Source organism: Microbacterium sp. P5_E9, assembly GCF_054049175.1.
Map to the genome: position 1 here is coordinate 57451 of NZ_JBFUMV010000010.1, position 56949 is coordinate 114399.

52 protein-coding genes and 1 tRNA gene (2 of these 53 cut by a window edge) are annotated in these 56949 nt (G+C 66.5%); 15 read left to right on the plus strand and 38 right to left on the minus strand.

All coding sequences use genetic code 11. The features are described 5' to 3' along the window. Positions 1 to 815 carry the 5' portion of an extracellular solute-binding protein gene (locus ACXJ3V_RS13245; protein ID WP_457100781.1) on the minus strand. The gene continues 520 nt to the left of window position 1, outside the view, so only the first 815 of its 1335 coding nucleotides appear in the window; it begins with the start codon at positions 813 to 815; the stop codon falls past the left edge of the window. 169 nt (positions 816 to 984) lie between these two features. Between ACXJ3V_RS13245 and ACXJ3V_RS13250 the strand changes: the two genes are divergently transcribed. Continuing rightward, a complete protein-coding gene (locus ACXJ3V_RS13250; RefSeq protein ID WP_457100782.1) occupies positions 985 to 1692 on the plus strand; it encodes a GntR family transcriptional regulator in 708 nt (235 codons plus the stop codon). 155 nt (positions 1693 to 1847) lie between these two features. Here ACXJ3V_RS13250 and ACXJ3V_RS13255 read toward each other — a convergent pair whose 3' ends face one another. From ACXJ3V_RS13255 to ACXJ3V_RS13295, 9 genes are all read right to left on the minus strand, one after another. Beyond that, positions 1848 to 2603 (minus strand): SDR family NAD(P)-dependent oxidoreductase, encoded by a 756-nt coding sequence (locus ACXJ3V_RS13255; protein ID WP_457100783.1) that lies wholly within the window; start codon positions 2601 to 2603, stop codon positions 1848 to 1850. Positions 2604 to 2626: 23 nt separating this feature from the next. Then, entirely contained in the window at positions 2627 to 3475 is an 849-nt protein-coding gene (locus ACXJ3V_RS13260) for a fumarylacetoacetate hydrolase family protein (protein WP_457100784.1), read from the minus strand. Next, complete coding sequence (locus ACXJ3V_RS13265) at positions 3472 to 3828, minus strand: L-rhamnose mutarotase (RefSeq protein WP_457100785.1); 357 nt, start codon at positions 3826 to 3828, stop codon at positions 3472 to 3474. The genes ACXJ3V_RS13260 and ACXJ3V_RS13265 overlap by 4 nt, the downstream gene beginning before the upstream one ends. Beyond that, entirely contained in the window at positions 3825 to 4700 is an 876-nt protein-coding gene (locus ACXJ3V_RS13270) for an aldo/keto reductase (protein ID WP_457100786.1), read from the minus strand. Before ACXJ3V_RS13270 ends, ACXJ3V_RS13265 begins: the two co-directional genes overlap by 4 nt. A 135-nt stretch (positions 4701 to 4835) precedes the next feature. Continuing rightward, positions 4836 to 5642: an RraA family protein gene (locus ACXJ3V_RS13275; protein ID WP_457100787.1), complete on the minus strand. Its 807-nt coding sequence runs from the start codon at positions 5640 to 5642 to the stop codon at positions 4836 to 4838. Positions 5643 to 5743: 101 nt separating this feature from the next. Beyond that, entirely contained in the window at positions 5744 to 6820 is a 1077-nt protein-coding gene (locus ACXJ3V_RS13280; RefSeq protein WP_457100788.1) for an enolase C-terminal domain-like protein, read from the minus strand. Between the two features lie 82 nt (positions 6821 to 6902). Continuing rightward, positions 6903 to 7862 carry a carbohydrate ABC transporter permease gene (locus ACXJ3V_RS13285; RefSeq protein ID WP_457100789.1) on the minus strand — a complete coding sequence of 320 codons (960 nt, stop codon included), beginning with the start codon at positions 7860 to 7862 and terminating at the stop codon, positions 6903 to 6905. Continuing rightward, a complete protein-coding gene (locus ACXJ3V_RS13290; protein WP_457100790.1) occupies positions 7862 to 8716 on the minus strand; it encodes a carbohydrate ABC transporter permease in 855 nt (284 codons plus the stop codon). Before ACXJ3V_RS13290 ends, ACXJ3V_RS13285 begins: the two co-directional genes overlap by 1 nt. A gap of 107 nt (positions 8717 to 8823) precedes the next feature. Next, positions 8824 to 10140 (minus strand): ABC transporter substrate-binding protein, encoded by a 1317-nt coding sequence (locus ACXJ3V_RS13295; RefSeq protein WP_457100791.1) that lies wholly within the window; start codon positions 10138 to 10140, stop codon positions 8824 to 8826. Between the two features lie 189 nt (positions 10141 to 10329). Between ACXJ3V_RS13295 and ACXJ3V_RS13300 the strand changes: the two genes are divergently transcribed. Together ACXJ3V_RS13300 and ACXJ3V_RS13305 are read left to right on the plus strand one after the other, a co-directional pair. Next, a complete protein-coding gene (locus ACXJ3V_RS13300; protein WP_457100792.1) occupies positions 10330 to 11037 on the plus strand; it encodes a GntR family transcriptional regulator in 708 nt (235 codons plus the stop codon). A 95-nt stretch (positions 11038 to 11132) separates the two neighbouring features. Beyond that, positions 11133 to 12269, plus strand: a complete 1137-nt coding sequence (locus tag ACXJ3V_RS13305) for an SGNH/GDSL hydrolase family protein (RefSeq protein WP_457100793.1) — start codon at positions 11133 to 11135, stop codon at positions 12267 to 12269. Positions 12270 to 12895: 626 nt separating this feature from the next. Here ACXJ3V_RS13305 and ACXJ3V_RS13310 read toward each other — a convergent pair. From ACXJ3V_RS13310 to ACXJ3V_RS13355, 10 genes are all read right to left on the minus strand, one after another. Then, positions 12896 to 13870 (minus strand): carbohydrate kinase family protein, encoded by a 975-nt coding sequence (locus tag ACXJ3V_RS13310; RefSeq protein WP_457100794.1) that lies wholly within the window; start codon positions 13868 to 13870, stop codon positions 12896 to 12898. Between the two features lie 4 nt (positions 13871 to 13874). Then, complete coding sequence (locus ACXJ3V_RS13315) at positions 13875 to 15110, minus strand: glycoside hydrolase family 32 protein (RefSeq protein ID WP_457100795.1); 1236 nt, start codon at positions 15108 to 15110, stop codon at positions 13875 to 13877. Between the two features lie 282 nt (positions 15111 to 15392). Then, positions 15393 to 16412, minus strand: coding sequence for a LacI family DNA-binding transcriptional regulator (locus ACXJ3V_RS13320; RefSeq protein WP_457100796.1), 1020 nt, complete (start codon positions 16410 to 16412; stop codon positions 15393 to 15395). Further along, the gene (locus ACXJ3V_RS13325) at positions 16409 to 17329 is read right to left on the minus strand and encodes a carbohydrate ABC transporter permease (protein WP_457100797.1); all 921 of its coding nucleotides are present in this window, start codon (positions 17327 to 17329) and stop codon (positions 16409 to 16411) included. Before ACXJ3V_RS13325 ends, ACXJ3V_RS13320 begins: the two co-directional genes overlap by 4 nt. Then, on the minus strand, positions 17326 to 18207 hold the full coding sequence (locus tag ACXJ3V_RS13330) for a carbohydrate ABC transporter permease (protein ID WP_457100857.1): 882 nt from the start codon (positions 18205 to 18207) through the stop codon (positions 17326 to 17328). Before ACXJ3V_RS13330 ends, ACXJ3V_RS13325 begins: the two co-directional genes overlap by 4 nt. 70 nt (positions 18208 to 18277) lie before the next feature. Continuing rightward, entirely contained in the window at positions 18278 to 19615 is a 1338-nt protein-coding gene (locus ACXJ3V_RS13335) for an ABC transporter substrate-binding protein (RefSeq protein WP_457100798.1), read from the minus strand. Between the two features lie 52 nt (positions 19616 to 19667). Then, entirely contained in the window at positions 19668 to 21143 is a 1476-nt protein-coding gene (locus ACXJ3V_RS13340) for a family 43 glycosylhydrolase (protein WP_457100799.1), read from the minus strand. Positions 21144 to 21801: 658 nt separating this feature from the next. Beyond that, positions 21802 to 21892: transfer RNA gene (locus tag ACXJ3V_RS13345), tRNA-Ser, on the minus strand. A 69-nt stretch (positions 21893 to 21961) separates the two neighbouring features. Next, the gene (locus ACXJ3V_RS13350) at positions 21962 to 23650 is read right to left on the minus strand and encodes an FAD-dependent oxidoreductase (protein ID WP_457100800.1); all 1689 of its coding nucleotides are present in this window, start codon (positions 23648 to 23650) and stop codon (positions 21962 to 21964) included. 17 nt (positions 23651 to 23667) lie between these two features. Continuing rightward, positions 23668 to 24555, minus strand: a complete 888-nt coding sequence (locus tag ACXJ3V_RS13355) for an LLM class F420-dependent oxidoreductase (protein WP_457100801.1) — start codon at positions 24553 to 24555, stop codon at positions 23668 to 23670. A 157-nt stretch (positions 24556 to 24712) separates the two neighbouring features. Between ACXJ3V_RS13355 and ACXJ3V_RS13360 the strand changes: the two genes are divergently transcribed. The 4 genes from ACXJ3V_RS13360 to ACXJ3V_RS13375 all read left to right on the plus strand — a co-directional run bounded on the left by ACXJ3V_RS13360 (position 24713) and on the right by ACXJ3V_RS13375 (position 27799). Continuing rightward, positions 24713 to 25663 carry an L-lactate dehydrogenase gene (locus ACXJ3V_RS13360; protein ID WP_457100802.1) on the plus strand — a complete coding sequence of 317 codons (951 nt, stop codon included), beginning with the start codon at positions 24713 to 24715 and terminating at the stop codon, positions 25661 to 25663. Positions 25664 to 25750: 87 nt separating this feature from the next. Next, positions 25751 to 27115 (plus strand): DNA repair protein RadA, encoded by a 1365-nt coding sequence (radA, locus tag ACXJ3V_RS13365; RefSeq protein WP_457100803.1) that lies wholly within the window; start codon positions 25751 to 25753, stop codon positions 27113 to 27115. A gap of 43 nt (positions 27116 to 27158) precedes the next feature. After that, the gene (locus ACXJ3V_RS13370; RefSeq protein ID WP_457100804.1) at positions 27159 to 27413 is read left to right on the plus strand and encodes a type II toxin-antitoxin system VapB family antitoxin; all 255 of its coding nucleotides are present in this window, start codon (positions 27159 to 27161) and stop codon (positions 27411 to 27413) included. Next, positions 27410 to 27799, plus strand: a complete 390-nt coding sequence (locus ACXJ3V_RS13375; RefSeq protein ID WP_457100805.1) for a type II toxin-antitoxin system VapC family toxin — start codon at positions 27410 to 27412, stop codon at positions 27797 to 27799. The genes ACXJ3V_RS13370 and ACXJ3V_RS13375 overlap by 4 nt, the downstream gene beginning before the upstream one ends. Before the next feature lie 10 nt (positions 27800 to 27809). On the opposite strand, the gene ACXJ3V_RS13380 is transcribed toward ACXJ3V_RS13375, so the two are convergent. From ACXJ3V_RS13380 to ACXJ3V_RS13405, 6 genes are all read right to left on the minus strand, one after another. Beyond that, positions 27810 to 28226: a dehydrogenase gene (locus ACXJ3V_RS13380; RefSeq protein WP_457100806.1), complete on the minus strand. Its 417-nt coding sequence runs from the start codon at positions 28224 to 28226 to the stop codon at positions 27810 to 27812. 34 nt (positions 28227 to 28260) lie between these two features. Next, positions 28261 to 28977 (minus strand): FadR/GntR family transcriptional regulator, encoded by a 717-nt coding sequence (locus ACXJ3V_RS13385; protein ID WP_457100807.1) that lies wholly within the window; start codon positions 28975 to 28977, stop codon positions 28261 to 28263. A 114-nt stretch (positions 28978 to 29091) separates the two neighbouring features. After that, positions 29092 to 29865, minus strand: coding sequence for a 3-oxoacyl-ACP reductase (locus ACXJ3V_RS13390; protein WP_457100808.1), 774 nt, complete (start codon positions 29863 to 29865; stop codon positions 29092 to 29094). A gap of 97 nt (positions 29866 to 29962) precedes the next feature. Then, positions 29963 to 31327 (minus strand): aldehyde dehydrogenase family protein, encoded by a 1365-nt coding sequence (locus ACXJ3V_RS13395; RefSeq protein WP_457100809.1) that lies wholly within the window; start codon positions 31325 to 31327, stop codon positions 29963 to 29965. Then, positions 31324 to 32088, minus strand: coding sequence for a gamma-glutamyl-gamma-aminobutyrate hydrolase family protein (locus ACXJ3V_RS13400; RefSeq protein ID WP_457100810.1), 765 nt, complete (start codon positions 32086 to 32088; stop codon positions 31324 to 31326). Before ACXJ3V_RS13400 ends, ACXJ3V_RS13395 begins: the two co-directional genes overlap by 4 nt. Next, entirely contained in the window at positions 32069 to 33424 is a 1356-nt protein-coding gene (locus tag ACXJ3V_RS13405; RefSeq protein WP_457100811.1) for a glutamine synthetase family protein, read from the minus strand. The genes ACXJ3V_RS13400 and ACXJ3V_RS13405 overlap by 20 nt, the downstream gene beginning before the upstream one ends. A gap of 191 nt (positions 33425 to 33615) precedes the next feature. Between ACXJ3V_RS13405 and ACXJ3V_RS13410 the strand changes: the two genes are divergently transcribed. Further along, on the plus strand, positions 33616 to 35169 hold the full coding sequence (locus tag ACXJ3V_RS13410) for an amino acid permease (RefSeq protein ID WP_457100812.1): 1554 nt from the start codon (positions 33616 to 33618) through the stop codon (positions 35167 to 35169). 218 nt (positions 35170 to 35387) lie between these two features. Here ACXJ3V_RS13410 and ACXJ3V_RS13415 read toward each other — a convergent pair whose 3' ends face one another. From ACXJ3V_RS13415 to ACXJ3V_RS13435, 5 genes are all read right to left on the minus strand, one after another. Then, on the minus strand, positions 35388 to 36101 hold the full coding sequence (locus tag ACXJ3V_RS13415) for a hypothetical protein (protein WP_457100813.1): 714 nt from the start codon (positions 36099 to 36101) through the stop codon (positions 35388 to 35390). 91 nt (positions 36102 to 36192) lie between these two features. After that, positions 36193 to 36723, minus strand: coding sequence for a hypothetical protein (locus ACXJ3V_RS13420; protein ID WP_457100814.1), 531 nt, complete (start codon positions 36721 to 36723; stop codon positions 36193 to 36195). A gap of 163 nt (positions 36724 to 36886) precedes the next feature. Next, the gene (locus ACXJ3V_RS13425) at positions 36887 to 37390 is read right to left on the minus strand and encodes an amino-acid N-acetyltransferase (protein ID WP_457100815.1); all 504 of its coding nucleotides are present in this window, start codon (positions 37388 to 37390) and stop codon (positions 36887 to 36889) included. A 95-nt stretch (positions 37391 to 37485) separates the two neighbouring features. Further along, a complete protein-coding gene (locus ACXJ3V_RS13430) occupies positions 37486 to 40011 on the minus strand; it encodes an ATP-dependent Clp protease ATP-binding subunit (RefSeq protein WP_457100816.1) in 2526 nt (841 codons plus the stop codon). A 135-nt stretch (positions 40012 to 40146) separates the two neighbouring features. Continuing rightward, on the minus strand, positions 40147 to 40875 hold the full coding sequence (locus ACXJ3V_RS13435; RefSeq protein WP_457100817.1) for a hypothetical protein: 729 nt from the start codon (positions 40873 to 40875) through the stop codon (positions 40147 to 40149). A gap of 157 nt (positions 40876 to 41032) precedes the next feature. On the opposite strand from ACXJ3V_RS13435, the gene ACXJ3V_RS13440 reads away from it, so the two are divergent. After that, positions 41033 to 42160 (plus strand): glycosyltransferase family 4 protein, encoded by a 1128-nt coding sequence (locus ACXJ3V_RS13440; protein ID WP_457100818.1) that lies wholly within the window; start codon positions 41033 to 41035, stop codon positions 42158 to 42160. Positions 42161 to 42181: 21 nt separating this feature from the next. Here ACXJ3V_RS13440 and ACXJ3V_RS13445 read toward each other — a convergent pair whose 3' ends face one another. Then, positions 42182 to 42844, minus strand: a complete 663-nt coding sequence (locus ACXJ3V_RS13445) for an arsenate reductase/protein-tyrosine-phosphatase family protein (protein ID WP_457100819.1) — start codon at positions 42842 to 42844, stop codon at positions 42182 to 42184. A 198-nt stretch (positions 42845 to 43042) separates the two neighbouring features. Between ACXJ3V_RS13445 and ACXJ3V_RS13450 the strand changes: the two genes are divergently transcribed. Genes ACXJ3V_RS13450 through ACXJ3V_RS13465 form a run of 4 tightly spaced genes read left to right on the plus strand, consistent with a single transcriptional unit; the run spans position 43043 to position 48271 of the window. Then, positions 43043 to 44944 (plus strand): glycosyltransferase, encoded by a 1902-nt coding sequence (locus ACXJ3V_RS13450; protein WP_457100858.1) that lies wholly within the window; start codon positions 43043 to 43045, stop codon positions 44942 to 44944. Beyond that, positions 44944 to 46083: a glycosyltransferase family 4 protein gene (locus tag ACXJ3V_RS13455; RefSeq protein WP_457100820.1), complete on the plus strand. Its 1140-nt coding sequence runs from the start codon at positions 44944 to 44946 to the stop codon at positions 46081 to 46083. The genes ACXJ3V_RS13450 and ACXJ3V_RS13455 overlap by 1 nt, the downstream gene beginning before the upstream one ends. Continuing rightward, positions 46080 to 47135: a glycosyltransferase family 4 protein gene (locus ACXJ3V_RS13460; protein ID WP_457100821.1), complete on the plus strand. Its 1056-nt coding sequence runs from the start codon at positions 46080 to 46082 to the stop codon at positions 47133 to 47135. The genes ACXJ3V_RS13455 and ACXJ3V_RS13460 overlap by 4 nt, the downstream gene beginning before the upstream one ends. Continuing rightward, positions 47132 to 48271 (plus strand): glycosyltransferase, encoded by a 1140-nt coding sequence (locus tag ACXJ3V_RS13465; RefSeq protein WP_457100822.1) that lies wholly within the window; start codon positions 47132 to 47134, stop codon positions 48269 to 48271. Before ACXJ3V_RS13460 ends, ACXJ3V_RS13465 begins: the two co-directional genes overlap by 4 nt. On the opposite strand, the gene ACXJ3V_RS13470 is transcribed toward ACXJ3V_RS13465, so the two are convergent. Both ACXJ3V_RS13470 and ACXJ3V_RS13475 read right to left on the minus strand, forming a co-directional pair. Next, complete coding sequence (locus tag ACXJ3V_RS13470; RefSeq protein WP_457100823.1) at positions 48260 to 49285, minus strand: MauE/DoxX family redox-associated membrane protein; 1026 nt, start codon at positions 49283 to 49285, stop codon at positions 48260 to 48262. The genes ACXJ3V_RS13465 and ACXJ3V_RS13470 overlap by 12 nt on opposite strands. Positions 49286 to 49377: 92 nt before the next feature. Then, a complete protein-coding gene (locus ACXJ3V_RS13475) occupies positions 49378 to 50118 on the minus strand; it encodes a hypothetical protein (protein ID WP_457100824.1) in 741 nt (246 codons plus the stop codon). Between the two features lie 266 nt (positions 50119 to 50384). Here ACXJ3V_RS13475 and ACXJ3V_RS13480 point away from each other — a divergent pair, with 266 nt between their 5' ends. Then, on the plus strand, positions 50385 to 52196 hold the full coding sequence (locus ACXJ3V_RS13480) for an ABC transporter ATP-binding protein (RefSeq protein ID WP_457100825.1): 1812 nt from the start codon (positions 50385 to 50387) through the stop codon (positions 52194 to 52196). 5 nt (positions 52197 to 52201) lie between these two features. Here ACXJ3V_RS13480 and ACXJ3V_RS13485 read toward each other — a convergent pair whose 3' ends face one another. Together ACXJ3V_RS13485 and ACXJ3V_RS13490 are read right to left on the minus strand one after the other, a co-directional pair. After that, positions 52202 to 53041 carry an alpha-1,2-fucosyltransferase gene (locus tag ACXJ3V_RS13485; RefSeq protein ID WP_457100826.1) on the minus strand — a complete coding sequence of 280 codons (840 nt, stop codon included), beginning with the start codon at positions 53039 to 53041 and terminating at the stop codon, positions 52202 to 52204. A 36-nt stretch (positions 53042 to 53077) separates the two neighbouring features. Further along, positions 53078 to 53995: a glycosyltransferase family 2 protein gene (locus tag ACXJ3V_RS13490; RefSeq protein ID WP_457100827.1), complete on the minus strand. Its 918-nt coding sequence runs from the start codon at positions 53993 to 53995 to the stop codon at positions 53078 to 53080. 170 nt (positions 53996 to 54165) lie between these two features. On the opposite strand from ACXJ3V_RS13490, the gene ACXJ3V_RS13495 reads away from it, so the two are divergent. Then, a complete protein-coding gene (locus tag ACXJ3V_RS13495) occupies positions 54166 to 55050 on the plus strand; it encodes a glycosyltransferase family 2 protein (RefSeq protein WP_457100859.1) in 885 nt (294 codons plus the stop codon). On the opposite strand, the gene ACXJ3V_RS13500 is transcribed toward ACXJ3V_RS13495, so the two are convergent. Next, on the minus strand, positions 55051 to 55905 hold the full coding sequence (locus ACXJ3V_RS13500; RefSeq protein ID WP_457100828.1) for a hypothetical protein: 855 nt from the start codon (positions 55903 to 55905) through the stop codon (positions 55051 to 55053). It lies immediately after the preceding gene. 114 nt (positions 55906 to 56019) lie between these two features. Continuing rightward, positions 56020 to 56949: the 3' portion of a glycosyltransferase family 4 protein gene (locus ACXJ3V_RS13505; RefSeq protein WP_457100829.1), read on the minus strand. The gene runs 129 nt beyond the window's last position; only the last 930 of its 1059 coding nucleotides appear in the window; its start codon lies off the right edge, out of view; its stop codon occupies positions 56020 to 56022.

The window sequence follows — 56949 nt, forward strand, 5'->3', positions numbered from 1 at the left end:
AATGCGATGCGATTCTGCTCCCAGTCGAAGTTGCCCACGCCTGAGGGTCCGTAGTTCTTGAGCAGGTCCGCCCAGAACTGCGCGGCCTCGACCGACGCGGGCGAGTTGACGGCCAGCTCGTCGCCGTCGTAGAAGTCGCCACCGAACGCGCGGAGGAAGCCGGCCCACGGGTAGACGCTCTGGATGCCGGGGGCGCCGCGCAGAGTGATTCCCGCGACGGATCCGCCGGATCCTTCTTGGATGGTCTTGGCGTCCGCCTCGAGCTCGTCCATCGTGGCGGGCGGGCCGTCGATGCCGTACTGCTCGAACAAGTCGGTCCGGTACATCAGCCACGTGCTCTCGCCGTAGACGGGGAGCCCGAAGGTGGCGCCATCGGCTTGCATGGGGGCGAGATAGGGCTGGTAGAAGTCGTCGAATGCGACGAAGTCTGAACCGTCTGATTCGTATTTGGCGAGGTCGTCGACGTAGCCGGACTCGAAGTACCCGGTGCCGTAGGTGTTGTCGGTGAACACGACGTCGTAGTCGCTGGACTTCTGACTGAAGTTCAGCAGGATCTTGGCAGCCTGGTCGCTGTAGGGCACCGTTTCGATGTTGACCTTGATGCCGGTCTGCTTTTCAAACTCGGGCAGAAGCGTCTTCCAGTTGTTGGTGTAGGAGATGTCCTCGGCCAGGACAGTGATGGTGGCGCCGTCACCCCCCGCGGAATCCGACGAACCGGAGCAGGCGGTCATGCCGGCAGTTGCGGTTGCAAGACCGACCAGACCGACGCCGATACGGACGGCGAGCCGTGGTGCACGAGAGCGGGCTGCGCTCATGAGAAATCCTCCGTTGGAAGTGGTGCATTCGGGATGGTTACCAATTACCATAGGGTTACTAAAGCACCCTAGGGTTATTGAGAACGTACACGGTCATCAGACAGATTGCAACAAGCCGCGGCGAAGTCCGTGATACTCATGAACTTGTTCGGCGCATGGAGGAGGGCAAGTGGCTACTGCGAAGTATGAGCTGGTCTTGAAGGACCTGTCGGCTCAGATTGCTGAGATGCGCCCCGGCGATCAGCTGCCGACTGAGCAGCAGCTCGCTGCAAGGTTCAGCGTCTCGACGATGACTGTTCGTCGGGCACTGCAAGCCCTGACGAACGCCAAGCGCATCGTTGGAATCCGGGGAAAGGGCACGTTTGTCGCTGAGCCAGCACTAACCAAGCGAATGACGCTCGCGTCCTTCACCGACTCGATGAGGGTCGCCGGCCGAACTGCCCGCGCAGAGGTCCTGTCCGCTGGCATCGCGCGCGCGGGAAGCGAGGTGGCCGCCGAGCTTGGAATCGACTCGGCAGATGCGGTGTACACAGTCGAAAGACTGCGATTCGGCGACGACACCGCGCTGTGCATCGATCGATCCCGCCTGCCAGCCGACCTCTTTCCCAATCTCCTCGGAAACGATCTCTCGGGCTCCCTGTACGAAATCCTCCGCCGTCGCTACGACGTCAATCTGGCCCGGGCCTCATCTCGGGTGTCCGCGGTACGCCCCACACCGCAGGAGGCCGACCTCTTGGGCATCACCACCGATCAGCCGTGCTTGCGAGTGATAGCGCGCGGCGGCACGGCTGGTGGCCGAATCGCCGAGGTCACCCGGTCGCTATATCGTGGCGACCTCTATGAACTGCTCATAGAACCCGAAGGACCCGACGTATGACGCAAGGACGGAACCCGCGCCGTGCGGAACATCTCGCCCGGATTGACAACCACTCGGTCAAGGCCACGTTCTCCACCACCAGTGCTCGATCTCGTTCCTGTTCGATCGTCATCGATCGAACAGCGTTTGGCGATCGCGGCGCCGAGGTGACCGCCCTACGGCCGACTTGCGAGTCTTAGGTTCTCCATTCCACCGTCGACCGCGAGGCTGGCGCCGGATGTCGACCCGGAGCGCGGGCTCGCCAGGTAGGCGACGGCATCCCCGATCTCATCCGCCGATACGAGCCGACCATGTGGTTGCCGTGCCTCGAGTGCCCTGCGCTCCGCTTCGGGGTCATCCGACCTGTCCAGAAGCCGGCCGACCCATGGAGTGTCCGCGGTGCCCGGGTTGACGCAGTTGACGCGGACTCCTTCGCGCAGGTGATCGGCGGCCATCGCTCGGGTGAGGGAGAGGACAGCTCCCTTTGAGGCGCTGTACACGGCTCGCTGTGGGAGTCCCGCGGTCGCGGCGATCGAGCAGATGTTCACAATCGACGCGTGGGAGGACGCCCGCAGGTGCGGAAGAGCCGCTCGGCTGAGCCGAACGATTCCCATCACGTTGATACCGAAGACGCGCAACCACTCCTCGTCCGGGTTGTCCTCCACGGTTCCTTGTGCACCTATACCGGCGTTGTTGATCAGGATGTCGATCCCGCCGAATTCGCTTGCCACCGCGTCGACGGCTGCGCGGACGGATGAGTCGTCGCCGACATCCGCGCGAACCGCGAACGTATCCGGGTTCGCGGAGTCGATGTCGAGGTCAAACACGGCGACGCGTGCACCCCCATCGAGCAGTCGGCTGGCGATCGCCGCTCCGATGCCCGAGGCTCCCCCAGTGACGATCGCGACGAGACTGTCGAACTCCTGTGTCATTGCTCGGCTCTCTCTGGCGGCCACTATGCCTGTCCGAATTGTTGGCGCTGGCGACCCAGTCCTTCGATCTCGATCTCGACCACGTCGCCTAGTTTCAGGTAGGGGAAGCGCCCGGATAGCGCGACGCCCTCCGGAGTTCCGGTCAGGATGACGTCCCCTGGCTCCAGAGCGAGGTGCTGGCTGAGGTGCCAGATGATCTCGTCGACCGAGAAGATCATGTCCGCGGTGGTGGAGTCCTGGCGAGGCTCGCCGTTGACCCAGCTGCGCAGCCGGAGGTTGCCGACATCCACCTCGTCCGGCGTCACGAGCCACGGTCCGAGCGGGCTGAACCCAGGCGCCGACTTGCCCTTGCTCCACTGCCCTCCGGAAGTTTCGATCTGGAAGGTGCGCTCGGACAGGTCGTTTGCCGCGAGGTAGCCGGCGATGTGCGCCGCGGAATCGGCCGGCGATTCGAGGTACAGAGCACGCTTGCCGATCACGACACCGAGCTCCACCTCCCAGTCCGTCTTCACGCTGCGCCGAGGGATGTCGACCGCATCATCGGGGCCGCCGAGCGTGTTCGGAGTCTTGAGGAAGAGCACCGGGCTCGACGGCGGGTTCGCACCCGACTCGGCGGCGTGTGCGGCGTAGTTCAGGCCGATGCACAGCACCGCGCTCGGCCGTGCGATCGGTGCGGCGATGCGCAGGGCTGCTGCGTCCACGATCTCGGGTAGTGCACCGCTCGCTGCGGCGGTTCGGATCTTGTCGATCGCGCCCTCGGCGATCGAGGTCGAGTCGAGGTCAGAAATTATGCCGCTTAGGTCGTATACCGCGGTGTCCGTGATGAGCGCGGGCCGTTCCGCCCCCCGTTCGCCGAGTCTTGCCAGTTTCATGCGTCGGGTCCTTCCAAGTGTTCGCGGACGGACCCGCTGAGGTCCCACAGCAACCGGCCGAGTGGGCGCTGCGGCTCGGGTGAGGCGCCTTCGATCAGGAACGGCGCCACCTGTGCGAGCCACCACGGGCTGGTCGGGTCGACGTCCAGGATCTTCTCCATGCGTTCTCGGTTCTCGACGTGAACGCAGTGGGTGAGCACGTCGTCGCGGAGGTAGATCTGCCAGCCGGTGATGCCGGCCGCGCGCAGCGACTCGTCGACACGGCGTGGCACCGCGTGATGGAGGCGCTCATAGTCCTCCGCCGCCCCGGGTTTCAGTTTCGTGCACGACTCGTAGTAGTCGGTTGTGGTCATGAGGTCTCCCGCAGGTGTTGGAGCATGGATGCCGCCCGTTGACGACTCTGGAAGAGTTCGGCGTTGCGAGCGACCTGGTCCGCGGACTCGGCGCCGACGACCACGGACGCGACCGCCACGGGAGCGGCGGCGAATGCGAGTGCGGCCTGCGGGAGCGTCGTGTCGAACAGTCCCGCCGCGACAGCCAGCTCTCTCGCCCGGGCCAGCTGTTCATGGGGAACAGCCTGGTATTCATAGTGGCTGTCTCGTCGTGGCTCATCGGCCGCCAGAAGACCACTGTTGAACACACCCACGTTGATCACCGAAATGCCGTTCGCGTCGCAGAGCGGCAGCAGTCGCTCTGCGGCGGGGTGCTCGAGGAGCGTGTAGCGACCCGCGACCATGAGCGCATCGACGCACCCGGTCTCGGCGAACGCGACCAGGGCTTCGATGGATCCGGATCCGACGCCGATCGCACCGACCTCACCGTTGTCTCGCAGCGCCTCGAGGGCGGGGAGCGCCTCGTTCAGGGCCCAGTCGAGGTGCTCTTGCGGGTCGTGGATGAGCACAAGGTCAATGTGGGTGGTGCCCAGGCGGTACAGGCTCGTGTCAAGCGAAGCCCTGACGCCCTCTGCGCTGAAGTCCCACCGAAAGTGGGGCTCGGCTTCTCGGTCGGTGAGGATGCGGCCAACCTTGGAGCTGAGGGTGTACTCGGAGCGTGGGTATGTGCGCAGGGCGTCGCCCAGACGCCGCTCGGCGAGGCCGAACCCGTAGAGCGGAGCGGTGTCGAAGTACCGGATGCCCTCGCTCCAGGCGGTGTCGACGATGTCGACGCAGTCTTGGGCGGTCAGTGGGCGGTACAGGTCACCGAGTTGGGCGGTGCCGAGCCCCATCTCCGACACCTGCACACCCGATGCGCCAAGCCGGTTACTCTGCACGGCCGAAACTCCCGTGTCCGAGCGTCAGGCGATCGGGTCCGAATGCCGCGAGCGCGCCGTCGACGATGCCAGAGCTCGGGACGCTCACCGTCACGTTGCGGCCTGCTGCAAGCGCCACTCTTCGTACTCGACGCGGGAATTGCTGGAGAGCGGGTAGTAGTCCGAGAGCCGAGCGCCCTGGTCGAGGCGGAGCCGGCTGAACTCTTCCCAGTTCTCGTGATCCTCGGCGGACTGCACGAGTTCGAGGGCCTTGCCGGAGGGGACGATGACGGCTCCGTCGTCGTCGGCGACGACGACATCACCGGGAAGGCAGAGCACGCCGCCGGCGGCGATGGGCACGTCGTACGCCCAGGGGAACAGATCGGTCTGCGACGCGTAGTGCGGTGTGGTGCCGGTGCACCAGATGGGGACGCCGAGTTCTCGCACTCGGGCGGCGTCGCGAATGCGTCCGTCGACGACGATGCCGGCTCCGCCGCGCTTCTTGAAGTAGCGCACCAGCATGTCGCCGAAGCATCCGGTGAAGGCGCTGCCGAAGGCCTGCACGACGAGCACGTCACCGGGCTGGATGGTCTCGAGCACAGCCCAGAGGGCGGTGTTGCGCTCGACGTACTCCTGGCTGACGCCGCTCGCCACATCCTCGCGTTGCGGCATGAACTGCAGAGTCACCGCGGAGCCGACGATCTTGTGCCCGCTCTCCAGCGGGGTGGGACCGTCGACGTAGGTGCGACTGATGCCCAATCCATTGAGTTTCGCGCAGGCTGTCGCTGCGCTGACGGCGTCCATGCGACGCAGCAGGTCGGGGTCGGCGCGGTCGAACGTGCCGCCTCGAACAGGGAGGTCCCAGACACCCGTGATCAGCGGCTGCGTCGCCGACTCGGTGGCAATGGTGTGGCTCATGTGCGGTCCTGATCTCGTCGTGTGCGAATGAGGTGTGCGCGGGAGTGAAGGCCCTGCGGGTGATGTCCGTGATCGCGTCGGTATTCGCGATCGGTCGCGCCTTAAACCAGCAGGCCGGCCGGCTCGGGGACCTGTTCCCAGGCCTCCTCGAACCCGATGCCGGGGAAGGTCAGCGCGTGGACATTTCCGTACGCGTCGACCTCGTCCGGCCGCACGACGGTGCTGGAGGCGATGAGCGACTCGAAGTAAGTCGTGTTGCTGATCGCCATGCAGAGATGCTTCGCCGCCTCGCCACCACCGTGCACTTCCGCCCGCAGGAGGAACGAATCGGCGAGATGTGCGGTGCGCATGGCTCCCGTGATGCCGCCGCGCAGTCCCGAGCTCGTGCGGACCACCGAGGCGCCGCCGGCGACGATGAAGTCCGCAGTCTTCATGTGGACGCCCTCGGCGACCTCGCAGACCATCAGTGGCACATCGACGCGTTCGCTGAGTCGGCGGTAGGCGTCGACGCTGAACTCTTTCATCGGCTCCTCGTACCAGAGGTAATCCGCCTCCGAGAGGGCACGGCCGAGGTAGGTCGCATCGAGGAGGTCGAATCCGGCGGACCCGTCGTACATCAGCGGTACTCCGTCGCCGACATGCTCGCGAAGCGCGAGGCACAGCTGTGCGTCCCGTCGGGCGTCGCCCCAGGCGTGCAGCTTGATCGCGGTGTACCCAAGCTCGAGGCACTGGTCCGCGACGTCGAGGTATTCCTCGATGCTGCCGAACGTGACGGTCGACGCGTACGCAGGGATCGAAGAGCGGTACGACCCGAGGAGCTGGTGCACCGGGAGCCCGGCGGCCTTACCGGCGATGTCCCACAAGGCGACGTCGATCATCCCGTGGATGAACACGGGGAACCGCTCAATCCGGTCGAGTTCCCAGACCCGGTGCCAGAGATACTCCCGGGCGAGCGGATCCTGGCCGATGAGCTCCGCCCTGAGGCGGCGGTCGACGATGTCTTTGAGGATCAATCCTCGCGGTGCGAAGTTGAGTCCGGTGATCCCGGCATCCGTGCGAATCGCCAGCCAGGCTCCTTCGCCGGCGGGCTCCGACCCGGGAAGGCCGTCCCGCCACACGAAGGCGGGTGACGCGGCAGGAGTGAGGATCGGGATCACATCGACGGCGATGATCTTCATTGGTCCAACTTTCGATCGGCGCCGGCGAGTCGCGGCACGGACAGGGGCGTAGGAGATGGGACGAGCGGAGAGATGGTACGGCTCAGCCCTTGGATGAGCCATCGAGGATCCCTCGGACGAGGAATCGCTGGAAGAAGATGAACAGCAGCGCGATGGGGACGACGACGACCAGACCCGCCATGGCGGCTTCGGGGTAGGTGATCGGCAGGAAGTTGCCCCCCGAGCTCGGCCTCAATGCCGAGCTCCCCGAGATAAGGGTGCCCAAGCCGACCGGCAGGTTGAACATGCTCGCGTCGGTGAGCATCACATACGGCAAGAAGTAGTTGTTCCAGTTCGCGATGAAGGCGAAGAAGACGAGCATGCCGACGACCGGCTTCGCCAAGGGCAGCGCGATGCGGAAGAAGACACCGAGCTCCGAGCATCCATCGATTCGGCCGGCCTCCAGCAGCTCCGGGGGCAGCGACGTCGAGAAGTAGACGAAAGCCAGGTAGACCCCGAACGGGAAGAACGCCGCAGGCAGAATCACCGACCAGATGGTGTTCACGAGGTGAAGCGCGTTGATCTCCATGAAGAGCGGAAGCACCATCGCGGCCGCGGGGACCACCATCGCGAACAGCGTGGCCAGGAGGATCAGCTTTCGTCCGGCGAAGCGCATCGTGGCGAGGGCGTACGCCGCTGGAAGCGCAATTGCGACGGTGATGATCAAGGGCACGACTGCGTAGATGACGGAGTTGGCGATCCACAGGAAGATCGCCCCGTTGTCGTAGGCGGCGAGGTGCTGCCACGACTCGACGTACCGTGTCAGGGTTCCCCAGCCGAGCGGCGCGGCGATCAGCGCAGCATCGTCCTTGCTGGGCGCGAGGACGAGCCAGATCAGCGGGACGAGGCAGAACACCGCGAATCCCCAGAGGATGACCCATCGCAGCGCGGCACCCGGCGTGAGGCGCATTCTGCCCCGAGATCTGCCAGATACGTTTCGCGTCGGCGGTGCCGGATTGTTCGTCACGGTGGGCTGCTCCTCGGTGAGGGTGAGACGTGACATCAGGAGTCGACCTCCGTCTGGAAGAAGTTCGTGCGGAAGATGAGGATCACCGCGGCGACCATCGCGAACACGAGCAGCACGACGGAGACCGCGGCCGACATCCCGAAGTCGCCCTGCTGGAACGCGAATGCGTACCCGAGTTGGTTGAGAGACCACCAGGACGACCCGGCTTGGGTGATCGCGTAGAACAGCTGCGGTTCGACGAAGACCTGAAGTGCGGCGGCGAAGGAGAGGATCACCATGTAGGCGACGTACTTTCCGATCAGCGGCAGCTTGATCGAGATCGCTGTGCGGAAGGCCCCGGCTCCGTCGATGCGCGCGGCCTCGAGCACGTCCTGTGAGACGGATTGAAGAGCGCCGTACATGATCACGATCCATTGGCCCACGCCGGTGGCGAACGCGACGATCGCGAAGATCACCGCGAGGTTGGATGTGGTGAAAACCTGATTGTTGTGCTCGAAGCCCATGGCATGCAGGGCGGGCGCCCAGGGGCTGAGCTCGGGGCTGAGCATGAAGTACCAGAGCATGACCGCGGCCGAACCGGTCACCGCGCCAGGGAGGAAGTAGATCAGTCGCAGAGGTCCACCGGACCGGCTCACGCGATGATGCAGGAGGAGGGCGAGCATCAGTGTTCCCAGCACCATGACCGGGATCCAGATCGCCATGAAGGTGAGGACGTTGACGGCCGCCGGCAGGAAGCGGAAATCCTGGAAGACCGTGAAGTAATTGGCGAGGCTGATCTGCCCCGGGGCCATCACCGGCCGGAGCGACTGAACGAGCGCCCACACGGCCGGAACGATCCCAAAGGCCAGCAGGAAGACGACGTACGGTGCGGAGAAGGCCCAGCCCCTCACGTTGCGCCTTGTCGCGCTCGCGGTCCTTTGCATCAGCCTGGCCTTTCTGGAGTTCCCGGAGGGTGGTGGTGGGAAGGGCGCCGCAGCGCCCTCCCCACCTGGTCGAGCTACTTCGAGGAGACCGCGTAGCCCGCTGTGGCGGCAAGACTCGCGAGCTGGCTCTGCAGGGCCGGCATCGCCGAACTCATCGACTCGCCTGCGGAGACCGCTGCGGCGACGGTGTTCGTGAATGCGGCGTTGGCGTCGTAGCGAGTCACTGCGGTGGCGGGATTGATCTTGGAGGCCTGGTCCACGAGGACCGCAGACGGGTCTTCGGCGTAGAACGGATCCGACGAGATCTTCTCGAGCCACGCCTCAGCGGCCGGCTTGTACGCCGGGAACGCCGGCGAACTGGTCTGGTAGCCGGCGTCGGTCGCGGCGAACTGCGCGACCTCGACGGCCCGCTTCAGGTTGGCGGAGTGCTGCGAGACGACGTAGATGCCGCCACCCTGCGCGCCGGACCAATTCGTGTCCTCGCCATCCCACAGCGGCATCGGCGCTGCGGCCAGCGCTCCCGCCGGATAGTGGAAGCCCGTCTCAGGCTTGAACATGTACTCGCCGAACCACGAAGCGGCGGGCAGCATCAGCAGCTTGCCGTCCTGCGCTTCCTTGGCGAAGCCGGGATCGAACGGGCCGAGGCGGCTGACGGAGCCGTTCTCCAGCATCGGGTCGAGCATCGAGGTGACCCGAGTGCACTTCTCATCCTCGGTGTTGATGACGACCTCGGTGCTGCTCTTCACCGTCTGCAGCGGGCATCCGCTCGACCAGAGGTATTCGTAGAACAGCGTCGAGCTGGCCGCACCGATCAGGTAGCCGGGGTGCTCGGCCGCGACCTTCTCACCCAGTTCCTGGTACTCGTCCCACGTCGTGGGCAGGCTGTACCCGAACTCCTCGAGCAGCGGCTTGTTGTACCAGAGCACGTCCTGCGCCAGGTCGTTCTGCAGGCAGTAGAGGTGACCATCGATCTTGCAGAGCGAGTTCTCGGTGGCGAAGTCCTTCTGCACGTCTGCCGGGACGAGGTCGTCCAGGTTCTGCGTGAAGTTGAACAGCGGGCTCTGCAGCGAGGCGACGTCGTTGGGCTGCGGGTCGAACAGCACGTCCGGCCAGCCCGAACCGACCTGGTTCGCGAGCTGGATCTTGCTGAGGTAGGTGGACGGGTCGATCGCCTCGAACTTGAGCTTCACGTCCGGATTCGCCTTCTGGTACGCCTCGAAGGCGGGCTGGCGCGTCGCGTCACCCCACACGAGGATCTCGGCATTGGGGTCCTGCGTCGGCTCGTTGGAAGCGGACGTGCCGGCGCATCCGGCCAGGGCTGCTGCTGTCAGCGCGATGGCAACGGGCACGCTGGCCCGCCGGGCCCAGAGGGACTTCTGATGAGAGTTCATCGATTCTCCGTTGAATTTGATTGGTCGGGGCTGCAAGAGCCTCATGTACGTTACTTGAAGTTCTTGACTGGAAACTTCGTACACGATTCAGCTATCGTGAGCGTGACGCGGTGCGGAGTCAACCCAGAACGCCCGACCAACACAGTTCAGACGCGAAATCGACGAAATCGTGTTTTACGGAGGAGTGAAGTGGCGATAGATCTGACCGGCGATCAGTCGGACACGGAGACGGGATCGGTCGAGTTGCGCCTGCCACCGCGGAGCCTCCTCGCGGACGACGTCTACGAGACTCTTCGAGACAACCTGCGTGCCGGCAGGATCCCGGCCGGCACGCGCATGAATCTCGATCAACTCGCTCGCGAGTTGCACGTCTCGAACACGCCGGTGCGGCAGGCGCTCGCGAGACTCGAAGCCGACGGACTGGTGACCAAGGAGCCGTATCGCGGCTTCACCGCGTCCGCGCTGCTCGACTCGCAGACAACCTCGGACGTGTACGAGTTCCGCCTCATCCTCGAACCCGCGCTCGCCGCACGTGCGGCGGCGATCGCTGTCGAGCCTGGCGCCGACATCTCCGAGCTCGCACAGATCTGCGACGCCGAAGTCATCGCGCGATTGATCGCCGACGGCGATGACGAGCAGCTCGGCGTGCGGGACTACCTGTTCCACGTCGCGGTCGCCAAACTGGCGGGAAACAAGATCGCCGCGGAGTCCTTGACGCATGCGATGGCGCGTGTGCCCGGCTACACCGCCCGAGACAGACTTCCCGCGATGGCAGAAGCGTGGCACGAACACCAGGTCATCGGTGCCGCGGTTTTGGCGGGTGACGCGCAGGCGGCAGCCACAGGCATGCGCGATCACCTCCGCGGCGCCTACAACCGTATGCGGGCTCTGGTCTGAGCGCCGCCCGGCGCATGTCCCGCCCGATTGTGTCCCGGTCACGGCAAGGCGGCCCGACCAAAGAACCGCATCACGGAGAACAAACGGAGTCTGACGTGCACCTCTACCCGGCCGACCACCCTGCCCTCGACATCCGGGGTGCGCTTTTTCTGGAACCCGTCGAAGGTGGAGGACTGCGCCCGCATCGTTTGCCCGAGACGTCGCTGACTTGGATCCATAGTGCCGGGATGCGGCTCATGGTCGATACTGCGGCCGGTGTTCGCGTGCACTTCACGACGCGCGCGAGTCGCATTGAGATCCTCGCCGCCGTGCATCCCGTTGACTACCAGGATCTCGTCGTCCTCTCGGCATCCGTCGACCTTGTCGTGAATGGGGAGCTACGACGTTCCGAGCAGGTGATCGGCGGCGCAGCCACGTTCGACCATGTCAACGACCGCGTCGAGGTCAACACCGGACCGCCAGTCGTTGTCGTGTTCGATGGCCTTGGATCGGACGACAAGTCGGTCGAGCTGTGGTTGCCGCACTCCGCTGTGACGGAGCTGTTCGAAATCTCCGCGGACCAACCGATCCGACCTGCGGATGCGTCGGACCGACCCCGCTGGGTGGTCTACGGATCCTCCATCACAAACTGCATGGAGGTGACTCGTCCCACGAGCACGTGGCCCGCAATCGCGGCTCGCACTCTCGGCTACGACCTTATCGACCTGGGGTTCTCCGGCAATGCTGTGCTAGATCCCTTCGTCGCCCGCGCGATCCGCGACACCAAGGCGGAACTGATCACCCTCAAAGTTGGCATCAACATCGTCGGTGGGGAACTGATGCGGGAGCGGGTGTTCATCCCCGCCATGCATGGTTTCCTCGACACGATTCGGGACGGGCACCCGGAAACTCCCATTCAGGTGATCTCGCCCATCGCCTGCGCCCAGTTCGAGTCAACTCCCGGGCCGAGAGGAGTTGACACGGCGAGTGACGAGGCCTCCTCACTCGCGCCCGAGCCGTACCCGGCGGGTTCCCTGACGCTGGCACGGATCAGATCGATCCTGCGCGAGATCGTCGAGATTCGCGCCGCGAGGGGTGAGCGCGTCGCCTATCTCGACGGTCGTGATCTGTTCAGCGATGCAGACATCCGGGATGGACACCTCCGGGATGGAATTCACCCCGACGAAACTGGTTACCGCCTGATCGGTGAACGCTACGCGCAACTGCCCGCTCACGCCCTGGCCCGTGCATGACCGGCTCGGTCCTGCTGTCGACATCGGCAAGACGCTCTTCCGACGGTAAGACGCAACCACCGGCGGAGCGGCCCAGCCAGGGACGGTAGACGCGCCGACCGCCCACGGTGGGGCGCCATCAAACGGCACTCGGTCGTGCCTGCCAACGACGGCATGATCCAACCTCGCGGAATTCCGCAGCTCTTGGCGAAGAATCTGTTCGATCAGAGGTGCACCCGCTGCGTGGGAGTGGCCTCGCGAGAGGCTGTTCCGCGGTCAAATGCAGCCACTGGTGTTGCCAGGAACACCTGGTCCAATGGAAAAATCCCTGATAATCAGGGATTCTTCTGGCGGTGACGGTGGGATTTAAACTCATACTCGGTCAGATCACCACGGCTGCACCCGACTGCATTCCGTCTCGAAACCGCGACTTTCCGGGGGAGCGAGTTCTCCACGTCTACCTTCGTCTACCGCAATTGCGGTTCATTCTTTCTCACGCGCTTTCTCACCGGTCGACCCGACCGCGACCGGGCCGAGATTCTCGTTCTAGCCTCGGCACGACGCCGAGGCTCACCGGTTGGCTGTTCAAGTCTCTCTGCCTGGGGCGGGTCGGCCCTGTGACGCGGCTGATCACGGGGCCAGGTCGGCTAGTAGGCGAAGACGCCTGACGTTCCGTTAACGCATCGGTTGACTGCGGCTGCTCGAGAAGCTCTGGAGAGCTCCTGACGGGTGGGAGGATCTGCGCCGGGTCGTTGAACGGTGATCGCGGCCGCGGCAGCAGCGTGGCAGCCCATCTTGTATAGGGAGTCTTCGTCGAGCGTTGCCAGGAGCGCGGGGTCTCGAAGGGCTGCATCGATGAGTCCTGCGGAGAAGGTGTCCCCCGCGCCGACGGTATCCCGCACGGTGACGGTAGGAGCGGGAATGTGCACGCGGGCGTTGACTGATGCGAGCTGCGCGCCGGTGGCCCCGGTCGTGATGGCGACCATTCTCGCGCCGCACTCCAGGAGCTGATCCGCGACCGCGTCCAGCGGCCATTCGGGGTACAGCCATGCGGCGTCCTCATCGCTCAGCTTGACGATGTCCGACTTTCCGGCGATCGACTCGACGCGGTCGATCGCGGTCAGCCTGTCCCCGGTCAGGGCGGGGCGAATGTTCGGGTCGAACGAGATGATCGCGTTCCCGGCGACGTGTTCGACCAGGCGATGGACGGTGTCCGCGCCGGGCAGGAGGAACGCCGCGATCGAGCCGATGTGCACCACTCTCTCGGTGATCGGTTCGGAGGTGAGGTCGAGCGCCCAGGTGATGTCGAAGTCGTACGTCGCGGCCCCGTCGTCGTGGATGGTCGCCTGGGCGGTCGAGGTGCGGTCCAGCGTCCAGGAGCGCGGGTCGACGACAACCCCCGAATCGGTGAGGTGCCGCTCGATCCGCTCGCCGCGGGCATCGCGTCCCAGCGCCGTCAGCAGCCGCACCGGGTTGCCGAGCCGACCGAGCGCGAGCGCGACATTGGCCGGCGATCCGCCGACATGCTCCTCCACATGCCCACGTTCGGCATGCGCGACGATGTCGATGAGCGCCTCACCGATGACCAGGACTCCGTCACGTGGGCGAGTGATCGCGTCCATGTGGCTATCTGCTGAGGGCATGACCGGCGGTCTCCGAGTTGCTGCCCCGCACGGTCAGGGTGGTGCCGTTCGGGGCGATGGGAGCGGCGAACAGTCCCGCGGCGCTGGCGATCTCCAGCACCGGACCGTCGAGGATGATCCGGACGTCGCCGGTGTACGGGAATGTCCATGCCTTGTCGCCGACGGCGACGGTCAGTTGATCGTTCTCGCGGGTCACGGCGACCACGGTCTGACCGCCGGATTCGACCGACATCCCGGCGTCATCCGGGGTCCAGGTGATCTCCGCGGCGAGCCCGTCGAAATGGCCGGTGGGGGTGCCGGTCCGGTACTTGTCCAGGTTGGGGTGCGGGCTGGCGATGAGGGTGTCGCCGTCGAGGGTGAGCACGTACGGGACGCTGTGTGCGCTGGCCCAGCCGGCCGATTCGTCGGAGATCCCGCGTATCCAGAAGCTCAGGCATGCCCGCCCTTCGGCGTCCCGGAACAGGGAGGGCGCGTAGTAGCTGTCGCCGTAGGTGAGCCGGCCCCAGTGGGTCGCGGTGAACGTGCCGTCCGCATAGGTGCCGACGGCGTAACCCGCGTAGTGCAGCACGTCGTCGTCCCACACGGAAGAGACCATCACGGCCCGCCCGTCGATGTCGAAGATCTGCGGGCATTCCCACAGCGTGCCCATCCACACATCTGCGGTCTCGGACGTCGAGCGGGACAACGCCACACCCTCGTACTCCCAGGTGGTCAAGTCGTCGGATCGGTAGCTGAGGGCCATCGCGGTGCCCTCCCGGTCCCCCGCGCCGACGAACATCCGCCAGCCGTCCGGGTCCTCACGCAGGAACGGGTCCCGATACGCGATCAGGTCCAGGTCGGTGGGCGCGTCGACGACGAACGGGCCTTTCGTCCACGACATCCACTCGTCGTCATCGGGAGTCGCCACCCGGATGCGACCGATGCCGATGTTCGGCTCGGACGTCGAGGTGTAGAAGATCCGGGCGTACCCGTCATCGCCAGTCACCAGCGACCCGGTCCAGATCCCGCCGTCCCCGTCGCCCGGCGCGATCGCGACTGGCAGTTCGTGCAGGGAGAGCAGGTCGGCACCGCGTGCGTGTCCCCAGTGGCAGTTCGGCGCCCAGTCCGTGCGGTCGGGAACGTACTGGAAGAACGCGTGGTACTCCCCGTTTCGGTAGGTGATGCCGTGCGGATCGTTGATCCACCCGGATGCCGCGGTGAAGTGAAACTCAGGTCGCATGCTCACGCCTCCTCAGCGCGGTCGTACTCGGTGTCGTCGGCCCGGTCTGGCCCGGCGTGGGGATAGGACGGAGAAGTCTGAGTCGCGAGACTGCGGTTGCGCAGACCCCTCCGCATTCTGTGCAGCGTTTGCCGCAGAGGTCGTGAGGCAGGTGTCGGAAGGTCCGAGCGGTGCGTTCCTCAGCCTCTCGAGTCGATGTCGCTGCAGTCCGTTCGGTTGCGTGCCCTCACCAACTGGACGCGGAGTCTGCTTCCCCCTGGACGATCGTGTCGAGCATGGCCCTCAAATTGACTCCCTCCGAACGGGCGGGCACGCGATCAGATAGACACTGCCCTCCGTGCCTGGTTCCCGATCGAGGAGCACCCGGACGGCGGCAGCACCCAACTCGTAGTGCGGCAGCGCAACGGTGGACAACGGCGGGCGCAGATGGGCCGCAATGACGTCCTGATTGTCGAAGCCCATGACGGCGATGTCATCGGGGATCCGCAGCCCCTGCTCACGGAGGCCGTCGTAGAGGCCCATGGCCACCCGGTCGTTGTGACAGAACACCGCGGTCGCCTCCGAGGCGACGATCTGGGATGTCGCCGCGTACCCGCCTTCCTGGTTCGGCGCAGCGGGAAACACGAGTGACTCATCGAAGGCGATGCCCGCTGAATGGAGCGCCGCGCGATAGCCGGCAAGGCGTCCGGTCTGCGCGGGCGAGGGCGTCGTCGTGTTGATCAGCGCGATTCGGCGATGCCCCGCGGCGAGCAACTCTTCGGTGGCGGCGCGTCCCCCCTGCTCCTCGTCCGGCACAACGGCCGGCAATCCGGAGCCTGGCGCGAAGCAGTCGACCAGAACGGTATCCGTATCCCTCAGAACGTCGGGGACGACGATCTCGTGGTGGTACCAGCTGGAGTACAGCACACCCTGGACCTGATGCTCGAGCATCATCACGATCGCGTCGTCCTCCGCCGCGCGGTTGCCGCCCGCGTCGACGACGAGCAGGACATAACCGTGCTTACGAGCCTCGTCCTGCGCGCCGCGAATGATCTGACCGGCGAACGGTGTCGTTGCGATCGCATCCGATACGAAGCCGATAAAGGGCGCGGTGCCCTGCGAGAGCGTCTTGGCCAGAGCGTTGGGCCGGTAGCCGAGCGCGATGACCGACTCCTGCACACGCCGACGAGCGTCGTCGCCGATGCGTGCGCCCTCCTTGTCGTTGACGACGTGCGAAACGGTCGCAATCGACACCCCGGCGGCCTTGGCGACATCGCGCATCGTTACCGCCGACCCGTTCTTGCCGCGCTCGCCCGACTTCATCCCTTCGTCGCTCCACTCTCGAGTCCGTAGATCATGGCCTTGTTCAGGACGAGGAATACCAGCAGCAGCGGCGTCACCGTGACGCACACCGCCGCGAACGTCGCTGTCCAGTCAGTGTTGCCCATCGCTCCGATGTAGTTCTGCAGGCCGAGCGGAATCGTCTTCAAACCGTCCGAGAGGACGAAGGTGTTCGCGAAGATGAAATCGTTCCAAATGAAGATGCTGTTCACGAGCACGACGGTGATGATGGTGTTCACTGAGAGCGGCAGCGTGATGGTCGCGAAGATCCGATACGGACCCGCGCCATCGATGGACGCCGCCTCGTACATCTCCCTGGGTATGTACTTGTAGAAGGACGAGAACAGGTACACCGCCATCGGCAGTGAGAAGGCGGCGAGGGGAATGATCATCGACAGGTGCGTGTCGAGCAGTCCCACCTGCGAATAGTCGATGAACAAGGGCACGAGGGCGATCTGCACCGGCACGATGATGCCCAGTAGGAGCAGCAGTTTCACGAATCCGCTGAACCGGAATCCGAGCACCTCGAAGGCGAACGCGGCCATCATGCCCGCGATCACGATGAGTGCGCTCGCTCCGAGCGTGACGATGAGGCTGTTGAGGATGTTCAGCGGCAGGTTGCCTGTTCCGAACGCACGAATGTAGTTGTCGAGGGTGAACGAGTGTGGCAGCGCGAACGGGTTGCCTGCGGCGAAGTCCGGCGCTGTTCTGAAGCTGGTGAGGAACAGCCAGGCGAGCGGATAGACCTGCACGATGACGATGAGCACGATCGTGATCGTCAGCAGCGTGCGCTGGGCACGCAGTCGCGGCGACTGCGAGGTCTTGCGGCGCGGAGGCGGTGCGGGCGACGTCCTCCGCCCCGCAGCAGGGGTTGGTGCGGCGAGCACGGGAGCGGTCATGAGTCGTCCTTTCTGCGCAGGAGCAAGAAGATGATGCCGACGGCGATGAGGCATTCGATCACGATGAATACGGAGATCGCGCTCGCGTACCCGTAGTCGGTATGGACGAACGCCGTCTTGTACATGTAGGTGGTGAGAAGTTCGGAAGCCTGGCCAGGGCCGCCGTTGGTCAGGAGGTAGGGGATGTCGAAGCCGCGCAGGGCGAACGTCGTCGCCATGATCGTCGTCGTGATCCACACCGGCCGGATGTATGGGAATCGGATGCGCCAGAACACCTGCCACCAGGAGGCGCCGTCGAGTCGCGCCGCCTCCTCGAGTTCTCGAGGCACGGCGATGAGCGCGGCATAGATGATGAGCATGTACAGCCCGGTGAAGCGCCATCCTTCGGGGATCGACACCGCCGCCAAGACGGTCTGCACGTCGGAGAGCCACGGGGTTTGCAGGTTCTCCAGGCCCACCCAGGCGAGCACCTGATTCAGCAGCCCGACCGGTTCGAGCGAGTAGATCCGCTGGAACAGGAAGGCGATCGCGACGGTCGAAATGATGGCCGGAAGCAGATACATCGTCTTGATGAGTTCGCGCGCCCTGGGCAGCGCCGTCAGGAGACTGGCGACGATCAACGCGCCGCCCAACTGGAGCACGAGACAGATAGCCAGGTAACCCAGCGCATTCCCGAACGCGATCCAGAACACGTCGTCGCGGGTCAGCATCTTGACGTAATTGTCGAGACCGACGAACACCATGTCGGTGATCCCGTCCCAGCGGAAAACGCTCAGGAACATTGACTGGATGATCGGCAGCAGCACCGCGATCCCGAACAGCACCAGCGGGGGTATGAGGAACACCGCGACCGACAACCCGGACCTTCGCGGCAACATCGAAGCGGCAGGTGGGCGGCGCCGCCGTGGCGGGCGCGATACGGTCGCACCCGCCACGGCGGTGAGGGACTCAGCCACGGACGTTCTCCGCGAGGGTGGCATCCATCGTCTTGATGAACTCATCCGGCGTGGTATCCCCCTGCACCAGCAGCGTGAGCTCCTGCTGAAGTCGAGTGTTCGTGGCCGGGTCGAGTTGGGTGTCCCAGGGCATCGCGATGCGGGGTCCGACGCCGTCGGCCTGGGCGATCGCCTGCTGGTACAGCGGGGTGGCGTTGCTCGGAATGGTGGTCTCGGCTGTGGTGGTCGGCGACAGTGCGCCCGTGGCCGCGTAGACCTCGGGGTAGCGCTTGAGCGCGAAGGCGAGGAAGTCTCGGACCAGCGGATCGTACGTCTTCGCGTTCACTGCCATGCCGATTCCCGACGGAGTGACGTACTCCTTGTCGTCGGTGACCGCGTCTTTGATGGTGGGCAGCGTGAAGTAGTCGACCGAGTCGCGTACGGCAGGATCGAGCGCATCGGTTGCGAGGTTGCCCAGCTCCCACGTGCCGATGTTGTACACGGCTGCCTTCCCAGACGTGAAGAGCGCCTGCGCATCTGCGTATCCGGTCGACGAGAATCCTTCCTGGAAGCAGCCTGCCTTGCCGAGGGAGGACAGCCACTCTGCGGACGCACGGCCGGCCGGATCACTGAACAAGGCGTCGCCGCTCTTCAGCTTCTGGACGTACTCGGGTCCGGCCATGCGGAACGGGTAGTAGGCCATGTAGCGTTCGAGAGGCCATTGATCCTGTCCGTCGAGGGCGATCGGGGTGATCCCATTGGCGCGGAGCGCCTCGCACATCTTGGGGAAGTCGTCGAGAGTTGCCGGGACGTCCACGCCCGCCTGCTCGAGCAGCGCCTTGTTGTACCAGAAGTACTCCATCTGGAACTCGAACGGCACCATGTAGAGCGACCCGTCGTCGAAACGCTGATAATTCAGTGCCGCCTCCCGGTAGTCGTCGGCCAGGCCGAGGTCGTCGAGCAGTGCGCTGACGTCGATCATCTGTCCCTTCTTTGCGAGCTTCTGCGCGAAGGGCGTCGCGTCGGTGTCGAAGAGCTCTGGGAGCTTGTTCGCGGCGGCGAGCGTCTCGTACTTCTGGATGTACGCCGGCCGGTCGGGTGTCGTGACGAGATTGAGCGAGAAGCCGGGGTGCTCCTGGGCGTACTCGTCGGCGATCTGCTTCATCGCTGTGATCACTCCACCGTCCGCGGGCCGTGACAGCAGCCATGAGATCTCCCGGGGCTTGATCTCCCCAGCCGGGTCGACGTCCGTCGGTTTGGTGCCGCTGGATGCACCGGAGCAGCCCGCGAGTGCAAGGGCAGCAGCGGCGACTGCGGCGATGAACGCCGTCCTGCGCGTGGTGTGGTTCATGTCGGAATCTCCTTTGATCGATCTTCGGGTGTTGTGGTGCGGGATGGGGGTGTTACGTCGTGGTCGCAACGAGATCTTCACCGGGGATGATCTGCGCGGGCTCCGCCTGGCCAGGCGAGAACACGGAGAACTCCGCGATCGTGACGCTGCCTTCGCCGACGAAGACGCCGAGTCGACCGCTCGGCCTGTCGTAAAGCCGGGTGCTCAAGACGATCGCGTTGTCGAGCGTGGCGATGCACAGATCGCCGTCGGCGAGCACTTCCAGTTCGTGCTCACCAGGAGGGATGTCACAGGGCCGCTCCAGTTCGACGGCGAACGGCACGTCGCCTGAGATCTGCCACTGCTCACCGCCAGTCACGGGTCGAGGCCACCGATCGAGCACCAGTCGCCCTCGCTTCGGTTCCAGCCGCAGGGCATAGCCGGCATCGCCGTCGGCGCTCGACCGCAGCAGTACGCCACACTCGCTCGTGTTCTCCGCAATGTCGAATCGGACGCGCAGCCGGAATGACGTCGCCGCGTCCACCGGGGTCAGCACAGCGGCATACCCGTCGGGCGCGTGCAGTCTGGTGCCCGTCGCGATCGTTCCGGCCGGTCGCGAGAACGTTTCCCGGAACTCGTCAGCCGGGTGGAACGCCAAGGTACCGTCGGGTCGCTGCTCTGCCTCCAGCACCGACATCGTGCCGGCCCACTGCCACGCGCCATCGTCGGCAGCGCCCTGGCGGGACGCGATCCAGCCGAAGAAGAAACGCCGACCCGCGCGAGCCGCCGACTTCGCCGCGTAAAAGGCACGGCCGTCGATCGTGTCGTGCTCGGGCACGATCCACGGGCCGCGCAGGCTGCGAGCCATCCGATAGCGCGTCGTGAACGCGTCGCTGAACTCGGAGAAGACGAGATACCACCAGTCGCCCCATCGGAAAACTTCGGGACACTCGTGTGCGATGTAACGCCTCGGATCCCAGAAGGCCTCGACGGGCTCCCACGACGCGAGATCGCGCGAAGTGCACTGGGCGATGACTCCGCGGCGGCGCTCCGGTCCCTCCACATGGCGGGCGGTGATCAGCATCCGCCACAGCTGGGATTCCCCATCCCAGAACACGAAAGGATCACGCCAGTCTGCCGTCTCATAACCCGTCGTCGCCCCGAACGTGTGTGAAGGATGACGCCGCCAGGTGTGCATGCCGTCATCGCTGGTCGCATGCATGACGAGCTGCACCGGCAGACCATCCGGTCCTCGCGAGGCGGGATTCTGTCCGGTATAGAACGCATGGTGCGTGCCATCACCGGCGAGCACGATGCTCCCGGTGTAGACGTTGAAGTCGTCCGCGGAGCGACCGCCCGATGAGATCGCCTCCCCCATCTCGGCGAAGTCGACGAGATCCGTCGTCACCACACGGTGCCAGGGCATTCCGTCCTTCGGGATGCGGCGGGTCTCGTGCAGATAGAACAGATGGAAGACCCCATCCTCCTGCCAGGGGATCACGTCCCCTACCCATGCGCCTTCCGGCTGGTAGAACCCTCGCTGGTTCATCATCACCTCGTTGGTTAAGCGGTTACGCACACCATAATCCATAAATCTGCGCTTGGTCAAGCGGTTAATCAACCTCGTCCCACTGGACGGGCAAGGCGAAGACCTCGACTACATGGAGGAACCAGATTGCGGTCTCGACGAATGGCGCGCACGGAGTCGGTGACGACGTCGACCATTACGTTCGAGGGCGTCCAGACCGCTTGCTGAGGCCAGGCACCTGACGGCGGGGTTTGTCAACGGCGCTTACGATTGATTGCCCGGCACCACGTGAACATTCGGACAGGGTGTCGATCACCATTCGTACACCGCTCCCGATGCGCAAGTGAGTGTCACTGGCGGGCACCACGCCAATGGTCGCAACGAACTGTCGGAGTTCAGACGTTCGCCTTCGGCGACCGGACCTACGGTGGGCAGGACGCCCACGGTAGGTGGCTCGAGAAGAACGCCGAGCGCGGCATTGATGCGTGCGCCGACGCTGCGAAGGCCGGCCTCGATCAGCGTGTTTCCGCCGGTATCGGGGCGTAGATCGGTTCGACAGTCGGTGAGGCGATGATTCGCCCGACGAGCTCGATCGGACCCGGTTCGCCGTCGTTCTTTCCCAATTCTTTCTCACGACGCCCCGAGCACCAGAAAAACCCCCGGTAAACCGGGGGTTTTATGGCGGTGACGGTGGGATTTGAACCCACGGTAGGGGGTTACCCTACACAACTTTTCGAGAGTTGCACCTTCGGCCGCTCGGACACGTCACCGCAGAAGAGTTTACGTCACGACGAGCGGCACCGCGAATCAGCACCCTCTCAGACAGCCAGAGCAGAGCGTCAAGGCAGGGACCGACGCGCGGCCAAATGCTGATGCACCGCGGAGATCACCACCGAACCCTCGCCCACGGCTGTCGCCACACGCTTGATCGAACTGCGCCGCGTGTCGCCCACGGCGAAGATCCCTGGAACCGATGACTCCAGCGCCCCGGGCACCGCGCGCCCGCGCCACGGCTCGGGTGCGTCGTCGTCTGCCTCCGACGAGCCCGTGAAGATGAAACCCCACTGGTCACGCAGCACCTCAGGCGGCAGCCATTCGGTCTGGGGACGCGCCCCGATCGTGATGAACAGCGCGTGGCATTCCAGTGTCCGCTGGTCGCCGGAGGGCACGTCCTCGACGACGATCTCCGCGAGACGTTCGCCATGGGCATCGGCGTGGGCGTCCACGACGGCGGTCTCGGGCACGATGTGAACCCCGAGGGCTTCGAGCTGCTCGATCAGGTAGGCCGACATGCTTGCGGCGAGCGACTCCCCTCGAACGATGAGCGAGACGGATGCCGCGTACCGGGCGAGGTGCAGCGCTGCCTGGCCTGCGGAATTGCCGCCACCCACCACGTACACGGTCCTCCCCTGCTGCTCCTTCGCCTCCACCGCCGACGCGCCATAGAAGACGGATGCACCCACAAAGCGTTCGAGTCCGGGCGCGCGCAGCCGTCGGAGCGAGACTCCGGTCGCGAGCACGATGGTGCGAGCCCGCACCTGGTCGCCGCCGTCGACGGTGATCGTGAACGGATCGCCGATCTGCAGCCCCGTGGCGACGCGCGACAGCGCGAAGTCGGTGCCGAAGACCCACGCCTGCTGGTACGCACGGCTCGCGAGCTCGCTGCCGCTCACCCCGCGCGGAAAGCCGAGGTAATTGCGGATGAGCGAACTCGACCCCGCCTGCCCGCCGAGCCCGTCGCCCTCGATCACGACGGTCGACAGGCCCTCGGAAGCCGCGTAGACCGCGGCGGCGAGCCCTGCGGGTCCGGCCCCGACGATCGCGACGTCGACCGGCTCGGTCGGGAGATCGGTGGACATCCCGTGCAGCCGGGCTATCGCGGCATCGTCGGGATTCACGAGCAGCGCACCGTCGACGGTCCGCACGAGCGGCACGCCCGAGTACACCTCCCCCGCCGCGGCGAGGATTCGCACGGCCTCCGGCGACTCCGGCTCGACGACGCTCACCGCCACCCCGCCTCGCGCGAGCTGGGAGCGGACGATGTGCGTGCGCGGCGAGTGGTCCTCGCCGATCACGACGACGGTGCGGCGCCCGCCGGTCGACGCACGCCACTCGCTGAGGAACTCGGTCACGGTGCGGTGAAAGTCCTCGTCCGACGGCGAGCTCGGGCTCACCACGTAGTAATCGATCTGCAGCCGCGACATCAGCTCGAGTACGCGCGCGGCGGTCGAGACGGCCGCCCACTCTCCCCAGCTGATCAGCAGCCCGCGCTTGCCGTCGGGAAAGGTACGGCGCGCATGGCTGAAGACCGACTCGCCGGCGACCCCCCGATCCGGATCCGCCGCCAGGAACAGCGCGACCGAACGCCCCTCGGACTGAAGCCGGTCGAGCACCCCGTGCGGATCGTCCGCCGCGCCGACGATCTCGTAGTCATCGGCATAACGCCGACGAAGGGCAGACTCAGCAGATCCGTCGGCCGCGGCATCCGCGACCAGGATCACCGGCAGCTGCGTCGCTGACTCCCCCATACCCACCACCGTCGAGCTCAGCCGACCTTCTTCGCGACATCCGCGATCAGGTCCACGACCCGCGAGGGATCGTCGATCCCCACCGAGAACACGTAAGTGGCCGCGAACCCCAAGTCGGCGAGCGCCGACACCGTCGGAGCAACCGAGTCCGCCGACGACTGCGGGTTCACCCCGATCATCGCGGTCTTCTCGATGTCGTCGTAGTCCCGCCCGACCGCGTCGCAGTGCCCGCGCAGCACGTCGAGCTTGTGAGTCGGCAGTTCGCCGCTGACGGGGCTGACGCCGAGGTTGCAGGCGTCCGCGTACTGGGCGACCAGGCGCAGTGTCTTCTTCTCGCCCCCGCCGCCGATCATCAGATACGGATGCGGCCGCGTGATGCTCTGCGGAGAGTTCAGCGCGCGCTCCAGCTGCCAGATCGCACCTTCGTACGGCTCCTCCTCCTCGGACCACATCTGCAGGCAGATCTGGATCGTCTCCTCCAGCTGACGGAACCGCTCCGCGACCGGCGGGAACGCAAACCCGAGTCCGCGAGACTCCTGCTCGTTCCACGCGGCGCCGATTCCGAGCCCGACGCGACCGCCGGACAGCACGTCGAGCGTCGTCACCTGCTTCGCGAGCAGCGCCGGCTCGCGGTAGATCACCCCAGTCACGAGCGTGTGCAGCAGCACCTTCTCGGTGTGCGCCACGATGAAGCCGAGAGTGGCATAGGCCTCGAGCATCTCGTGATGCTCAGGACCGATTCCGGGCAGCTGCCAGAAGTGGTCCATGACGGTGATGCGCTGGATGCCGGACGCCTCCGCGTTGCGCACATGCTGTGCGAGCGCAGGCCCGAGCTGCTGCTGTCCGCTGGTCCAGGTGAAGTCAGCGATGTGAAGTCCGAATTCCATCCGGATGGCTCCGTCCATGAGAGGAGTCGGATGCCGCACCCGACCGCACCTTCAGGCTATGGCCCCGCGGCCATCGGCGGGCGGGAACCCGCGCACCCACGGACGCCCGACCCCATCGACAGATGTTCACAAGGAGACTCTGGCCCGCGGCATCCGCCACTGCCAGACTGGCCCCATGAGCGTGATCGAGAATTCGAAAGTCACCGTCGTCGGCGCGGGGGCTGTCGGCTCCAGCGTCGCCTATGCCGCCCTCATCCGGGGTTCGGCGCGGCATGTCGCCCTGTACGACATCGCCACAGAGAAAGTCGAAGCCGAAGTGCTCGACCTCTCGCACGGCAGTCAGTTCACCGGGTCGAGCGACATCATCGGCGGCAGCGACATCTCCGTCGCCGAGGGCTCGCATGTCGTGGTGATCACGGCCGGCGCGAAGCAGAAGCCCGGGCAGTCGCGCATCGAGCTCGCCGGGGTCAACGCCAACATCCTCCGGTCGATGGGCAAGCAGCTTCGCGAGGCCGCCCCTGATGCGATCTTCGTCATCGTGACGAACCCGTGCGACGTGCTGACCGTGCTCGCCCAGGAGTCCACGGGCCTCCCGCCCGAGCGCATCTTCGCATCCGGCACGGTGCTCGACACCTCCCGTCTGCGGTGGGCGCTCGCCCGCCGCGCCGGGGTCTCGACCTCGAGCGTGCACGCCTACATCGTGGGCGAGCACGGCGACACGGAGTTTCCGCTGTGGTCGCACGCGACGATCGGGACAGTGCCGATCCTCGACTGGCAGCCCGAGAACGGCCCGCGGATGACGGTGGCCGAGCTCGACGAGATCGCGATCGACGTTCGGGATGCCGCGTACAAGGTCATCCAGGGCAAGGGTGCGACGAACTACGCCATCGGGCTCTCGTCTGCGCGGATCATCGAGGCGATCCTCAACGACGAGCACGCCGTCATGCCGGTGTCGCCGGTGCTCGATGACTTCCAGGGCGTGAGCGGGGTCGCTCTCTCGGTGCCCTCGATCGTCAGCGCGTCGGGCGCGCGACCGATCCGCGAGACGACCTTCGATGAGCGCGAGCTCGAGCTGTTCCACCGCTCGGCGGACGCGATCCGGGCGAGCGCGGACTCGCTCCGCTGACCTCGCGGCGCAGGCCGCGCCGATTGCACCGAAGGGTGACCCGGAGGGTCGGAAGGGGATGTCGCGGCCCGCGGCTACCCTGAAACCATGGCCACCCGCCGCCCGACCACGGCCCCTTACCGCTGCACCGAATGCGGCTGGACGACCCCGAAATGGGCCGGCCGCTGCGGCGAGTGCCAGCAGTGGGGCACGGTGGTCGAGGCGTCCGAGCAGACCGGGATCCTCCGCACGGTCGCGCCCATCGCACCCTCCGCCGGTCGCGCCGCGCAGCCGATCACGCGCCTGAGCACCGCCGAGGCGCCACGGCGCACGACCGGGGTGGGCGAATTCGACCGCGTCCTCGGCGGCGGGGTCGTTCCCGGTGCGGCGATCCTCCTCTCCGGCGAGCCTGGCGTCGGCAAATCCACGCTGCTGCTCGAGGTCGCCGCGCAATCTGCCCGCGCCGGACGGCGCGTGCTCTACGCGAGCGCCGAGGAGTCGACCGCCCAGGTGCGTCTCCGCGCCGAGCGCACCGGCGCCCTCCACGATGAGCTCTACCTCGCGGCCGAGACCGACCTGGCGACGATCCTCGGGCACGTAGACGAGGTGCGCCCCGAACTCCTCATCGTCGACTCCGTGCAGACGGTCTCGTCCGGCCTGTCCGAGGGCATGGCAGGACACCCGTCGCAGGTGCGGGAAGTGGCATCCACCCTGATCCGCATCGCGAAAGACCGCGGTCTTCCGGTCATCATCGTCGGGCACGTGACGAAGGATGGGTCGATCGCCGGCCCACGCATCCTCGAGCACTTGGTCGATGTCGTCTGCCAGTTCGAGGGCGACCGGCAGACCTCGCTGCGATTCGTCCGGGCCCTCAAGAACCGCTTCGGACCGACGGATGAGGTCGGATGCTTCGACATGACCGGCGCCGGAATCGCCGAGGTGCCCGATCCCAGCGCCCTCTTCCTCGGGCACGGTGACCCGGTTGCCGGAACCTGCGTGACGATCGCCCTCGAGGGCCGCCGCGCCATGCCGGTCGAGGTGCAGGCGCTGACCATCAAGAACGGCGGACCCAACCCGCGCCGCATCGTCAGCGGCGTCGACGGCGCGCGGGTCGCGATGATCCTCGCCGTGCTCGAGCGGCGTGCGGACATCAAAGTGTCAGAACTCGACGTCTACGTGTCGACGGTCGGCGGTGTGCGACTGGTGGAGCCGGCCGCCGACCTCGCCATCGCCATCGCCGTCGCCGGCGCCGTGACAGACCGCCGCCTGCCCCGCGGCGCGGCCGCGATCGGCGAGCTGAGCCTCGCCGGTGAGGTGCGCCCCGTCACGCAGGCGGCGCAGCGCCGCGCCGAGGCCGAGCGGCTCGGGTATCGGACGGTGGTGGATGCCTCGTCCCGCAGCCTCAAGGGAGCCCTCCGCGACCTCGGGGCCGGTGGACGGCCGAGTGCAGGCGAGGGCGTTCCCGACTTCTGAACCCCTTTCTACCGAAGGTAGACGTGGGCGGTAGACTTCTACCATGAGCCTGAACATCAAGAACGAGGAAGTGCACGCCGCCGTGCGCGAACTCGCGCAGGTGCTGGGTGTGAGCCAGACCTCCGCCGTCGAAGTCGCTGTCCGCGCGAAGCTCGCCGAGCTCGACGTCGAGCGCCAGCGAGCCGAGCGGGAGAGGCGGATCCGGCAGGCCGTTGCGGAGTGGCAGGCCCTCCCCGGAATGGCGGACCTTCCCGACCCGGACTTCCTCTACGACCCCGAGACGGGCCTTCCCCGATGATCGTCGACTCGTCCGCGGTCATCGCCATACTCCGTCAGGAGCCCACCCACGAGGTGCTCACTGCGGCCCTCGCTGCCGCGGAGGTGCGCCTCATGTCGGCGGCGACGTATGTCGAAGCGGGAATCGTCGCCGATACCCGCGGGCCTCTGAGTGGGCGCGGCCTCGACGAAGTGCTCGCAGACTTCGCGATCGACATCGTTCCGCTGACTGCCGAGCAGGCGAAGATCGCCCGCCAGGCCTACCGCGATTACGGCCGCGGGTCGGGGCATCCGGCGAATCTGAACTTCGGCGACTGCTTCAGTTACGCACTCGCCGCCGAGCGACGCGAGCCGCTGCTGTTCGTCGGCGACGACTTCGGGCACACCGACATCCGCTCGGCGATCTAGTCAGCAGCCGTCAGGCGTCGAGCGCGCGGATGATCTCGTCGGGTGTCGCCTGCATCGGGTGGGGTCCCGCGATGTCGATGAACACGGTCGTGATCTCGTCGCCGTACACGCCGAGGAAGGCACGCAGCGCGCCGGGCGACTGCAGCGCGACGGCAGGCGGCAGGCTCGCCGGCTTGTGCGCGGCGTCGCTGAAGAGGAGCAGTCCGATGTCGCCGGTGTTCGGGTCGCGGTAGGTCCAGATCTCGCCGGTGTCGAGCGGGTTGTCGCGCGCACCGGGCTTCATGAGCGGAACCACTGTCGGGCCGTGCCGCAGCGCGAACGCGATCGCCGCCATGTCCTGGACCTGGAGTGCGTCGCCGAGCGCCACGTTGCGGAACTCGGGCGGCTCCTTCTTCGAGACCTTCTTCACTCGCTTCTTACCGGCCATCCCTCCAGCGTAAGGGAGCGCCCGGCACCTGGCCTCAGCCGAGGAAGCCGCGCAGCAGCGCCTCGGAACCTGCCAGGTGTTCGAGGATCGCCGCTTCCGCGGCATCCGCTCGCCCCGCCAGAATCGCGGACACGATCTGCTCGTGCTGCTCGTTGGAATGCTCGATGTTGCGCGGCAGCAGCGGGAAGGTGTCGAGCCAGGCGTTGACCCGCGCGCGGTTCTCGGCGACGAGCGCCACCACGGACGGGATGCCCGCGACCTCTGCGATCGTCAGGTGCAGCAGGGTGTCGAGGCGCCGGTAGTCGGTCTCGCCGGCCGCGCTGGCCTCTTCGTGGCGGGTCCACAGCTCGGCGCGCGCAGCGGGCGTGAGGGTGCGACCGGCTGCGGCGCGGGCGGCGCCCGCCTCGAGCACGCGCCGGAGCCCGAGCACGTCTTCGAGTTCGGCGCTCGGCACAGTGCCGGGATCGGCAGGCCGAGGCAGCGGATCCGCGACGAAGGTGCCGCCATACCGCCCGCGCCGGCGCACCAGAAAGCCCGTGTCCGCGAGCTCCCGGATCGCCTCACGCACCGTGTCGCGACTCACCGCGTAGCGCGCCGCGAGCTCCCGCTCGGGCGGCAGCGACTCCCCCGGCGCGACCACGCCGAGCCGGATCGTCTGCACGAGGCGGGCGACGGTGTCCTCGAGCGCGTTGCCCTCGCGCACGGGCCGGTAAACGGCTCGGCGCACCTCGTGCAGCGGCGCGTCGCTCACCGTGTGCCCCGCCGTTCCCGTACCGAACTCAGGAACTCCAGCGGTCCGTGGGGCGGAATGCAGACCCGGAGGCCTCGTCGGCGGGTTCGATCCTGAGAACGGTACACGTCAGCCTCAGAGCGGAGTGACGTAGGCGTTGGTGATCCCGCCGTCGACGACGAAGCTCGACGCCGTGATGAACGAGGCATCGTCGGAGGCGAGGAATGCGACGGCCGCGGCGAGCTCCTCGGGTTCGGCGAAGCGCCCCATCGGCACATGGACGAGCCGCCGCTGCGCACGTTCCGGGTCCTTCGCGAACAGCTCCTGCAGCAGCGGCGTGTTCACCGGACCTGGGCAGAGGGCGTTCACCCGAATCCCCTGCCGGGCGAACTGCACTCCGAGCTCCCGAGTCAGGGCGAGCACCCCGCCCTTGGACGCGGTGTAGCTGATCTGCGACGTCGCCGACCCCAGCAGCGCGACGAACGACGCCGTGTTGATGATCGAGCCGCGCCCCTGCGGCACCATGTGGCGCAGGGCCGCACGCGAGCAGAGGTAGACGCTCTTGAGGTTGACGTCCTGCACCCGATCCCACGCAGGCAGCTCCGTGGTCTCGATCGAGTCGTCGTCAGCGGGCGAGATCCCGGCGTTGTTGAACGCGATGTCGAGGCGCCCGAACTGGTCGGACACCGCGTCGAAGACCTCGTTCACCTGAGTCTCGTCGGACACGTCGAGTCTGCGGAACACTCCGCCGACTTCGGATGCCGCGGCCTCTCCGGCCGTCGGATCGACATCCGCGATGACGACCGTGGCACCCTCGGCCGCGAAGCGCCGCGCAGTCGCAAGGCCGATGCCACTCGCCCCGCCCGTGATGATGGCCACCCGGTCCTTGAGTCGCTGGGTCAGATCCATGGGTTTCCTCCGTTTCGGATGCCGCTGGTCTCAGCACTGCGGAATCTCGGGGTCGTGGGGCAGCAGAAGTGCGACCGGCGGGCCGCGGCGCGGCCGGTCACGAGGCATCCGTCGCGAAGAAGACGTTCTTCGTCTCGGTGAAGTGCTCGGCCGCGTCCGGCCCGAGTTCGCGCCCGAGCCCCGAGGCCTTCATGCCGCCGAACGGCGTCCAGTAGCGGACCGACGAGTGCGAGTTGACCGACAGCACGCCGCTCTTGATCTTGCGAGAGACGCGGATGCCGCGGCCGAGGTTCTCGGTCCAGATCGAACCCGCGAGCCCGTAGATCGTGTCGTTCGCGAGGCTGATGGCATCCTCCTCGTCCTCGAAGGGCAGCACCGCGACGACGGGGCCGAAGACCTCCTCGCGCGCGATGCGGTCGGCACGATCGGCGAGCACGACGGTCGGCGCGAACCAGAACCCGTCGCCGCTGGGAGCCGATCCGCGGAAGGCGACGTCCGCACCGGCGAGGAAGCCTTCGACGGTGGACCGGTGGGACGCCGAGATCAGTGGGCCCATCTGCGTCTCCTCGAGGGAAGGGTCACCCACCCGCCACGCGGCCACCGCCGGTTCGAGCAGTTCGAGGAACCGATCGTAGACGCTCCGCTGCACGAGGATGCGGCTGCGCGCGCAGCAGTCCTGCCCCGCGTTGTCGAACACGGCGCCCGGCGCCATCGCTGCGGCCAGCTCGAGGTTCGCGTCCTCGAAGACCACGTTGGCGCTCTTGCCGCCGAGTTCGAGCGTCACCGGCTTGAGGCCCTGAGCGCAGCCCGCCGCGACGGCGACGCCGACCTCGGTCGAGCCGGTGAAGACGACCTTGCGCACATCAGGGTGGGTCACGAACCGCTGCCCCACGACCGAGCCGGACCCGGTCACGACCGCGAACAGACCCTCGGGCAGCCCCGCCTCGAGTGCGAGCTCGCCCACGCGGATCGCGGTCAGCGGAGTCAGCTCGGCCGGCTTCAGCACGACGGCGTTGCCGGCGGCGAGCGCCGGAGCGAACCCCCAGGACGCGATGGTCATGGGGAAGTTCCACGGCACGATGATCCCGACCACGCCGTAGGGCTCGTGGAAGGTCACGTCCAGCCCGCCCGACACCGGGATCTGCTGCCCGCTCAGGCGCTCCGGCGCCCCCGCGTAGAAGTTCAGCACCTGGGCGACGTGCGACGCCTCCCAGCGCGCGGACTCGATCGGATGCCCGGAGTTCAGCACCTCGAGCTGCGCCAATTCCTCGACGTGCTCCTCGACGACGCGCGCGAAGCGCCGCAGCGCGTCGGCCCGTGCGACCGGCGCGGTCCCGGCCCAGGCCCGCTGGATGTGCACGGCTCGCGAGATCACGGCGTCGACGTCTTCGACCCTCGCCCGCCCGATCTCGCGGATCGGCTGCGCGGTGGCCGGGTTCACGACGGTGAACGTGCCGCTCACGACCCGGCTCCTCGATGCGAGGCGAGACGAAACGCGGATGCCTCGGCCACCAGCCCTGCGAACAGCCGCTTGTCCGCGGTGTTCTCCTCCGGATGCCACTGCACTCCGACCACGTACCCCTCGCCCTCCGACTCGAATGCCTGCACGAGCCCGTCATCGGAGTGCGCGGTGGCGACCAGGCCTTCGCCCAGCCGGTCGACGCCCTGGTGGTGGTAGCTGTGCACGTCGAACTCCCCCGCGCCGAGCTGGCGCGCGATCCGCGTCCCGCCGTCGATCTCCACGGTGTTGGTGGCGAACACGCCGCCGCCGATCCGGTACCGCTCGGTGCCGTAGACCTCGGGCAGATGCTGGTGGAGTGTGCCGCCTCGCGCGACGTTCACGAGCTGCAGCCCGCGGCAGATGGCGAGCACCGGCATCCGTCGCTCCTCCGCCCCGCGGAAGAGGGCGAGTTCCCACGCATCGCGGTCGGGACGCGCGGGATCGGTGAGCGGATGCCGCTGCGCACCGTACAGCTCCGGTTGGACGTCGAGCCCCCCGGTGAGGATGAGCCCGTCGAGTCCGTCGAGCACGGCCGGGGCCGCGGCATCGGGATCCTGCTGCGGAGGGAGTAGCACCGCGATCCCGCCCGCGGCGGTGACCGAGTCGAAGTACTGCTGCGGGAGGAACGCGGCGCGCACCTCCCAGACCCCCTGCTTCGCCTGTTCGAGGTAGGTGGTCAGGCCGATCACCGGCCGGCGACCCTCAGAGTCGTTCGAAACCACGCACCCGCTCCCAGTCCGTCACGGCGGAATCGTAGGCTTCGACCTCGATGCGCGCCTGGTTGAGGTAGTGCTCGACCATCTCGTCGCCGAAAGCCTCTCGTGCCAGCGTCGACTCCGCGAACAGCGCCGCGGCTTCGCGCAGCGTCGTGGGCAGGTGCTCGACCTCCGAGGTGTAGGCGTTGCCGGCGAGCGGATCCGGCAGCGTCAGCCTGTTCTCGACGCCGTGGAGTCCGCCCGCGATGATCGCGGCGATCCCGAGGTACGGGTTCACGTCACCGCCGGGCACGCGGTTCTCGACGCGCAGCGACGAGCCGTGGCCGATCACCCGCAGCGCGCAGGTGCGGTTGTCGACGCCCCAGGCCACCCCCGTCGGGGCGAAGCTGCCCTTCGCGTAGCGCTTGTACGAGTTGATGTTCGGGGCGTACAGCAGGGTGAACTCGCGCAGGGTCGCGAGGATCCCGGCGATCCAGCTCTCCATGAGCGGGCTGAATCCGTGTGCGCCGTCGCCCGCCATCACCGGCTCCCCCGCCTCCGAGCGCACCGACAGGTGGATGTGGCAGCTGTTGCCCTCACGCTCATTGAACTTCGCCATGAAGGTCAGCGCCTTGCCGTGCTGCTCCGCGATCTCCTTCGCGCCGTTCTTGTAGATGGCGTGCTGATCTGCGGTTTCGATCACCTCCGCATATCGGAACGCGATCTCCTGCTGGCCGAAGTTGCACTCCCCCTTGACGCCCTCGCAGTACAGACCAGCGCCTTCCATGCCGCGGCGGATGTCGCGCAGCAGCGGTTCGAGTCGGGTCGAGGCGAGCAGGTTGTAGTCGACGTTGTAGTCCGTCGACGGGGTGAGTGCGCGGTAGCCCTTGGCCCAGGCATCCCGATATGTGTCGTCGAAGACGATGAATTCGAGTTCCGTGCCGGAGTAGGCGACGAGGCCACGCTCGGCGAGGCGCGCGGTCTGGCGCTTGAGGATCTCACGCGGTGACTGCACCACGGGCGCGCCACCCTCCCACGCGAGGTCGGCCATCACGAGCGCGGTGCCGGGGAGCCACGGGATTCGGCGCAGCGTCGCGGGGTCGGAGAGCAGGAGCATGTCGCCGTAGCCGGTCTCMCAGCTCGACATCGTGTACCCGTCGACGGTGTTCATGTCGACATCGACCGAGAGCAGGTAGTTGCAGGCTTCAGCCCCGTGCGGCAGCACCGTCTCGAGGAAGAAGCGCGCCGATACGCGCTTGCCCACGAGCCGGCCCTGGGCGTCGGCGAAAGCCACGATCACGGTGTCGGTCTCGCCGCGCGCGATCGACGCTTCGAGGTCGGCGATCGTCAGGTTTCCGCTCATCGTCGGGCTCCTCCATACGGTCGTTGGGCGACATGATCCGACCTTTAGATCGGCTGGCGCCACCAGTCGACCCTAACCCTAGTGAGCGATCCCCCCTTAAAGGTAGACATCAGGTACCAATAGGCCCCACAATCATGCCAACGCGCCCGCATCCCCGAAGTGCGCGAACCCGCGACTGTCCTGGAGGACGGATGTCAGAGAACAAGAGCTCCGTGGCTGGTGTCACGTATACCAAAGCAGGCGAGGGCTACTTCGAGAAACGCCAGCTCCGCCGGTCCGCAGGCGTGTGGGGGCTGTGGGGGCTGGGCGTCGCCGCCGTCATCTCCGGCGACTTCTCCGGCTGGAATGTCGGTCTCGGCACCACCGGCTGGGGGGCGATGCTGATCGGCACGCTGCTGATCATCGTCATGTTCTTCACGATGATCTTCTCGATCGGCGAGATGTCGGCGGCCATGCCGCACACGGGCGGGGCCTACTCCTTCTCCCGCGCAGCCATGGGACCGTGGGGCGGATTCGTCACCGGATACTCCGAGACGATCGAGTACGTCGTGACGACCGCGGTCATCGTCTGGTTCTCCGGCGTCTACGCCGACTCCGCGCTGTCGACCCTGACCGGCGTCTCGCTGCCCGCGCCGGTCTGGTGGGCGATCCTGTACGTCCTGTTCATCGGCCTCAACTCGCTCGGAGCATCGATCGGCTTCCGCTTCGCCCTCGTCGTCGCGATCATCTCGATCGGCGTGATCGTCTTCTTCGCGATCGCCGCGTTCGCGACCGGTTCGGTCGACTTCGCCAACCTGTTCGACATCGCGCCGACCGAGGGCAACACCGACTTCCTGCCGTTCGGCGGCATCGGCATCCTGTTCGCCCTGCCCTTCGCGATCTGGTTCTTCCTCGGCATCGAGGAGCTGCCGCTCGCTGCCGAGGAGTCGAACGACCCGACCAAGGACATCCCGAAAGCCGGCGTGTGGGGCATCATCACCCTCGCGGTGACCGCCCTCATCGTCCTGTTCCTCAACCCGGCCGTGACGGGCACGGCCGCGATCACTGTCTCGCCCGGTGACGGCGACGAGCCGCTGCTCGCCGGCTTCCGCGTCTTCCTTCCGGAGAGCGCCGCCGCCGTGCTGGCGCTGTTCGCGCTGGTGGGACTGCTCGCCTCGCTCCAGGGCATCATGTTCGCGTACGGCCGCAACATGTACTCGCTGTCACGCGCTGGCTACTACCCGAAGTTCCTCTCCCTGACGGGCAAGAAGCACCAGACCCCCTGGGTGGCGCTGGTCGTCGGCGGGATCCTCGGGTATCTGATCCTCGTGCTCGTGCTCCTCGTCATCCCGAGCATCGACGAGGCTGCCGCCGGCTCGGCGAGCGGCGTGATCCTCTTCATCGCCGTCTTCGGCGCGGTCATCTCGTACATGATGCAGATGGTCGCGTTCGTCGTGCTGCGCCGCCGCTTCCCGGACGCGAAGCGCCCGTGGATCTCGCCCACCGGCGTCTGGGGAGCCGTGGTCGCCTTCCTGATCGCGTTCGCGTCGTTCCTCGGCATCCTGTTCAACAGCGTCTTCGCGACCGCCGTGACGACCTTCCTGATCGTCTTCGTCGTCGGCATCGTGCTGTTCGCCCTGGTCGGTCGCAAGCGCCTCGTCCTCTCTCCGGAAGAGGAGTACGCCCTGTCGGGCGGCAAGCACGGCGACCCGCAGGCCGAGGGCTACGACGCCATGGAGGGCGAGGTCTTCGACATCAAAAAGTGATCGAGCCCCATCGGGGATGGACACCAACGGGGGCGGGGGCCGGCGCACGGGGGGGTTCGCCGGCCCCTCAGCGTTTGGAGGCATCTTCTGGACAATCGGATGCCGCGGTCCCAACCTTCGGTCTCAGTAATGCGGGTTCGCAGGGCTCTGAAGCAGCAGAAGTGAGACCGGCGGGCTCAACCCGCGCAGAGCGGATGCGGCGGGCCGCGGCATCCGGGTCAGCGCAGGATGAACTGGGCCGACTGGTTCGACACGATCCCGCCGACTTCGACGTCCAGATGGTACGAAGCTCCGCCGCCAGGTGCTACCGGACGGTTCGCGTCACCGCAGGTGGAGACGGAGGAACGGGTGCGGTCCCAGACCACCGGCACCGCGCTTGCCACGGTCTGACCGGCGGCCAGCGTTACGATCATGTCGCTCGGTTCGGTCTGGCAGTCTGTTGAGCGCCACCACGTGTCGTTACCGCTCGTGATGGTGAAGGCCTGCGTGCTAGTGCCGACATTGAGCGTGCAGTCCAGGCCGCCGGTGTTCGTCAGCCGGATCGAAAGCTGCGGATTCTGGCCGGCGCCGTAGGTTGAGGCATCCGTCACGGGCTCCACGGTGATCGCCCGCGTGACGCAGGGCTTCGCCGTCCCGGTCTCGGCCACCGTGGCTGTCGGAGACGGGGTGCCGGACGGCGTGGCGCTCGGGGTCGGCGTCGTCGACGGAGACGTGCTCGGCGCTTCATCCGGGGTAGCGCTCGGGGTCAGCGAGACCGACGCGGACTGCTTCGGGGCAGCTGCGCTCCGCGCCGCAGCCCAGGCCTGCCACGGCTGCGCGATCAGGAGCCAGGCGATCGCGGCGGCGATCGCGAGCACGAGGATCAGCAGAAGCAGGCGTCGCCGACGGTAGACCGCCGGGGAGTGGCGCCTGCGCCGCCGATCGTTGCTCATGCTTCCAGGCTAAGCCGGACCATCGAACACGTCGACCACGGCGCGCGCTGGGGGCTCACCGCCGCCGAAGCATCCTGTTACGCCCGCCTGGTCACTTTCCGCGGCTCTTGCCGTGGCCCTTGACCGGGGCGGGGGCAACGACGGGTTCGGTCACGATGGTCGTCGCGGGAGGGGCCGCGGCAGGTGTCGTTGAGCTGGAGCAGTCGAACGTCCACGTGCGGCTTTCGGTGGACGACGAGCTGTCGGCGAGGATGTAGGACCAACCCAGGCTGTACACGGTAGTACTCGGCGCTTTGAACGCGACCGGCCCTGTCGCTGCGCCATCGGAGGCATTGATATCGAAGACGCCGCTGACGGCGATGACCTGCACCTTGTCCCCTGAAACCGCGGGCGACACCGTGACCGAGAGGATCTCCCCCGCCTGCAGCCCAACACTTGAGAACCCGGCCGAAGACCCCACGACCTTGACCCCCTCGAACGACGCACACGAGAGCGTCGCGGTGACGGTCGGCGCAGGCGCAGGCGCGGGCCGCGCGGATGCCGGCGCAGCCACCGCGGTCAAGGCGATCACCAGTCCGAACGCGGCGCCGAGCGCGCCGATCACCTTCTTTTGTGTACGCATTTTGGAGCCTCGTTCTTCTCAGCGGACGTGTTTTCGGGTCACACACTCGCCCGTCGAGAAGACGGACTCACCTATACATCTTTAGCAGACGTAACACTGGTAACACCACGCCGAAGATTTGTTCTCACACGATCCTCATACGAGCTGAGAGGGTGATTTCGCCCTAAAGAACCTTCAGCATGCGGGTGTTGCCGAGCGTGTTCGGCTTGACGTGCGCGAGGTCGAGGAATTCGGCAACGCCCTCGTCGGGCGAGCGGATGAGCTGCGAGTACACGTCGGGATCGACGACCTGCTCGCCGATCGGCGAGAATCCACGACGGGTGAAGAAGTCGACTTCGAACGTGAGGCAGAAGAGCCGGGTGAGCCCGAGCGTGCGCGCGCTGCCCTCGAGTCCCTGCACGATCGCGCGCCCCACGCCGTGGTGCAGCCACTCATCGAGGACGATGAGCGTACGGATCTCGCCGAGGTCCTCCCAAATCACGTGCAGCGCGCCGCAGCCGATCAGTCGCCCGTTCGCGTCCTCGGCAACCTGGAACTGCTGCACCGACTCGTAGAGCACCACGATGTCCTTGCCCAGCAGGATTCGCCGCTGGACGAACGGCTCGAGCATCTCCCAGATGCCGCGCACGTCGGCGGTCCGCGCCGGCCGCACGCTGAATTCGCTCACCCGCCCAGCCTAAGGTCGGTTCGCATCGAAAGACGAAAGAGCGGATGCCGCGCCCTGAGGCAGCGGCATCCGCTCTTCGTATCGTTCAGACTGGCTCAGTCGGAGTTGATGACCAGATCCGGGGTGCCCGAGATCGCTCCGCTGTTGACGACGCCGACGGCGACCTTCTCGCCGCGCGGCCCGTGCTCGAAGGTGAACTCGCCGTTCTCGGCATCCACCTTCACGTGATCGCCCGAGTTGAGCTCGCCGTGCAGGATCTTCTCGCTGAGGCGATCCTCGATCTCGTGCTGCATCGCGCGCCGCAGCGGACGAGCGCCAAGGGCAGGATCGAACCCGATCTGGATGAGCTTCTCCTTGGCCGCGCGCGACAGCTCGATCGTCATGTCGCGGTCGAGCAGGCGCGTGCCGAGCCGCTTGGTGAACAGATCCACGATCTGGATCAGCTCCTCCTTGTCGAGCTGCGGGAACACGATGATGTCATCGACGCGGTTGAGGAACTCGGGCTTGAAGTGCCGCTTGAGCTCTTCCTTGACCTTGCCCTGCATCCGGTCGTACGACGTCGCGGTGTCACCCTCGACCTGGAAGCCGACCGGGCCACCGGCGATGTCGCGCGCGCCGAGGTTGGTGGTCATGATGATGACGGTGTTCTTGAAGTCGATCATGCGACCCTKACCGTCGGTCAGGCGACCCTCTTCGAGGATCTGCAGGAGCGAGTTGAAGATGTCCGGGTGCGCCTTTTCGATCTCGTCGAACAGCACGACCGAGAACGGCTTGCGCCGCACCTTCTCGGTGAGCTGGCCGCCCTCTTCGAAGCCGACGAAACCAGGAGGCGCACCGAACAGGCGCGAGACAGTGTGCTTCTCACCGAACTCCGACATGTCGAGCGAGATGAGCGCGGCCTCGTCGTCGAAGAGGAACTCCGCGAGCGCCTTGGCGAGCTCGGTCTTTCCGACACCCGTGGGGCCGGCGAAGATGAACGAGCCGTTCGGCCGCTTCGGGTCCTTCAGTCCGGCGCGCTGACGACGGATCGTCTTGGCGAGGGCGGCGATCGCCTCTTCCTGGCCGATGACGCGCTGGTGCAGCGCCCGCTCCATGAAGACGAGCCGGCTGGACTCCTCTTCGGTGAGCTTGAAGACCGGGATGCCGGTGGCCTGGGCGAGCACCTCGGCGATCAGTCCTTCATCGACAACCGCGTGGGATGCGACGTCGCCCGTGCGCCACTGCTTCTCGAGGCGGAGACGCTCAGCGAGGAGGGACTTCTCCTCGTCTCGCAACGACGCGGCCTTCTCGAAGTCCTGGTCTTCGCTCGCCTGCTCCTTGTCTTCGCGGACCTTGGCGATCCGCTCATCGAATTCGCGCAGCTCCGGCGGGCTCGACAGAATCGACAGGCGCAGGCGGGCGCCGGCCTCGTCGATCAGGTCGATGGCCTTGTCGGGCAGGAACCGGTCGCTGATGTAGCGGTCGGCGAGGTTCGCCGCCGCGACGATCGCGCCGTCGGTGATCTGCACCTTGTGGTGCGCCTCGTACCGGTCGCGCAGACCCTTCAAGATGTTGATGGTGTGCGGCAGGCTCGGCTCGGCGACCTGGATCGGCTGGAAGCGACGCTCGAGCGCGGCATCCTTCTCGAAGTGCTTGCGGTACTCGTCGAGCGTGGTCGCGCCGATCGTCTGCAGCTCGCCGCGGGCGAGGAGCGGCTTCAGAATGGATGCCGCGTCGATCGCACCCTCGGCAGCACCGGCCCCGACCAGCGTGTGGATCTCGTCGATGAAGACGATGATGTCGCCGCGGGTGCGGATCTCCTTGGTGACCTTCTTGAGGCGCTCCTCGAAGTCACCCCGGTAGCGGGAACCGGCGATGAGCGAGCCGAGGTCGAGCGAGTACAGCTGCTTGTCCTTGAGCGTCTCGGGCACGTCGTTCTTGACGATGGCCTGGGCGAGGCCCTCGACGACGGCGGTCTTGCCGACGCCGGGCTCGCCGATCAGGACGGGGTTGTTCTTGGAGCGACGGGACAAGATCTGCATGACCCGCTCGATCTCCTTCTCGCGCCCGATCACGGGGTCGAGCTTGTTCTCGCGCGCAGCCTGCGTCAGGTTGCGACCGAACTGGTCGAGCACCTGCGAGCCGCCCTGGGCCTGCGCAGTGCTGTCGTGGGCAGCGCCCGAGACGGCGGCCGGCTCCTTGCCCTGGTAGCCCGAGAGCAGCTGGATGACCTGCTGACGCACCTTGTTGAGGTCGGCGCCGAGCTTGACCAACACCTGGGCGGCGACACCCTCGCCCTCGCGGATAAGACCGAGAAGGATGTGCTCGGTGCCGATGTAGTTGTGGCCGAGCTGCAGCGCTTCGCGCAGGCTCAGCTCGAGCACCTTCTTGGCGCGCGGCGTGAACGGGATGTGCCCGGTCGGCTGCTGCTGGCCCTGGCCGATGATGTCCTGCACCTGCTCGCGCACGGCGTCGAGCGAGATACCGAGCGACTCCAGAGCCTTGGCGGCTACGCCTTCACCCTCGTGGATGAGACCCAGCAGGATGTGCTCGGTGCCGATGTAGTTGTGGTTGAGCATCTTCGCCTCTTCTTGGGCGAGGACGACGACACGACGGGCGCGGTCTGTGAATCTCTCGAACATCGTTCAACTCCTTCGGGGCACGCGGGTCGGTTGACTCCTCGCGCGCCGTACTTCGAGGGTAACGAGCGTCCGGATGCCGTATGCCGTTGTTCGCCGTAGGCATAGCGCAGCGACATCCGCTCATAATGCCCGGTGTCAGGAGTTGGTGCCGTAGATGGGCAGCTTGAGTCCGAGGAACCCGCCCTTGGTGAGGATGAGCTGGACGTCGCTGCTCTCTTCGAGGTCGTTGACAGCGGCGACCTGGCCCTGGCCGACCATGTCCATCGTGCACACCTGGTCAGCCTTGGGCTCCTGGAACGTGACGGTGACTTCTGCCGGGCCGGTGGCGGCGACATCCTCGATCACTGGAACGCAGGTGGAGGAGCCCCAGGTCAGGATCACGAACTGACCTGAAGCGGTCGCCCAGCCGGCGCTCGGCTTGAAATCGGTCTCGCCTCCGGACGCGAGTCCCGCAACGCCTGCGAGCTCGACTTCTCCGTAGTAGTTGTCGCCGTTGACCTCGACCGCGAGGTCCTCCTCCGGGTCGACATCCTCCGGCACGCCGACGAGTGTCACCCGGGGCACCAGGTCCGCGGTGCACGCCTTGTCGCCCTCAGGCGCAGCGAGCTCGACCTGCAGAACTCCGTCCTCGTACTTGGCCTCATCGGCGAGGCCGGGCACGCACGTGGAGCTGCCGAGCGTCACCAATCCGATCAGGCGGCCACTGTCGAGCCAGGCCGCGCCGAGGTCGGGATCCGGCTCGACCGTGCTCTGCGTGGTGGGCTCGGTTGATGGGGATTCACCGGACGAAGTGGCGCAACCGGCGAGCGCGAGGCTCACGAGAGCCAATGCTGTCAGACCGGATAGCAGAGCGGAACGAGACATGAGCAAGCCTTTCGACGAGGATGCCGCACATGCGGGCCGMGCGCACCCCCGCGCCCGGTTTCTCCATAGTGGCCCAGCCGGCTGGGGATCGCACGGAAATCCTGTTGCGACGTGATCACGGCCGGTCAGACACGGCAGTGCTCGCTACACTCGCCTTGTGACCAGGGACCTCGCGACCCCTGGATCCGGACTTCCCACCAGACCTCGCCCTCCGATAGTCGTCAACTGCCGATTCCTGACCCGCCCCGTCACCGGGGTGGAGCGCTTTGCCGAGGAACTCACGACCAGTCTCGCGGAACTGCGGGATGACCTCCTTCTGGTGGCACCCGCTGGAGACCTGCGGAAGACCGAGATCGGCGGGCAGCCGGTGCACCGCGTCGGCAGGTTACGCGGGCACGTGTGGGAGCAGAGCGAGCTCCCACGCTTCGCCCATCGTCACGGCAATGCCATCATGCTGAACCTGGCGAACACAGGCCCCGCCTTCTCCCGGGAGCAGATCGTCGCGATCCACGACATCAACCATCGGCGTCATCCCGGCAGCTATTCATGGCGCTTTCGCACGCTCTACCGCGCCCTGACACCGCTGCTCGTCCGCAACGCCGCCGCCGTGGTGACCGTCTCTCAGTTCTCGAAGCAGGAGATCGCCGCCTATTACGTTCGGGCAGATGGCATTTTCGTCATCCCCAACGCGGTCGGCGAGTGGGTGCACGTCCCTGGGCGAAAGCCTGCCGGAGCTGTGGATGACGAGTTCTTCCTGCTCGTGGGATCGCCGAGCGCGCATAAGAACATAGATGTCGCGATCGCCGGGTTCCTGGGGTACCGGGCAGCCGGAGGGAGGGCACGTCTGATCCTGGCAGGGGCGCCACACGCTTCACTCGCAGCCAGGACCCCTCATGCCGTGGATGACGTCCGGGCCATTGGCCGCGTGGCGGATGAGGAGCTCGCTTGGCTCTACCAACATTGCAAGGCGTTCCTTTTTCCGTCCACTTACGAGGGCTTCGGCATCCCGCCGATCGAAGCCCAAGCCGTCGGCGCCCCCGTGTTGGCCTCGGATATCCCAGCTCTCCGCGAAGTGCTTAGACCGGAAAGCGCACTGTGGTTTGCTCCTGGCGAGCCCGCCCAGATCGCCCGCGCCCTCGGCGTCGTTGACAGCGATCCGGCTCGGATGGAACAGCTCTCAGAGGAAGGGCGACGCAACGCGGACCGATTCTCTTGGCGAGACTCGGCGAGCGCCCTGTCGGAGCTCATCGACCGCATCGGCGACAGCCGGCTAAATACCCGTTGAGCGATCGACCATGGGACGCATTCAGTCGGTGCGCCCGCGCACCGCACTCGGGTTGAGCAACGCGGCAGGATCTTCGGCAGCGGTGAGGTACGCGGCCAAGTCGGGATGCGGCATCCCGAACAGCAATGCACCGAGTCGTGCCAGCGGATCGACCTCCTCGCGCACCATCTGAAGATAGGCCTCGTCGCCACGGCCCTGGGGGTCGATGATGTCGTCAGCACCTTCAATATCGGCCATCGCTCGCGAATCGGCAAGGCGCTCGACGAGACGTCGAAGGTCTTGGAGAGACGTCGGCGGCGATGGCGCCTCGAAGCCCTCGGCGATACGCCCCGCCTCTCGGATCGTGAACGTCCTTCGCACCGCTGACGGCACCTGGCTGAGCACCTTATCGAGCTGACGTCGGCTCGCCACGAGCACCAGATCCGCCTCGGCCAGGAGGGTGTCCTCCACCTGAGCGGCGCGGTGCGTGGACCCATCCGCGCCGAGCGCGCTGACGATCGCCAGAACCCGGTCCCCCATGGGAGTGCCCACCGGCGCCGCGAATCCGGCGCTTCCGACGCAGACCGATTCCGCGAGTTCGGGCGGGAGGTACCACCGCGCCCACTGGCGAAGGAGGGTGGCAGCGAGCGCGGAGCGGTGCACGTTTCCCGTGCACAGCGTGACGATGGAGAATCGGTCGCTCATTCCACCCCCTGGAATCCCCGCCGGGCCGCCAACAGACTGCGGGTACGTGTCGATCCTACGATCGACCTCCGATCGTTCGCCCTCGTTCCGCCGCACCCACCAAGATGGAGCAGAGGAACCGAACCTGGAGGAGCCCTGCGCATACTGCGGATCTCACACAGCGCCACCGTTGCCGCGTGGCGCGGACGGGAGCGCGCGCTGCGGGCGATGGGGCTCGACGTGTCGCTCTTGACCGCGCGGCGCTGGGATGCCGGCGGTGCGGAGGTGACGCTGTCTCGGGGCGAGGAAGCCCAGACGGTCCCGGTTGACACTTGGGGGCGGCACCCCGCGCTGTTCGTCTACGACCCCGTTCCGCTGTGGCGCGCGCTGCGCCAGACGTGGGATGTCGTCGACATCCACGAGGAGCCCTTCTCCCTGGCCGCAGCCGAGGTGCTGCTACTGAAGGCGCTCCGCCGAAATCGAGCTCCCTACGTCCTCTACACGGCGCAGAATCTGCTCAAGCGCTACCCGATCCCCTTCCGCTGGCTCGAACGGACCTCCCTTCGGCATGCCGCCGGCATCTCCGCCTGCAACACCGAAGCGGCGCTCATCGCCCAGTCGAAGGGATTTCCGGGGCGCGCGCGAGTGATTCCTCTCGGCGTCGAGGTCGGCGACGACACCGCACCCAGCACAGACAGCGCACCCGCGAAAGTCGACGACGCACAGATCATCGTGGGTTTCATCGGACGGCTGGTCCCCGAGAAGGGGATCGATGTGCTGATGGATGCCGTGGCACGCTCACCTCGATTGGCGCTGCGGATCGCCGGCGCGGGGCCGCTTGCCGAGACTCTTGCGGGGCGAGCGGCGGCACGCGGGATAGCGGAGCGGTTCCAGTTCGTGGGCACGGTCCAGCCGGAGTCGGTGGGCGAGTTCTATCGCGGAGTCGACGTGCTCGCCGTGCCGTCGCTGGCCACCAAACGGTGGACCGAGCAGTTCGGCCGGGTCGCGGTCGAAGCGATGGCGTACGGGACACCGGTGATCTCGAGCGACGCCGGATCGCTCCCCGATGTCGTGGGCGGGGCGGGAATCGTCGTGCCGCAAGGCGATGTCAGCGCGCTCGCCGAAGCGCTCGTCGAAGCGGGCAGCACCCGAGGAGATGAGCTTCGGATCTCCGGCTTCGCGCGTGCCGCGGAATGCTCGTGGGAGGCGGTCGGACGCCAATACATCGAGCTGTACCAGAGCACCGGGATTGCGGCATCCGCTGTTCGTGAACGTGGCGTCGAGGTCGTTGTCGTCGCCTTCGGCGCACCGAACCTGCTGCGCGAAGCCCTCGCGCCGATCGCCGGGATGCCGATCACGGTCGTAGACAATTCCTCGCTCCCCGAGATCGCGGAACTCTGCGCACAGGCAGGCGTGCGCTACATCGACTCCGGAGCGAACATCGGCTTCGGCTCTGCAGTGAACCTGGCACTCGCAGACCGACTCGTCGCCGACGCCGACGTGCTGCTGCTCAACCCTGACGCCCGGATCGCGCGGGACCAGGTCGGCCTGCTGCACCGCGCGCTGCGTTCGGTCCCAGATCTCGCGAGCGTCGGGCCCGAACAGGTGGACGAGCGCGGAGGCGTCGCGCAAGTCGAGTGGGTCTTCCCCTCCCCTGTGCACTCCTGGCTCGACGCCCTGGGACTGGGGTCTCTGAAGCGCGGCCCACGCTTCGTGATCGGCTCTATCCTCATGCTGCGGGCGGAGGCACTCGACCAGGTGGGCGGCTTCGACCAAGGATTCTTCCTCTACGCGGAGGAAACGGACTGGGCGTTCCGCGCGCACCTGCTCGGATGGCGCCACAGCGTCGTGGTCGGCGTCCGGGGTGTGCACATCGGCGCCGGCACCAGCAGCGACAACCGCCTGCGAGAAGCCCACTTCCACGCCTCTCAGGAACGCTACCTGCGGAAGCACTTCGGGTCGGCGGGGTGGCAGGTAGCACGAGCGGCCGCCTGGGCCGGGGCGATGGCGCGCGCAGTGCTGCTCCCGGGCGATCGTGGCCTGGGGGCGCGGCAGCGCGCTGCGCTCTACCGGCTCGGACCGGCGAAGGTCGAACAGCGCATCGCTGGACGAGCGCACTGATGCACATCGTGCAGATCGTCCCTTTCCTCCAGCCCGGCACTGGCGTGGGAGCGGTGGCGTGGAACCTCGACCGGGAACTGCGAGCGCTCGGCGCGACGGTCGAGGCATTCACGTTCGACACGGCGCGTGCGGGTCGCCCTTTTCACTACCCGACGACCGGGATCAAGGGCCGGCTTGCCCGGATGCGACGCATCGTCTGGTTCCGCTTCGCGGGCACGCGCCGCGCGCGGCAATACCTCGCCGCCCATCCCGACGCCATCTCGATCTGTCACAGCGAAGCGATCGCGGGAGATATCTTCGTCGACCACGGGAGCATGATCCAAGCCATGCGGGCAGCGGGTCACCCCCTGTGGCGCATCCTCTTGAATCCGATCCAGCCGCTGAGCTACCTGCACGAGCGTGCGCGGTTCCGTGGTGGCGTCCACCGCACCGTGGTCACCCTCACGGCTCATGGCGAAGCCGATCTCGTCCGCCTGTACGGGAGAGTCCGGCCACCTGTCGTCACGATCCCGAACGGCGTCGACACGGATCGGTTCAAGCCCGCCGCGGAGGACGAACGTGCGCGCTTGCGCGGCGAATACAGCCTCGACGCTGAGGACCGCGTGGCGCTCTTCATCGGCCACGATCTGCCCGGCAAGGGCATCCAGCACGCGATCGCGGCCCTTGTCCACGCCCCTACCGTCCTGCTGCTGGTCGTCGGTGGTGTGGCATCGACGGTCGCTTCGGCGAGGTCGCTTGCCGAAAGCCTGGGCGTCTCCGAGCGAGTCCTGTTCGTCGGACCTCGGCAGGATGTCGAGCGATTCTTGGCCATGTCGGACATGTTCGTCTTCCCCAGCGGGTACGACGCCTTTGGTCTCGTCGTGCTCGAGGCGCTCGCAAGCGGTCTTCCGGTCGTCGCGACGCGTGTCGGGTGCACACCGGATGTCGTGATCGACGGCGTCAACGGCTACCTCGTCATGCAGGATGCTGCGGAGATCGGCGACCGACTCGAGTCGGTCGCCGCGGGGGACCGCGCCGAGTGGGGTCGTCGGGCTCGCGCGAGCGTCGAGGACCGCACCTGGCGCCACGTCGCGCAACAGTACCTCGAACTCACGGAGCGGGTCGCAGCGAGCCGGGCTGCGGAGAGCGCGGCCGCATGACGCAGCCACTCCGCATCCTCCACGCCATCAGCTCCGATCGGTTCGCCGGCGTCGAGCAGTTCGTGCGACGCCTCGCCATTCGTCAGGCCCAAGACGGCCACCTCGTCGCGGTCTTCGGCGGAGCCGAAGAGCACATGGCGGATTCCCTGAGCGACGCGGGAGTGCAATGGGGACCCGCCGACTCGACACTCGCCGTCCTGAATGCTGTGCGGCGTCATCTCTCGACGTCAGACCTCATCAACAGCCACATGACCGCCGCGGACGTCGCCGCCGTGGCCGCTCGAGCGACATCCCGGCACAAGGTCTCGATCATCGCGACGCGACACTTCGCGCAGCAGCGGGGGACATTGGGTCCCGGCATCCTGTATCGCGTGCTCGAACGCCATATCGACGCCGAGATCGCCGTCAGCCGAACGGTCGCCGATCGGATCGGGGTTCCATCGACGGTCATCCACCCCGGGATCGAGCCCGGCTCCCTGCGAGACCCGTCAACCCGCCGCCCTACCGTTCTGGTCGCCCAGAGGCTGCAGGCTGAGAAGCACACCGACCTCGCCATCCGTGCGTTCGCGGCCTCGGGGATCTGGGAGCGGGGCTGGGATCTGCAGGTCGCGGGCACCGGTCCGGACCACGACTTCCTGCTGTCGCTCGCCAGGGAGCTGCATGTCGATGGTCACGTCCGATTCCTCGGGTTCCGGGGAGACTTGGAAAACCTCATGGGCGAGGCCGGAATGCTGTTCGCGAGCTCGCCGTTCGAGCACTTCGGGCTGACGGTCCTCGAAGCGATGGCCGCGGGGCTCCCTGTCGTGGCTGCGGCCGCTGCGGGCCACGTCGAGATGCTGCACGGGTTCGACGACCGTGCGCTGTTCGCGCCCCACGACGTCCAAGGAGCCGCTGAACGACTGCGGTCACTTGCCGCAGACTCACCGGGGCGCGCCGCGCTGGGCAGGGCCGAGCGCGCGCGACAGGTCGCCGAGTTCTCTCTGCGCAGCCAAGCCGACGCCACCGCATCCGTCTATCGTCGGGCCATCGAGATGAGGGGGCGCGGCAGGTGACAGATCTCGTCGTGGCTTCTCTCGAGCGATGGGATGCCGTGTGGCGGCGCAACCAGTACCTGCTTGACGGCCTTTTGCGCGCCGACGCGGACCTGCGTGTACTTTTCGTGGAGCCTGCGGCCGACCCGCTGCACGACCTGAGCGCCCGGCGCCGCCCGCAGATGGGGACGAGGGCGCGCCCGATCGGTGATTCCGGCCGCCTGTGGGCGCTTCGGCCGATCAAGCTCTTGCCGCGTCGACTTGATTCGCGCGCGGACCAGAGGATTGCCCACGAAGTAGTCGCGGCGGCACGCCGCCTGGGATTCACGGATCCGGTGCTATGGATCAACGACCCGGGGCTTGCCGGGCTCGTCGAGCTGACGGCGTGGCCGACCTTGTACGACATCACCGACGACTGGCTGGCGGCGGATCGCACGCCGACCGAGCTCGCACGACTGTCGCGAAACGAGCGTCTGCTGCTCGAATTGGCATCCGAGGTCGCCGTGTGCTCGCCGGAGTTGGTGAAGCGGAAGTCTCCGCAACGACCGGTGGAGCGGCATCCGATCGTGCTCGTTCCGAATGCGGTGGATGTCGCTTCGTACCGACGTCCTCGCGGACGACCCCGGGATCTGCCGAATGAGCGCACGGCGATGTACGCGGGTACGCTGCACGCTGATCGATTCGACGTCGAACTGACCGCGTTGAYGGCGCACGCGCTCGCAGGCGATGCAACAGTCGTGCTCGTGGGGCCGAACCTGCTCGAGGAGGATGCCGCGGCCGCGCTCGTCAGGGCGGGCGTGATGCTGCTCGGCCCACGTGCACCTGAGGAGCTCGTGGCGTACCTGCAGCATGCCGACGCGCTCATCGTGCCTCACGTGGTGGACGCCTTCACGGACAGCCTCGACCCGATCAAGCTCTACGAGTACCAGGCAGTCGGCCGGCCAGTCGTCTCCACCGCGGTCGCCGGCTTCCGCGATGCCGACGACGACCGCATCGTCATCGCGGATGCGGCTTCATTCGGCGAGGCGGTCCGGCACGCGGTCGCTTCGACAGAGGCATTCCCTGCCGGGGCGGATCGAGATGTTGCTGACTGGGGACTCCGCGTCGACGCGATGCGTGAGGTGCTGGAGCGGGTGCGCGGCAGCTCAGGTCTTTGAGTGCTCCCGGGTGGGGCGCTCGCCGTGCAGGCTCTCGTAGATGTCATCGACGAGGCGCATGACCCCGAGGTCCCCCGTGATCGGCCCGGCGGCGAGCATGCCGTCGGCGCCGAGCAGCACGGCCGTCGGCGTGCCCCAATCCTCGATCGAGGCCGCCACATAGTCCTCGACATCGTGGAGTGACTGCGGCTCCTCGCGCTCGGTCCAGGGGCTCAGGCCGGCGGGCTCCGCGAGGAGCAGCCGCACGTCGACCTCCGGCAGCAGTGCGCGGAACTCCGCGCGCTGATCGACGATGACCTCGCACGCTCCGCACATCGAAGAGACGGCGAGGAGAAGGATCGGCTTGCGTGCAGCCAGCGTGCGCAGGTTCACGACGGTCCCATCCGCCTGGGTGACCGGAACCGCGGGAGTGCGGGTGCGGACGTAATCGAGGTCGTCGTCTTCCTGCGAGCCGGCCAGAGCCAGGGTCGCAGGGGCCGGTGTGGTGTTCGTCGCCTCGGMCGCCCCATCGGGCCAGAGGACCAGCGCGGTCGTCACCCCGGTCACGGCGAGCGCGACCAGCCACGCGAGTTGCGGGATGCCGGCGGCCAGCGCACCGCCGAAGAGGGGCGTGGTCCAGATGACGGCGGCCGTCGCGATCGCGAGCAGCGTAAGCCAGACGTTGCGCACCAACGTCACCCTCGTGACGCGCTTGCGGGCGCCGAAGCAGGCGCAGGAGGTGTTCTCGGACCGAGCGACGACGCGCGCGACCAGAATCGTGTAGCCGACCATGAGCGCCACAGCGACGAGGGCGGCGAGGAGTCCGAGCCAGCCGCCGAGCAACGTCACCGCACCACCAAGCAGCAACTCGGCCCACGGGTGAACACGCCGCAGCCAGTCTTTGCGGAGGGCCGTGGGCACACCGAGCTCTCGCCATCCCTGGAGGTTATCTGGCGTTCGAAACTTCGCGACCCCACTCGCGATGAGTACGGCCGCAAGCACGAGGGGGATCGCGATGGAGAGAGCGACGGGCATACGCAGATGTTAACGCCGTGCCGGTCCGGGTGATGACGCAAAGAAGAACGCCCCGCCGAAGCGGGGCGTTCCTCATCGAGCGAGAGCGAGTATCAACGCGTCCAGAGCACGTCGCCGTCCTTCACGGTTCCACCGATCGCGGGTGCTACCGGCTCGGTCGTACCCGACGTACCTGCGGTCGTGGCCGTGAGGAATTGACCGGTGCTGAGCTGGACGACGTCGCCGACGTCATAATGGGTGCTCTTCGTCCACACCGGGATTACCCCGGCCACGTTGGCAAGCTTGACCTTGTCATACTTGGGGAACGTCGAGCACGATGCGCCGTTGATAGGGGGCGCCGCAGCGACGGTCTTAGTGACTGTTTGCACAACGCCACCGTTGATCGTGTACTTGATCTCAAGAGTGCCGTTCGAGCTGCTGGCGGCGTTCGACGTGAGCAACGCCCCGTTCGCGATACTTTCACCGGGAGCGAGGGTAATGGGGTTCGCATCGATCGTGGCCGGGTCCAACGGGTCTACGCCGAGGTTCACGAGAGCGGCTGAACCCAGGGATTCGCCGTTCAGCTTGATCGAAATGATGTTGATCACGATCGCGACCGTGCCGGTGTTTTTGATCTGGACCTGGAACGCGTAGCCCTTGTATGTGCTGTTCGAGTTGCCGGGCAACTTACAGCCGAGGCCGTTGAAGGTGAAGGCGACCTGCGACGCCGCATAAGCGGGAACTGCCGCAGAGACTGCGATGACGGGCACCGCCCAGGCCATGGCCTTGGTGACGGTCCGGCGGGAGACGCCGGTCGGCGCCTCGCTACCGATTGGTTCATTGAGCTCAGACACGACTTCCCCTCCGAAAGTTTGCTGTGGCGGGAAACGAGTAGACGCTTGGCTCGTCTTCCCCAATTCAAGCCGGTCGGACACCTGTCCGGGACAGCGTCAGCATAGCGCAGGTGACCGTGCCTTGAAAGCTGTGAAACAAGATCGACACATGCCGTCCATTACCGTACGGGGACCGTTCCGGTAGTCACCGACATGCGTGAACTAGGATCCCTAGACGACGTGTGCCCGACCCGGAGCTTTGGGGCGCAGAATCCGAGGGTAAGAGAATGTCGACCGCACCGCGCGAGCCGAGCACGATCGGACAGCTGCGACAGCTCCTGCGACTGGCCGGAGCGCACCCAGGGTGGTGGACGGCGGCGACGGTCGCGGCATCCATCATCCTGGGTCTTCTCGACATGCTGGGCGTAGCGGCGATGATTCCCCTGACACAGCTGCTGGCCGGAGTCGGCACCGATAGTGGTGCGCTCGCGGTGATCACCGACATCGTGGGAACGGATGATCCCACCACTCTGATTCCGATCGTGGCAAGTGCGATCGCGGTGCTGTTCGTCGGTAAGAGCGTGCTGGCGCTCCTCTTCCGATGGTGGCTGTTCGGGCAGACGACCCGGGTGGGCGCGTTGGTCTCGACCGCGTTGATGAGCCGGTATGTGCTCGCTCCGTACGCCCACCACCGCACACGTCGGCTGAGCGAGGTCTATAGAAACATCACCGCCGCCGTAGGACAGGCGGTCTCTGTGCTCCTCGCGGTGATCAGTATGTGCACGGACGTACTGATGCTCGTCGGAATAGTGGCCATCTTGGCGATCACCGCGCCCCTCGTCACTCTTCTCACCGTGGCAATGTTCGCCGGGTTCGTCTTCGGGCTCCAGCGGATGCTGCGGCACCGCCAGTCCCACCTCGGGGAGGAGCTGGCGGAGGCGGGTCTCGAGGCATGGCAATTCCTGATGCCGGCGCTCGATGGCTTTCGCGAGGCCCGGCTCACTTCGAGCGCATCGATGTTCGTCGACGGATTCCGCGCCTCGCGGCTGCGGGAGGCACGGGCGTCTCGTGAGGCGGGAATCCTCTCGGAGATCCCCCGCTACTCGCTCGAGATCCTGTTCGTGATCGCAATCGTCGGGATCTCGCTCTTCCTGTTCGCGAATGAGCCGGCTGGCACGGCGTTCACCGTCCTGGGCGTGTTCGCAGCCGCTGCGCTGCGAGCGCTGCCCACCCTCACACGCGTTTCGACGACCCTAGGCACCATTCGGGTGGGGCGCGTGGGTCTGGGCATCGTGCTGAATGTGGTCGCCGAGCTGGATGAGGGGGGCACCCATGAGGAGAGCCCCCGATCAGAAACGAAGTATGCGGGGGATATCACGCTCGACCATGTGGCGTTCCGCTACCCCGATGCCGCCGAATCCGTCTTCCAGGACCTGACTCTGACCATCCCCCGGAATCAGACGACCGCCTTCGTGGGATCCAGCGGGGCAGGCAAGAGCACCCTGCTCGACTTGATCCTCGGGTTGCAGGATCCGACATCAGGCGCGATCCTGTGCGGTGGTCGCTCGGTCTTCGACGACAAAGCGAGCTGGTACGCGTCTCTCGGTGTCGTCCCACAGGACGTGTTCCTTACGAACGACACAGTGCGCGCAAACATCGCGTTCGGCGTTGACCGCCGAAACGTGGACGATGCCCGCGTCCGGGATGTCGTCGAATTGGCGCAGCTCTCCGATGTGGTCGGCGAGCTCCCTGCCGGCCTTGACACCGTCGTCGGCGAACGGGGGGTTCGTCTCTCGGGCGGCCAACGACAGCGACTCGGTCTGGCACGTGCGCTCTACCGCCGACMTTCCGTGCTCGTACTCGACGAGGCGACGTCGGCCTTGGACAACGTGACCGAGCACGAGATCACCGAAACGTTGAGAGGGCTCAGCGGCAGCTTGACGATCCTCATCGTCGCGCATCGACTTTCGACCGTCAGACACGCCGACAACCTTGTGTTTCTCCAGGACGGCCGCGTCGAGGCTCAGGGAACCTTTGCCCTGCTTCGCGATCAGAACCTGGACTTTGCACGACTTGTCGAACTCGGCGACCTGCGTTGAGCGGCTCAGGAGTATCCGTCGATTGCGATCCATTGCGGGTCTAGCTGATTCGCGTCCGACCCCCGCGGCAGTCGACCATGGAATCKCGGCATGACGACGACGGGCGAGGCGTGCAGTACGCCTGACACGTATGCTCCCCAATACGAGAAGGTGGAGTTCGTGCCGATGATCCGGCTGGCACCGGCAACCGCCTTGAAATTCGACACAGGGTCGCGGTCCGCGAGATCCACGGTCTTGGAGGCCGCTTCCACCATCTCAAGAAGGTTATCGCGGCACCAGTCMGGATCATCCGACACGATCAACGTGCGGTCGACGGATCCCACCCTGGCGAGCGCGTCTTGCACGTATCCGAGTTGGTCGAACCCATACCGCTCGCGGTGTCCGGGGTCGCTGTAGTAATCCCCGCGTCGGACGTTGATCACCAGCATCCCGGAGTCCTCGGCGTGGATGTAGGGGGCGAGGCAATCGGAGATGAAAGCGTCCATCGTTGGCCGCGTGAAGTCGACGCCGAATCGCTGCTTCCACGAGGTTTCGGCGTCCCACTCCCTGCGATCGTGGAATCGAACGAGATCGCGGGAGACGGTGAGCCCTCGCAGAGCAGGGAACACGTCGAGCCAAACATCCATCCCCGGCGCCTCGAGCACGACAGTGCGTTCGCCGGCCAGGGTGCGTTGGTGCGCATCGAGCCACAGATACAGCCAGTTGCCGAACCGCAATCCTGCCGGAGGAGTCTTGATGAGCGTCCGGTCACCGCGCCTCATCGCGTCAAGTGTCGCCGTCGTGATCCGCTCGAATCGCCAAGCCAGATGCCGAGCAGCGCGAGCGGGGAATCGACGCGCGTCCATCGGCTCACTGTACTGCGAGCGGACACGACGCCTCGGCTACCGCGAGAGCAGCGCCCGCAACTCGCTCCCGGCGTCATCCACGCGAGCGGGCGGAGTCGGGGCCCACCGAGCCTGGCGAAGCATGGCGCCGGCACCCCAGGCGACGCCGATTGAGGTCACCCCGAACCGTCGAACCTTGCGCCACAGACCCGGTGCGTCCGCAACCGTGCCGTATTCGCGCCTGACCCACCGGCGAAGGCTGGGCGAGCGGATGCCCGCGTCGCGCGCTAGGAGCACCATGTGGTTCCGTCGCGCGTAGAGCTTGTAGCGCGTGTCGAACCTCTGACCCTTGATATGTGGTCCAGGGAGGTGGTCGACGACCGCATCCGGCACAAACACCGCCCTGCCGCCCGCACGCTTGACCCGCAGGAAGATGTCGGTGTCTTCCCGCATCGCGGTACCGGGGTAGTCGTCTCGGAAACCGCCGAGCAGAGCGAGCATCGAGCGGCGGAACGACATGTTCGCGCCGATGCCATGGTCGACATCGGTCACTCCACCCGGCAGGGAGGCAAAGCCTTCAGTGAGCGACCCATCCGGAAGCAGCCGACCCACCGGTTGCTCATACCAGTTCTCGCCCGGCTGGAGATTGCGGGTGCGCCCGGCGACCGCAGTCACCGTCACATCCGCGAACGCGTCGAGCAGCGCTCGCTGCCACGTGGCCGAGACGACGACATCGTCATCCAGGAAGCTGACGATCTCGCCCGTGACGTGGCGCAGTGCTTCGTTGCGCGATCGCGTCATCCATCCGGCCAGCGCCGGCGCATGCACGTAGAGCCCCGAGGGGAGCATCTCTTCGACCATCTCGGTCGAGGCTGTCGCCGAGGCATCTACGACGACCATCTCAGTATCGGGCGCTACGTTCGCCTGGAGCGACGCCAGGCACCGCCGCAGGAAGTCGCGTCGTTCGTACGTCACGATGCAGATGCTGTGGGTCGTCATGCGGTCCGTTCCGGGATCACTCGCATCCTCGCAGTCGGTTGGGTGGCACGAGATGCCCGATCGCGCCAGTCTAAACTGAATGAGCCCTGTCCTCCGGGGCATGCGGCAGCTTTGGGGTGAGCGTGGTGGGACGGCCGACGATCAGCGTGATCATGCCGACGAACCGGGGCGGGCCGTACCTCGCCGAGGCCGTAGCCTCTCTCCGGGCTCAGACCCTCGCGGTATCAGACATCCTTCTCGTCGACGACGGCTCGCCGACCCTAGGGCTCGAAGACGTCGCGCGAGAACTCGGGTTGCGGTACTACCGCCAGGAGCCGTCGGGGATCGCCGCTGCGCGTAATGCCGGCGTGCTGCGGGTCGATTCCGAGTGGGTTGCCTTCCTCGACGACGACGATCTGTGGCATCCAGACCGACTGCGCACCCAGGTGTCTGTGCTTGCCGGCGCCCCGGACGCAATCGCGTGCTTCACTGGCGGCGAGTACATAGATGCCGACGGTCGTCCGATCGGCGAGCCGTGGGGGGCGCCGCCTGCGTCGAACCACGACATGTTCTCCGGCCGCGTCGCGTCACCGCGGATCACGACGCTCCTTGTCCGACGCGACACCTACCTCGCCGTCGGCGGATGCCGGACACGGATGGAGCCTTCCGAAGACAACGACCTCATTGCGCGTCTCCTGCTGCAGGGTCAGTTCGTCGGCGTGGACCGAGCGCTCGTCTCTTATCGACGGCACGACTCCAATGTCACCGGTAGAAGCCTGGCGGGCCGCCGGGCAGGGATGCTGTCGATGCGCGAGATGCTGAGAACCGCGAAGCAGGACGGGAACACCGAGCGGATCGCACTGATGCGCGCTCGACGGCGGACAGTCGTGTCGATCTCCGCCGACCAGAATCTCGCGGACCTGATCACCGCCGTTCGAGACGGCGAGGTGGGCTACGCGGCGCGGGTCGCCGCTTGGGGCATCTTCACCCTGCCCGTTGCGTCGCTCCATGCCGTCCGTCAACGCCGAGAGAGGCGTCGCATAGAGACTTGATCAACCCCGCACCACGGGAGCCGAATTGGCCCACCGCGGCCCGGCGCCTTTCGGTAGGCGCTTGAGCAAGTAGTACTCCAAGCGGTAGAGCGCTCGCATCCGCTCGTACTCGAACCTCGTAGACCCGACCCTGCCGAGGACGCCTCCGGGAACGTCGTGCGTCTTGTAATGGAGGGTAGTGAGCGTCGCTCTGGGCCTGCGCGTCGCGCGCTGGTTGGCCTCCACCCGATATTCGAATGTGGTCGGGTGCGGGGCATGTCGAGCCGCCGCCATCGGGGCGAAACGCTTGTAGATCTTGCCGATGAGGTCGGCGCGACGCAGCAGGAAGAGCTGGTCACTGAACCCCCAGTTGACGCTGTAGTCCCCGATTCTGCCGACCTCTTCGGCCTCGTAGCCCGACCAGTCGGACGTGAAGCCGGGCCACGCGAGGGAAGTGTGAAAGAGCCGGGGGTTGCTCTCGAGGAGTTCGATGCCCGGATCCACCCAGTTCGCCGGGATCTCAAGCTCGGTCTCGGCGTCCCAGCCAAGGAGCCACTCGGACTCGCATATGTGCGGCATTACGAGCCCGTAGTCCAGCAGATATGGGTGCCGACGAAGCGTCCGACTGGTGAGCCCTGTCCGCTCCAGCACGGGCCCGATGTGATCCGCCACGAATGCGTAGCGCGTGATCTCGCCGCGGCTGAGAAGCACTTCGGCGCGGGATCGAGCGTCGGACTCGTCGTCGACGTTGTTCACGAGCGCGACGACCTCATCGAACTGCCGCAGATTCGAGTCGACGACCTTGGGGAAGAACCCGGGCGCAAGAACGGACCGATACGTCCGCTCATACGTGTTCACCACGAGGGCGACTCCCACGGTTCCTTCCTTCCTGCAGGGCTCATCATTCGGGGAGGCAATGGTAACAGCGTGCGTCGTCCCTGATTTCCTGGCGTCGCACGCCGTGGTCCGGCGCCGGCCTCGCGCCGCGACTCAGCGTCGACGGGCACGGTAGACGCGCTCGTATTGGTCGGCGACGCGTTCGAGATCGAAGACTGCGGCCCGCTCGAGCGAGCGTGTACGCCAGCGCTCGCGCTCGTCGGGGTCTCGCAGAAGCCGGACGATCGGGGCATCGATGTCGTCGATTGTCGAGAGGATGCCGAACCTGCCGGCATCCGTCACGTATCGCGCTCCGTGATTCGGCGTCGCCACCACGGGGAGCCCGGCAGCCATCGCCTCCGCGTAGGGAATGCCGAATCCCTCGTAGCTAGAAGGAAGGCAGAAGACCCACGCGCGCCGATACTCGTCGGCGAGCGCCTTGTCGTCCAGCCGGCCGAGGACGACGACGCCGTCGGGAAGTGCGGCAGGGGCATCCTGCGTGACCATCCTGAGTCGGGCGCCTGGGACGCGGGCGCGCACCCGCTCTGTGAAAATCGACGCCAACTCTGCGCCGCGTTTGCGACCGTGCCACGTCCCGACGAACAGAACCGTGGGGTCCGCGTGCTTCGGCTGTGGCGGGTCTGGTGCGAATCGATGTCTGTCGACGCCGTTAGGTATGACCGTCTTGACCCAGGGGGTCCACCGGCGCGTCTGCGGCGAGATCAGAACCGTCCGGTCAGCCACCAGGCTTGCGAGAACCTCGGTGAAGCCAAGGAGGATCATCCTCGCCTTCTCCTTGAGTCCCCGGATGTGGATGGCCTCTTCGAAGCACGACCCATGAAGTGTGCGGACGTGCATGGGTACCCTACGGCGCCACATCCAGTAGTCCTCGCCGTGTGCGTGCAGAACGTCATACGACGAGAGGTCGCGGCGGCGCATCTCGAAAGCGAAGCGGAAGGTGCGCAGCGAGCCCGAGAGAGGCACATGCACGTGGTTGTAAAGGGCTCCCGCGACGGGCCCGCACGGGCTGAAGACATCGACCTG

What these genes read in the sequence shown, in the direction of transcription:
- ACXJ3V_RS13255 (WP_457100783.1), bottom strand. Translation starts at nt 2,603, where the DNA reads ATGACACAGGAGTTCGACAGTCTCGTCGCGATCGTCACTGGGGGAGCC.
- ACXJ3V_RS13260 (WP_457100784.1), bottom strand. Translation starts at nt 3,475, where the DNA reads ATGAAACTGGCAAGACTCGGCGAACGGGGGGCGGAACGGCCCGCGCTC.
- ACXJ3V_RS13265 (WP_457100785.1), bottom strand. Translation starts at nt 3,828, where the DNA reads ATGACCACAACCGACTACTACGAGTCGTGCACGAAACTGAAACCCGGG.
- ACXJ3V_RS13270 (WP_457100786.1), bottom strand. Translation starts at nt 4,700, where the DNA reads ATGGGGCTCGGCACCGCCCAACTCGGTGACCTGTACCGCCCACTGACC.
- ACXJ3V_RS13275 (WP_457100787.1), bottom strand. Translation starts at nt 5,642, where the DNA reads ATGAGCCACACCATTGCCACCGAGTCGGCGACGCAGCCGCTGATCACG.
- ACXJ3V_RS13280 (WP_457100788.1), bottom strand. Translation starts at nt 6,820, where the DNA reads ATGAAGATCATCGCCGTCGATGTGATCCCGATCCTCACTCCTGCCGCG.
- ACXJ3V_RS13285 (WP_457100789.1), bottom strand. Translation starts at nt 7,862, where the DNA reads ATGTCACGTCTCACCCTCACCGAGGAGCAGCCCACCGTGACGAACAAT.
- ACXJ3V_RS13295 (WP_457100791.1), bottom strand. Translation starts at nt 10,140, where the DNA reads ATGAACTCTCATCAGAAGTCCCTCTGGGCCCGGCGGGCCAGCGTGCCC.
- ACXJ3V_RS13310 (WP_457100794.1), bottom strand. Translation starts at nt 13,870, where the DNA reads ATGGACGCGATCACTCGCCCACGTGACGGAGTCCTGGTCATCGGTGAG.
- ACXJ3V_RS13315 (WP_457100795.1), bottom strand. Translation starts at nt 15,110, where the DNA reads ATGCGACCTGAGTTTCACTTCACCGCGGCATCCGGGTGGATCAACGAT.
- ACXJ3V_RS13320 (WP_457100796.1), bottom strand. Translation starts at nt 16,412, where the DNA reads ATGAAGTCGGGCGAGCGCGGCAAGAACGGGTCGGCGGTAACGATGCGC.
- ACXJ3V_RS13325 (WP_457100797.1), bottom strand. Translation starts at nt 17,329, where the DNA reads ATGACCGCTCCCGTGCTCGCCGCACCAACCCCTGCTGCGGGGCGGAGG.
- ACXJ3V_RS13330 (WP_457100857.1), bottom strand. Translation starts at nt 18,207, where the DNA reads ATGTTGCCGCGAAGGTCCGGGTTGTCGGTCGCGGTGTTCCTCATACCC.
- ACXJ3V_RS13335 (WP_457100798.1), bottom strand. Translation starts at nt 19,615, where the DNA reads ATGAACCACACCACGCGCAGGACGGCGTTCATCGCCGCAGTCGCCGCT.
- ACXJ3V_RS13340 (WP_457100799.1), bottom strand. Translation starts at nt 21,143, where the DNA reads ATGAACCAGCGAGGGTTCTACCAGCCGGAAGGCGCATGGGTAGGGGAC.
- ACXJ3V_RS13350 (WP_457100800.1), bottom strand. Translation starts at nt 23,650, where the DNA reads ATGGGGGAGTCAGCGACGCAGCTGCCGGTGATCCTGGTCGCGGATGCC.
- ACXJ3V_RS13355 (WP_457100801.1), bottom strand. Translation starts at nt 24,555, where the DNA reads ATGGACGGAGCCATCCGGATGGAATTCGGACTTCACATCGCTGACTTC.
- ACXJ3V_RS13360 (WP_457100802.1), top strand. Translation starts at nt 24,713, where the DNA reads ATGAGCGTGATCGAGAATTCGAAAGTCACCGTCGTCGGCGCGGGGGCT.
- radA (WP_457100803.1), top strand. Translation starts at nt 25,751, where the DNA reads ATGGCCACCCGCCGCCCGACCACGGCCCCTTACCGCTGCACCGAATGC.
- ACXJ3V_RS13370 (WP_457100804.1), top strand. Translation starts at nt 27,159, where the DNA reads ATGAGCCTGAACATCAAGAACGAGGAAGTGCACGCCGCCGTGCGCGAA.
- ACXJ3V_RS13375 (WP_457100805.1), top strand. Translation starts at nt 27,410, where the DNA reads ATGATCGTCGACTCGTCCGCGGTCATCGCCATACTCCGTCAGGAGCCC.
- ACXJ3V_RS13380 (WP_457100806.1), bottom strand. Translation starts at nt 28,226, where the DNA reads ATGGCCGGTAAGAAGCGAGTGAAGAAGGTCTCGAAGAAGGAGCCGCCC.
- ACXJ3V_RS13390 (WP_457100808.1), bottom strand. Translation starts at nt 29,865, where the DNA reads ATGGATCTGACCCAGCGACTCAAGGACCGGGTGGCCATCATCACGGGC.
- ACXJ3V_RS13410 (WP_457100812.1), top strand. Translation starts at nt 33,616, where the DNA reads ATGTCAGAGAACAAGAGCTCCGTGGCTGGTGTCACGTATACCAAAGCA.
- ACXJ3V_RS13415 (WP_457100813.1), bottom strand. Translation starts at nt 36,101, where the DNA reads ATGAGCAACGATCGGCGGCGCAGGCGCCACTCCCCGGCGGTCTACCGT.
- ACXJ3V_RS13420 (WP_457100814.1), bottom strand. Translation starts at nt 36,723, where the DNA reads ATGCGTACACAAAAGAAGGTGATCGGCGCGCTCGGCGCCGCGTTCGGA.
- ACXJ3V_RS13435 (WP_457100817.1), bottom strand. Translation starts at nt 40,875, where the DNA reads ATGTCTCGTTCCGCTCTGCTATCCGGTCTGACAGCATTGGCTCTCGTG.
- ACXJ3V_RS13445 (WP_457100819.1), bottom strand. Translation starts at nt 42,844, where the DNA reads ATGAGCGACCGATTCTCCATCGTCACGCTGTGCACGGGAAACGTGCAC.
- ACXJ3V_RS13455 (WP_457100820.1), top strand. Translation starts at nt 44,944, where the DNA reads ATGCACATCGTGCAGATCGTCCCTTTCCTCCAGCCCGGCACTGGCGTG.
- ACXJ3V_RS13460 (WP_457100821.1), top strand. Translation starts at nt 46,080, where the DNA reads ATGACGCAGCCACTCCGCATCCTCCACGCCATCAGCTCCGATCGGTTC.